Source organism: Spirosoma fluminis (assembly GCF_054778895.1).
The window spans coordinates 634386-692056 of the sequence record NZ_BAAGZD010000003.1 but is presented as its reverse complement, the minus strand read 5'-3'; the positions used below and the strand labels follow the sequence as shown (position 1 = coordinate 692056).

Below are 57671 nucleotides of genomic sequence, written 5' to 3'. Positions count from 1 at the left end.
GCGTTACCTTCGCTGCCTGCCGCCCCTGTGAAGCCGCCCAAAATATTGACTCCCCCTTTCAGTGAAAAGCTGGCGGCTCGGGCGTCAGTCAGCCCGCTGGTGCTGGGTTTGTAGGTGCCCCCCGCCATCCAGACCTGATCGCCTGATGCCGATGCGTTGATCATAGCCTGTAAGTCGCCCGAGGCATTGCTCCAGGAAGTGCCGTTACCCGTTGCGCCCGCTTTGACGTACCGGATGGTAGAAGCAGTCTGGGTTGGTGTGGGATCGTTTACCGTCAGCACATAGGCCTCGCTCACCGCCGAACAGCCGGTGGCATCGGAGACCTTGGCCGTGAAGGTGAAGCTGCCAGTCTGGGTGGGCGTACCCAAGAGCTCACCCGTCGTAGTCAGACTCAGGCTCGTGGGTAGACTACCACTAGCCTGACTATAGCTGTAGGGACTACTGCCGCCCGAAGCCACAAAGGACTGGCTAAAAGCTACGCTTATGCTGGCTGTGCTCATACCTGGAGCAGATAGAGTAATAGCGGTGGGGTTGGCTTGATACTCATAAGCACCCATATCGATGATCCCTCCGTTGTAGCGACGAGGGTTACCGGCCAGATCGGTGGCGGAGCTATTAACTGCATTATTGCCAGCGTCGATGGCAGGTGAGCAGCCGTTGAGCCGGGCATCAGTAGCGCTCACAAAGGGCGAAACATCAGTAGTCAGGTTGTTGCTACCTGAATAGTCTCCTACAGTATTCTCGAAGAGACTGTATGTAGCCACGACAGGGGAGGAGCTTTCTCTAGCGAACGTATTGCCCCCTCCATTACCAAACACCACACAGTTGGTTAACATGGGGATGCTGATGGCCGTGCCAACAATTGCTTTGCTGTACATGGCCCCGCCCGAAGAAGCCGAATTGTTCTGAAACGAGCAGTTGGTTAGCGTCGGGCTGCTTGTGCCATCACCATACGCATCGTTGTACATCGCCCCACCTCTTGTGGCAGAGTTGCCCTGGAAGGAACAGTTGGTCAGTATGGGATTACTAGTGCCAGAATATATGCCATTGTTAACCATAGCACCGCCCACATTTGTAGCCCTGTTGTTCTGAAACGAGCAGTTCGTCAGTGTGGGACTGCTGTGGCCACCAGACTGCCCAGTGTTAACCATAGCCCCACCTGCGGTAGCCGAATTGCTTAGAAACGAGCAGTTGGTCAGTACAGGGCTACTGTCGGCCCCGGTGTTAGAGCCATTGGAATCTCCTTTGTTGAAGATTGCCCCGCCCGAGGAAGCCGAATTGTTCTCAAACGAGCAGTTGGTTATTACGGGATTGCTACGACCACCAAATGAGCCGTCGTTGAAAAGGGCGGCTCCGCTCTCTGTAGCGCTGTTACTCAGGAAAAAGCAGTTTTGAATCAAGGGACTACAGTTATTACCCGTACCAAAGCCGTTATTATACATCCCCCCGCCGGAGTTTTGGCCTGTTCCACTACCATCAGCCTTGCCACCCGTAATCACAAACCCATCCAGTATGGCAGTGGTTGTCAGGATAGTGAGGTTGTAAATGACGTGGTAGCTGTTATCGCTGTTGCTGTTCGCTGTGCCAATATCGCCACTCAGGGTGGTGCTGTTGGGATTCCCCGTAATGGGGTTCACCGCCGGACGGGCACTTCGTTCGGTTTCGTTGCCTACAAAGCCGCCGTAGATAGCCACCCCTTCCTTCATCGAGAAGCTGATGGTGCGGTCGGCAGTTGAGGTGGGTTTGTAAGTACCGGCCGCTACCCAAACCTGATCGCCTGCGGCACTGGCATCGATGGCACCCTGTAGGTTGGTGGTGCTGGTGGCCCAGGTGGTAGCCGTAGCCGGGTTGGCGTTGGCGCCGTCGGTGCGCACGTAGCGAATGGTTTGGGCCTGAGCCAGTAGACTAACGCTTAAGAGCAGCACGAGCAGATTGAGGGCTCGCACCAGGTAACGGGTAAAGGAAGGTAAAGAATGCGTCATAGCGATGATTGGTTGAATATGTTGTTTACGTAGACTAGAAATTGATTCATGATTGGGGGTGGGGTCTACCTGACTCGTTGACAGTGAGACCTTCGCCAGGAGGTGAACGAAACATCGGTTACTCACTCCCCTCCCCGACACAGAGATTCCGCAACCGATCGCGGGACCGCTTCAGGCGCATTTTGATGGCGCTTTCCGAGAGCTGATAGTGCTGGCTGAGGGCTACAATGGACAAGCCCTGCTCATACTTGAGTCGAAGCAAGGCTGCTTCCGGCGGGGACATCAGGGCCAGGTGCCGCTCCATGAGCCGGAGTAGATCCTCGTCAGCCTCATCAGCAAAAGAGTTACTGTCGGAGAGGGTCCGGACCTGGTCCGGTGCCAGGGGCTCGGTGGGCAACCGCTTGCGGAGCCGATGCTGATCCAGACAGTGATTGTGGGCAATGACGTAGAGCCAGGTGGAAAAGCTGGACTGGTACTCAAAGGAGTCCAGCTTATGGAACACTTTCAAGAAGATGTCCTGGGCGTAATCCTGGGCAACCTGGGTGTCGTTTGTAAAGGACAGACAGGTCCGATACACCTTATCCCGGTAGCGCTGGTAGAGCATTTCAAAGCTGTGGGATGAGGTCGCCGTCTGGCAAGCGTGGACGAGTTGCTCGTCGGCCTGGATATGTTTTTTCATCGTCGTTAAGTTAGAATGTAATCGGCCACTTACGGGAGTGACAATCCCCTGAATAAGTACCCATCGCCTGGGGACGAGGCTTATCCAGGGGATGATTGGTCACTTCACGGCTATTCTCCTTATGTTTCAGAACTACTTGTTTGTTGAGGCCGGGTTTCACTTGCCTACCGAATTCTCCTGACCGCCTTTACGGGGTAGTCGATGGTGGGCATGAGCGGGTAAAGGACAAACAGGTAAAGCATACACAAAGGAGTTGGTACGGGTAAAAAAGCGGGAGATCCGAGGGTATTCAAGGCCAGATCACCATCCCAAATCGGGCGATAAAAACGGGGCTTTTTCAGTACCGAATGCCTGTGCAAGTTTAGCCGGAAGCCAGCACACCGATGTGCATATTTCGACCAAATAGGTGCACATTTGGTGCATTATGGCCAAAAAGGCACTAAAATGATCTAGTTGGTCTATTTTTTAACGGACAACTCTGATGGAATGTCCAGGTCGGCTACTCGAGCAACCAGCCAGCGTACGCCAGGAGAGCAGCCAACTAATGTCTGTCTGGTATACGTATTAGAATAAGATACTACTTACATTTGGTACCCCGTTCTCAGAATCAGCTATTAAACAACTATACGTTGAGCAAATCGGTCAGCTTGCTTGTAGCTCTCTTGTTTAGCTTCTGCTCGCTGGCCGGGGCGCAGCACTTTGGGGCTTCCGTTCAGCGATATGGTCCTGAGGATGGCCTGGCGCACCGTGAAGTGAACGCTATCTTTCAGGATCGCCGGGACTTTATGTGGTTTGGTACCAAGTTTGGCCTCAACCGCTTTGACGGGGCTACGTTCACGACTTACACCAGGGAAAAAAACGGGCTTGACTTTGATGACATTCAATCCATCGCTCAGGATGCCGATGGGCTGCTGTGGCTTATGGGCCCCGAGGGTAAATCAGCCATTACACTCTTTAACCCGCTAACCGGCGTAGCCACCTCCTTCGAGAAACGCTTCAACCAGCCCCGACGCAACCATCCTCCGGTATTGCCGCAGATGCTGCTACTGAATGGCTCTGATGGAACAATCTTTTTCGTGGATCAGCCCGCCAAGCTAAACATGTATCATCCCCGGTCGGGTCTGAAGACGGTGTCGCTACCGCAATACACGACACTGATGCTGGCGGCCGTTACCCCCCGGAACACCCTTTGGGCCATTGCGAACCAGAAACAAGTAGTGGAACTAGCGCCGGATGGGCGCGTGCTACGTACCTACGACCACCCCGGACCAATCCATACCTGTTTAGGCCAGCGCCACGCCGGTACAGAATTCTTTTACTGGGTTGAACTGGACAAGCTGAACGCGGGTCAACTGTATAAAATTGACGAGTTGGGTCATCGCCAGGAGCAATCTCCTGATCTGATCAAACCGGATAAGCTGCAACGACGGGCCGCTTATTTTTTTGACCGGAGCGGATTGGTTTGGAATGGCTATCAGTTGCGTGATCCGGCCGGTCGGATCGCCCTCGATATAAGCGGTCAACTGGCCAGCGGCCAGATTGATAATCGGAGCTTTTTTCGGGATAAAAACGGGAGCTTCTGGCTAGGGACCAGCTTTGGGCTGTACCAGGTCCGAATTAGCGAGAACTATTTTCAGCGCTTGTTCTATCAAGCCGGCAACGGAAAACAGCCCGCTGTCCGCGGCATTACCGCCGTGGGCGATACGCTCTACACGAATCTGGAAAACGGTATAGGTTTTGTCGCCAGCCGTCGTTCGGGGGCATCGTCCCGCCTGCTGCTGGATAGGCAGCGGTCGTTGATTAGTTTAAGTGGTAACCTGGATGGTAAGCTCTACCTGTGTGAGGAAAATACGCTGATCGCCTATGATTACCGAACAACGAAACGTACCGTGATGCCCATACCCGGTCCGGGAGCTATCTGGACCATTCATTCCTTTTCGGCTAATCCCCAACGATTACTGGCCGGTGGCGAACCCGGGTTGTGGTTGGTTGATCCGATTACAAACCACGTTACCTCTTTCCGGAGCTACAATCAGTTTCCTGAGTTAGCCCAGGCCCATGTACTCTACATTGGTGCCGACCGACAAGGCACCATCTGGCTCTGTGCCACGACGGGGTTCTACACGGTTGACCCTCAGAAGGGCGTTACGGCCCGCTACTGGCGGGGCGGCAAGGGTACTTTCAGGCTACCTGCCGATAGTTACCAACATTTTTACCAGGACTCCCATGGGGTATTCTGGCTGGCCGCGGCCAATGCCGGTCTGGTGCGCTGGGATCAAAACCAGGGCCACTATCGCCAATTCAGGCGGGCCGATGGGTTGAATAATGATAATATTTATGCTGTATATGCTGATTGGCGGGGCCACCTCTGGCTCAGTAGTGATAACGGCATCATGCAGTTTGACCCGGTTCGGCTCACCACTCGGACCTACACGGTGCAGGATGGCATTACCCACAACGAGTTTAACCGCATCGCCCACTACCAGGATGCGCAGGGACGGCTGTATTTCGGGGGGCTAAACGGGATAACGGCCTTTGACCCGCACGATTTTGAAGCGGAGCCGCCCTTGCCCTCTCTACCCCTGCGCGTGGTTTCTTTTCGCCAGTATGACGCCGATCACGACGTACTGGTCGACAAAACGGAGGAGCTGATTAAAACGAACCAAATCACGCTGCAGCCCAATGACCGGAGCAGTACCCTCAACTTTGCGCTGCTCAACTACACTGATGCCCAGAAAAACAAGTATGCATACCAGTTCAAAGGGCTGGGTGACATCTGGCACGATCAGACTGAACCGTACCTGCGGCTGGGTAACCTGCCCTACGGCGACTATCAGTTATTGATTCGGGGGCAGGCCGCCGACGGGCGAATGTCGTCGACTACGTTATCGATTGGGGTACACGTACTGCGTCCTTTTTATCTGCGCGGCTGGTTTCTCTTTTCACTGGCGTTTCTGGTGATGGGAGCAGTGTGGGGTTGGGGCCGGTGGCGGACCTGGCAGCACCAGAAGGCACAAGTCCGACTGCAAACCCAGATCAACGAGGCCACCCGAACTATTGCCCGCCAGGCCCAGGATCTACGGCAGCTCGACGAAACCAAATCCCGCTTTTTTGCCAACATATCTCATGAGTTCCGCACACCCTTGACAGTGATTCTGGGCATGGCCGACAATCTCCGCCAGCGGGCAGATCCCCAGCTGCGGCAGTCGGCCAATCTGATTGAGCGTAACGGTCGCAATCTGCTGCGGCTTGTCAATCAGATTCTGGACCTCTCCAAACTGGAAGCCGGGGCAATGTATCTGCGACCCGTCCGGGCCGATCTGGTCAGTTTCACACGTTACGTGGCCGAGTCGTTCTACACAATGACTGCTGTCAAAGGCATTCACCTGCATTTTCAGACTGACCAGGAGCGAATTGATGCCGATTTCGATAAGGATAAGCTGGGCGATATTCTTACTAATCTGCTCAGTAACGCCCTCAAATTTACCCCTGCCGGTGGATGTATTTCGTTTCAACTGACCACCCATGAGAAATGGCAGCCGGTGGCGAATGGGTATTATGAAGCGGTTAGCCCGACGCAATACCACGATGATCCCTGGTTTTCTATTCGTGTCAGTAATACAGGTCCTGGTATCGCTACTCATGACCTGCCTCATATTTTCGACCGATTCTACCAGCGTTCCCCGTCGGCGGACCCTGCGCAGCCAGTTCCCGAAACGGGCGGAACGGGCATTGGGCTCTCGCTGGTGCGGGAATTAGTGGCGCTGATGAACGGTGGGCTAGCCGTGCGGAGTAAGCCGGGCGAGGGGGCCGAATTTATTGTCCGGTTGCGCCAGACCCAGCAGGCTCCGGTAACAACGACGCCTGTTAGCGAGCCGGTTACCCCGTATTCCGAGACGCTGGAAGAGGTCGAACCTAAAATTGATGCTGGGGAAGATAAGCCGGTACTGCTGCTGGTAGAAGATAATGACGATGTAGCCCGTTATATTGTTTCGTGTCTCCAGGCGGATTACCAAATCCTCCGGGCTGAAAACGGACAGGTGGGAATCGATCTGGCTTTCGAGAAAATACCGGATCTGATTGTCAGCGACGTGATGATGCCGCTTAAAGACGGATTTGAACTCTGCGACACCCTGAAGAACGACGAACGCACCAGCCACATTCCAATTGTTTTGCTCACGGCCCGGGCCGCTGCGGACGACCGGATCATGGGTCTACGGCGGGGGGGCGATGCGTACCTGGTTAAGCCCTTTCAGCAGGATGAGTTACTCATTGTGCTGCGTAATCTGGTACAGACCAGACGGTTGCTACAGCGTTATTACAGTCAGCGGGCGTTGGGCAACGGGCAGGCTAGTCCGGCTCCGCTTGCAGGAGCCGATGGGATGGAAGATCAGTTTGTGGCTAAACTTCGCAGTACACTGGAACTTCATCTGGATAACGTAGCGCTTGATAATGACATGATCTGCCAGTTGATGGGCATGAGCCGGAACTCGTTGTACCGCAAAACCATGGCGCTGACCGGGATGTCGGTAATTCCTTATTTAAGGGCGCTTCGCCTGCAAAAAGCGGAAGAGCTGCTGAAACATTCCGCGTTGAGCATTGCCGAAGTTGCCTATGCGGTTGGTTTTGACAATCCCCGGTACTTCAGTCGGGTTTTTTCGGAAGAAAAAGGAGTTTCCCCCAGTAGTTTTAGAGACCTGGTGTGACCAATCTTTCTTCTCCCCGCTTGAACGGTTCTGTTTTTTTTTGAGACACAGTTACTCTTTTCATGTACTGCACGTCAACATGCGTCCTCCCGTCAAATACCCTTCCACCCCCCTCGGAGGGGGAGAGCTAAAACTGAACAGTTCAAAAACACTAGGGGAGACTGGGATGGGTATTCAACTGCAGTAGTCCACAAAAAAAGCAACACGTATCTCAAAACGTATATGGAACACAGAACGGCGAAAAGGTTGCTATGAGCAATCCTTTCGCCGTTCTGCTTCTACTGTAATTGCAAAAAGCTTAGTGGTAATAGGTTACTCCGACGGCTATTCGGTTCGTAGACTTTTAACGGGATTCAGGAGGGCCGCCCGGATACTCTGAAAACTAACCGTTACAAGGGCAATGCCAATCGCCAGTACACCCGTTAGGGCAAATACCCACCACTCGATCGCAATTTTGTATTCAAAATCCTTCAGCCATTGGGTCATTACGTACCAGGCGATCGGAGAGGCAATGACAAGCGCGATGCCAACCAGCCTGACAAACTCCAGCGAGAATATGCCGAAGATATGGGTTGTCGAGGCACCCAGGGCTTTCCGGATACCGATCTCTTTGGTTCTCGATTCGACCATGAACGCCACAACGCCGTACAAGCCTAAGCAGCCGATGAAAATGGCGATGCCAGCCAACAGGCGAAAGAGAGCGAACAGGCGCTCTTCACTCTTGTAAAAATCATCCAGCGTCTTGTCAAGGAAGTCGTATTTGAAAACAAAGTCAGGGAACGCGGCTTCCCAGGATTTCCTGACCGTATTGATTAACTGGCCAACCGATTCGGGGCTGCTTTCGCGCGCCGACAGTTTAATACCCAGCGTACTGTAGGCGTCCCGGTGGGAGGTGATGATGCTGGGCGCGGTTTTCCGGTGCAGGGAGTACGTATTGAAGTCTTTGACGACACCGACGATTGGTTTCTTTACGGAATTCGGTCCACCCAGCGCGATCATCTTGCCAATAATCTGCTGCGGTTGCCTGAAGCCGAGCCGCTGCATGAGCGATTCGTTGACCACAAACTCCCGCATGGTATCGGCGGGTAAGTACATACGACCCGCTATCAGCTTCAGACCGTACGTGTGAATGTACGACGTATCGGCTGGGCGCATGACCACGCTGTAGTTCTCTTCCTTATCTGCATTTTCAAAGCGGAAGCTGGTTGACCAGTTGCCGTTGGCCGACGGTGCCGATATACCGTAGCTGAGGGACTGAATGGCCGGTGAGCTGACAAGTTTCGCCCGCAGATTTTCGAGTTGTCCGGGTTTACGCTCAGGAATCGGTATGGTCAGCACAGCGTCTTTGGTATAGCCTATATCGGCGGAGCGGAAGTGCTTCATCTGGCTGTAGGCGATGATCGTGCCGATGATCAGCATTTGCGAAATGGCAAACTGGACCACAATCAGGCTCCGGCGCAGGGTCAGGTGCCTGCTGCCGGCAACACGAAGCTTGCCTTTCAGCGCCAGCACCGGCTGATAGCCTGATAACACGAGAGAGGGGTAAAAACCGGCTAAGACGGTGGTCACAAAAGCCAGCAGCAATAAAAAGCCGATAACAATCGGGTCGATTAGGGATAAAGCGTCGGCCTGAATGTTTAAGAGCTCGGCTATATAGGGAAGGGCAATAGAGGCAACGCCCAATGCCAGCACAATAGCGATGGCGGTAAGTAAGCCCGTCTCCCCCAGAAACTGACGGACTAACTGCATACGTGAACTACCCAGCACCTTTCGAACGCCAACCTCCTTTGCCCGACGTATCGCCTGCGCTGTGGCCAGATTGATGAAGTTGACACAGGCCGTAATTAAAATAAAGAGGCCGATCAGGGCCATTGCCCAGATGGTTTCCCGGCTGATCGAGCGATTCGCGTAGTTGCCGGTTCGGGTATGAAAATGAATGTCGGTGAGGGGTTGCAACTCATAGTGCAGATTCTTTATGTCCTCCGGGCGAAGATGCTTTTTGGCGAAAGTGGCCAGTTTCTGCTCCATCTGGGCGGCTACGGCCGCCTGACCAACGGACGATTTGGGTAAGGTCATGTACAACTGCGCTCCGCTGTAGGTCGACTGCCAGTCGTCCCAGCCCGTATACGCGCCATATTGCTTCAGCGAGGCAAACGAAAGCAGCACTTCAAACGGCATGATCGTCGTAGCGGGCGGATTGTGCACAACCCCCGTTACCGTAAAATCCAGTTTGTTTTCGACCCGTATCGTTTTGCCGACGGGATCAGCATTGCCGAAGTACTTCTGCGCCATGCGTTCGGAGAGCACCACGGTATTCGGGTTTTTAAGCGATGACGTAGCGTTACCCCCCTTCCAATTGTAATCGAACAGTCTGAAATACTCCGGCTCGACGAAGGCCACCAGGCCACGGCCTTCTTTGAACTTGTTAGCCGCTGAGCCTCCGGCCCGAATCACTACGTCGGCGATTTCGTGCGTGAGCGTAAGGTCATGTTTTAAATCCGGGAAATCCGTACGCAGGCCAGCCAGCGCGGGTAATGGTGTTCCCACGTCGTATCCACCCGTCGTACCGTTCTCATAGTGAGCCGTCAGTCGATAGGTGCGGTCGGCGTTGGCGTGATGGCGGTCGTAGCTAAGCTCGTACCGAATGGCCAGAAAGATCAGCAGACAACAGGCTAATCCGAAGGTCAGGCCAACGACATTGATAACGGTATAATTCCAGTTTCGCCTGAGGGCGCGTAGTGCAGTGGTGAGATAACTTTTGATCATTGCTTTGCTGGTGTTTAAAAGGCAACTAGTCGGTACGTAAGCTTTTGATAGGGTTCATCAGGGCGGCCTTAATGCTCTGGAACGACACGGTAATGAAGGCAATCAGAATGGCGAGTCCCCCCGCTGCCAGGAACACCCAGAGCGGAATATCAATCTTATAAGCGAAACCTTGTAGCCATGTATTCATCGCGTACCAGGCAATTGGCGACGCAATCAGAATGGCGATCAGCACGAGCTTCAGGAAATCTTTGGCGAGTAGCCCAACAATATTGCTCACCGATGCGCCCAGGACTTTACGCATCCCGATTTCCTTCGTGCGCTGCTGAGCCGCGAAAGCGGCCAGACCAAATAACCCCAGACAGGAAATCAGGATGGAGATGATCGTGAACGTAGTGACGATGCGCGAGGTTCGGGCTTCGGCCTGGTAATTCTTCTGAAAATCCTCGTTCAAAAAGGTGTATTCAAACGGCTCGTCGGGACGTAGTGCTTTCCATTTCTGCTCGAGGAAGCCCAGGACATTAGCCATGTTGGCCGTATTGACATGGACGATGATGTAGTTGAAGTTCGGGCGGTTGTTCAGCATGAAGGCATACGGCTCAATCGTCTGATGCAGGCCCTCGAAGTGAAAATCCTTAACCACGCCAACAATCTCAAACGGATACGTTTGGCCACCCCAGTCGAAATTGAGCCGCTGGCTGACGGCCTTATTTTCGGCAATCTGCAGCTTACGTAACGTGGCTTCGTTAACGATCAGCCGGTTATTGGTATCGCCCGGAAATTGGCGGGAGAACGAACGCCCCTGCTTAACCGTAAAGCCCATCGTCTTGAGAAGGTCGTAGTCCACCCGGTTAATGCGAACGTCCTGCCCCTGGTCAACCGTCTGCTCAGGTGTATGAAAGACCATGTCGCTGAAGTTGGCGATGCCCGGATAAAACTGCGTACCCGCAGCGCCGACGACCTGGTTATTGCGTAGAACCTCAGTCCGAAGGGTGTTGTAAGCGGCCCGTGCCTCACTGCTCCGTAAGGGTATCGCGACCTGCTGGTCCTGCGCAAATCCCAGCGGTTGCTCCCGCATGAACCGCATCTGTTCCTGAATGATAAACGTTGCCAGCACCAGCCCAACGGATACGACAAACTGAAACACGACCAGCCCGCGACGTAGCCCCACGGCCGACATAGAGTTGATGAGCTTTCCTTTTAATACCTGCGCCGGGTTGAACAACGACAGGTAGAACGCGGGGTAACTGCCGGCAACGAGCCCGGTCAGTACAGCCAGCAAAAGGAACGACCCCGCGATTTGCGGTTCAAACAACTCAAAAACGGACAGCGCTTTGTTGGTGAGCTGGTTGAATATGGACAGGAATACGGCCACCAGGATCACTGCAATGACCAGCGCCAGAACGGTTAATACCATCGACTCGCCTAAGAATTGCCGAACCAGCGCACCCTGTTCCGCACCCATCACCTTCCGGACGCCCACTTCGGCGGCTCGTCTGGCTGATCGGGCCGTCGACAGGTTCATGAAGTTGATGCAGGCAATCAGCAGGGTGAAAATGGCGATAGACCCCAGAATGTAGAGATACGTAACGCTGTTAGTAGGCGTAACAACGGACTGGAAGTTGTTATAAAGGTGCAGGTCGGGTACCTGCACCAGAAACATATCCTTATCAAAGCCCACCGCTTTCAGGTCATTTCGGGCGTATTTCTCAATAAAAGCCGGAAACTTTTTCTCCAGTTGCTCAGGATTGGTACCCGGTTTTAAACGAAGATACGTAATGAACATGTTGTTGTTGGCGAAGTCCAGCGGCCCTGCCCGCAAAAAACCACCAATGCCGCCAGCGTGGACAGGCAGTAACAACCGAGCGTCGATATGCGATTGGGCACTGGCGTCGCGGTAGACGCCAGTCACTTTGAAATCTTCACCGGCACCGGCTTCTCCACCAATGCGAATGAGTTTGTTCAGAGCACTCTGGCTACCGAACAGCTTCTGGGCAACCCCTTCCGATAAGACCACCGAATGCAGATCGGTAAGCACCTGGTTGGGACTGCCTTCGATAAACTCATAAGAAAACAAATCAAAAAAAGTGGAATCAACCTGGTAGGCCTTCGTTTCGTAGAAAGACGTCACGGGTTTACCCGGTTCGCGAACCTGCAACAGCACTTTCTCATTAAGGGGAAACAGGCGGGTCATTTGGGCCACTTCAGCATATTCTGCTTTGAGTGCCGGTCCATACGGAGCCGAGGCTGAAGGCCATTCTCTCCCCGCATTCTGGCCAATCTTTGCTTTGGCACCTACCAGGTACAGATTGTCGGCGTGTTCGTGGTGCTTATCGAACGATAATTCACTACGAATGTACAACAGCAGCAACATGCAGCAGGTCATGCCGATGGACAAGCCTAAGATGTTGATGGCCGAAAACGACTTGCTGCGAAGCAAGTTCCGAACGGCAATTTTCAGGTAGTTGCGGAGCATATCATTTAAGGGAGCAAGGGGAGGAGCAGGAGGAAAGGGTGGAGTGGGATAAAGAAAGTAAAGGAAAGATGCAATGCCTGTATTCTCATTATCCCTTTACTCCCTCTCGTTCCCTTCCTCCCTTTATTCCGTCCTAAGTGATTTTGTCGGATTCGCCAGAGCTGCTTTGATGCTTTGGAAACTGACGGTCAGCAGAGCAACGGAAGTGGCTAACGCACCCGCCAGCACAAATACCCACCACTCGATGTCGATCTTGTAGGCAAAGTCTTGCAGCCACTGATGCATGGCGTACCACGCAATCGGTATGGCAACGACAATGGCGACCAAAACCAGTTTCAGGAAATCTTTGGCTAAAAGACGCACGATACCGACGACCGTTGCACCAAGTACTTTGCGAACCCCAATTTCTTTGGTACGTTGTTCGGCGGTGAACGCAGCCAGGCCAAACAGGCCCAGACAGGCGATGAAGATAGCCATGCCCGAAAACCCCAGAAAGAGCTTGCCTTTGCGTTCGTCGGCGCGGTACTGTTGGGCAAACGTTTGGTCTAAAAAGGAATAATCAAACGGCTGATTTGGATTGACCGCTTCGTAAACCTCTTTTACGTACGCCAAAGCCGCCGGTACGTTCTGGGGCGATACGCGGATCAGGAGGTTGTCGCCCCGATCCTGATGCAGCACCAGGATAAGTGGCTCAATTTTGTTGTGCAGAGAACGCAGGTGGAAATCCTGAATAACCCCGGCAATCTGAATTTTCTTCGTATCGAATTCGATTAAGCCGACGGTTTGGTTTTTCCAGCCCAGGCGCTTTAGCATCGCTTCGTTCACAAGTACTGCGCCCACCGAATCACTGGCCATGTCGGTCGAAAAATTACGGCCTTCTTTTAACCTGATCTGCAATACGTCCAGAAAGTCGTGATCAATGGAAAAGTATTCGGCGCTGATGGGCTGCTCAGTACCTCCTTTGTAAAAACTGAACGTGGTTTTGTCGTTCAATTCACCACCAATCGAACCGTTGGTTAAGCTGACTCCTTTAATGATGGTGTTTTGCAATAATCTGCTTTTAAGGGCGGTGGCCGACTGTTGAGCCGACGGTGCTTTAAGCGGAATCGTAATGACCTGCTCCTGATTGAATCCCAGCTCCGTATGCCGCATGTACTGCAATTGCCGGTACACAATAATCGTCCCTACCATCATAATGATCGAGATCGTGAACTGCAATACTACCAACGACTTCCTTAGCAACGCACCTTTACGACTGACCGTAAAGGCCCCTTTCAATACAGCAACGGGTTTAAAGCGGGACAGAATGAACGCCGGATAAAGGCCGCTGACTAACCCAATCAACGTTGCGAAACCAATGAGCACCAGAATCGTTTGTGCATGCCACAAGTCGATTGTTAACGATTTTTCGGCAACTGTATTAAAGAATGGAATGAACGCATACAGCAAAAGCAAGCTGACGAACAAGGCCAGAAAGGCCAGCAGGAGAGATTCGGTCAAAAACTGCCCGATTAACTGAAACTGCAGCGAGCCGACAGCTTTGCGAACGCCGATTTCCCGGGCTCGTCCGGCCGATCGGGCCGTTGCCAGATTGATGTAGTTGACAATGGCAATCAGGAGAATGAATAAACCGATGGCGGAAAATGTATAAACGTACGCCATATTACTACCATTCTCTTCGCCCATGAGGTGCGTAGAACGCAGGTGCATATCGGTCAGTGGCTGAAAGAAAATGTCAAATTTGACTTTCTGTTCACCTTCGTCGCCGATTGCCTTCGCTATGTATTTTCGGTAAAAAGCTGGCATTTTTTGCACCAGTTTCTGCCGATCGTTAGCCTGGTTCAACAGGACATAGACCATCGAGTTGAAGTTATCCCATTTGCTCAGGTTGATACCGCTCACCAGTGTATTGGCATACGGAAGAATAGCCTCGAAGGCCAGATGGTGATTAGCCGGTGGGTCTTTGATTACGCCGGTAACAGTAAAGGGAATGTTCTCTTTGACGGTCACCACTTTTCCGAGTATGCCGTCTGTTTTACCAAACAGGCGTAGCGCGAGCTTTTGCGTCAGAATCAGACTATTCGGATCTGCCAGGGCTGTTTGCGGATTCCCCTGCACGAATGCATAGTCGAAGAAATTGAACAGCGTTGAGTCGGCGTAAATAATATCTTTTGTGTATAACGCTTTGGCACCTACTCTGAGCAGGGCTTCATTGCTTGTTTTAACCCGTAGTACGTTCCCAACTTCCGGATATTCCTGTTGCATGGCCGGTCCCATTGGGGCCGAGGCAATACCGAGTTTATATTCATTATCGGCCCACTGGATGCGGAGATTAAGGCGGAAGATCCGATCTGCGTTCGCATGGTAGCGGTCGTAGGTAAGCTCATCGTTTACGTAGAGACCCAGCAGAATAGCACACGCCATACCACTGGCTAACCCCAGCAACGTAAGTAGACTATACGTCTTGCTACGGACCAGGTTCCGAACGGCAATTTTTAGGTAACTGCGGAGCATGGGTTTAGGGGGGAAGAGCGGAAGTAAAGGGAGGAGGGGGAAGAAGGGAAGTAAAAGGAGGGCAAGAATAGAGATAAAAGTTCTTTATTCTCCTTCTCCCTTTATTCCGTCCTAAGTGATTTTATCGGATTCGCCAGGGCCGCTTTTACGGATTGGAACGAGACGGTTAGCAGAGCAATGAAGACGGTTAAGCCGCCCGCCAGCAGAAATACCCACCAGTGAATATCAGTTCGGTAAGCGAATCCGTTCAGCCAGTTGTGCATGGCGTACCAGGCTACGGGCGAGGCAATGACAAGGGCAATAACTACCAGTCGCATAAAATCTTTCGAGAACAGCGCCATCAGGCTGATTTCTGACGCGCCTAATACTTTCCGAATGCCGATCTCCTTGGTCCGTTGCTCGGCCATGAACATCGACAGGCCAAACAGACCCAGGCAGGAAATCAGAATGGCAACTCCGGCAAAGATGCTGAACAAGGTCTGCTGCGTACGTTCGCGGGCGTAAAGCCGGTCGAAGCGCGCGTCGAGGAACTGGTAGTCGAATGGGCGCTCGGGGAAGTTTCGTTTCCAGATCGCTTCAATGTGTTTTAGCCCCGCTTCCACGCGTTGGCCACCGCCCCCGATGTGCATGGATAACCAGTTGAGCCGTTCAGGGGCCATGACCATCGCAATCGCCGACATATTCTGATGCAGCGATTCGAAGTGATAATCTTTCGTTACGCCGATGATCTGACCGTCGCGACGGCCGTAGCGGAAGCGTTTACCAATGGCCTGCTGGGGAGTCCAGCCCAACAGTTTTACGGCCGTCTCATTCAGAATAATCATGGACGTATCGGTAGAGAACGAGCGCGAGAAATTGCGGCCGGCCGCCATGCTGATCTGATACGTCGGAATAAAATCTTCGTCAATCTGCAGCCCCCGCAGGTTGACGCTAACCGGAGCCATGCTGTCGCCTTTCATGGCCGATGCATCCCACGAGTCTAACAGACGTCCGGACGGAACCCGCGACGATCGGCCCACCTCCCGAATAATTCCGGTAGATTTTAACTCCTGCTTCAGGGTCTCGTAATTGGTGGTTGAATCACCTACGTCGGATAACAGAACAATCTGATCTTTCTGATAACCCAGGCGGTAGTTCTGAATGTAGCTCATCTGGTTGTATACAACCGCCGTGGCGATGATGAGCGCAATGGCAATGGCGAACTGAGTAACGACCAGCACCTGCCGCAGATTACCGTTCCGCATGGCCGAAGCAACCTGCCCTTTCAGGACACCGATGGGCCGGAAGGAGGTCAGGAAAAAGGCTGGATAGCTGCCCGCCACTAATCCGGTCAGTAACGTAATGACAACCAGAATGCCAAGGAAGACGGGGTCGAAAAGCTGCTGGAAGGAAAGTTGTTTCTGCGTAAACTCATTTAAATAGGGTAGGCCGATGAGGAGGAGGAGCATGGCAATCACCACGGCAAAAAGTACCAGTAAAATAGACTCACTCAAAAACTGACCAATGAGTTGAGTGCGCAAGGCCCCTACAACCTTGCGCATCCCAACCTCCTTGGCCCGGCCCGCCGAACGGGCCGTTGCCAGATTCATATAATTGATGCAGGCAATCAGCAGAATGAACAAGCCGATGGCCGAAAATAAATAGACGTACCGGATGTCGCCACTGGGTTCGATTTCTGAGTCGGTATGCGAGTGCAGGTGGATGTCGGTTACTTTCTGTAGGTTCAGCACCGACCATTTTGACGCCTTTGTACCGCCTTCGCTGGGCACATGCTTGTCCTGAAAAGCAGGGAAAGCCTTCTCCATACGTTGGGGATCGCTTCCTTTGGCCAGCAGCACGTACGTATTGAACGAATTGTTGCTCCAGTTGGTCCGTAACCCCTCGGCCCCATAAGCCCTTGGATCGTTCAACGTAGAAAAGGATACCAAAAACTGAGGGTGAAAATGAGCTTGTGCCGGCAACGATTCATAAACACCCGTAACGGTCATATCGAATTGATTATCATACCGAATCGTTTTGCCGACGGGATTCTCTTTGCCGAAGTATTTCTCCGCCATTGGCCGGGAAAACATAATCGAAAACGGGTTTTCCAGGGCTTTATCCGGGTTGCCGCTCACCAACTCAAAGCTCAATGTTTTGAACAGGCTGGCTTCCGAAAAATATACATCCTGCTCATCGAACCGGTTTTCACCGTAGCGAATCAGTCCATTTGTTTCCAGGGTTCGGATTACCTGTTCGGCTTCGGGGAAGTCCTGTTTGATCAACGGTCCAAATGGAGGAGCGGCCTGCGCCAGACGTAACGATGGCGCTCCGTCCGACGAAAGGAAAGTGCGCGTTACGCGGTAAACGCGGTCGGCATTGGCATTATACCGGTCGTAGCTAAGCTCATCTCTGACGTACAGCGCAATCAATAAAAAGCAGGCTAGCCCAACAGCCACCCCAACGATGTTGATGATGCTGAATGCTTTGTGTTTCCGAAGATTACGTAGGGCGATGAGCAAGTAGTTGCGTAACATAGTCAACCGGATCAGAGTGGAATGTTGGCATAATATCCCAAACGCTATACCAGAAAGGTAAGTGATTGATAGTCAGTTACTGTTACGGGTGCCCATTAGAAAAATGTCCGCAAACGGACGACAGACGTACATTTGCGGACAGGCAATTTGGAGCAGGGGAAGTTTATTAAATCTCTGTTTTATACAGATGACAGTTATTATAAATACGCTATCAATAGCTAGCATAACGGTTTTGATTGGTGAACTGAACCTAAGGTTCAGTTTTGGTTATATTTCATATTCTTAAAAAATTGGTCGTGTTTTGGAGGCAGCCGTTGAACAATTATCGGATTACGAACGCGAGCGCAGTAAACCAATACCTACTCTTATGCACGGTGCCATTCAGGGTAATTTGATTAGTTAACTATCTGCTTGCCTTTGGGGGAAACCCTGTTGGATCGTCGTACCAGGCATTCAAGCTGTATTAATTTATGATCAGCTATGAGTTTTTTCATAACGATGATATGCTAGCTGACCCTAACGTGGCTATGAACTTTCAATATCAAGCAATTTTCCTGATTACTTTGATTTGTGAATGCGAACGTCGCCGAGCACGAGTCCCTTCTGTAAGTAGGCCCCGCCTGTATACTTGACATTCGATTCACCGAAAGCCGTTACGCCTAGTCGGTTTGACGCAGACAGTCGTAGTTGACTATCGCCGTACAGGCTGGTCGCTACGTTCTTGCCGACCAAATTTTCAGCGTCGATCTGGCTCTCACCGTATACCCGGTACAGCTGCTCATCGGCGTTGCCCGACTGAATAGTTACTTTGTTTTCGCCGTAAATGTGCGCTCTTAAATCGTTCACGTGCAGCGAAGCCAGCGTTACGGTAGACTGCCCATATACCCGAAGCTTGAATACATCACTACTGATGTCGCTTTGGCAGACGGCCTCTTCTTCACCGCGTACCTCCAGTTCGTTCAACTGGCGATACGTGATGTAGGCCGTCACTTTCACATCTTTACCGTAGATTGGACGTTTAGACGAATTGTCGCCGTCATAGACCCGCTCCTGTTTTACCACAATCTTGGCGTCGTCCAGATAAAGGCGGAGGGTGTTATCGCGCACAAAGCAATTCACTTTTTCGGGTGCGACGTTTTCGTACTCCAATCGAACATTCTCCTGGTTACCCGATACAAGTACAACTCGAATGAGCGGACTGACAACAACTTTGTCGAAAGACGGCAGCGTCCTGGTGGTCGATTGCGCGTAGGCCATTGAGACCGTAAGGCAGATAAAGCAAACGATGTTTAGTAGAGACTTCATGCGACAATAGACTTTGAGTGTGATTAATCGGAACCTTATTCTGCTCGCAGACTGTCGGCTGGATTAGCCAGCGCAGCCCGGTACGTCCTGATTCCGATGGTGAAGACACCCAACAGGAGCAATACCCCTACGCTGAGTCCTAAAGTTTCTGCGCCGATGGAAACGTGGTAGGCAAAGTTGATTAGAAATGCATACCCTGCCAGATAGCCCAGCGGTACTGCAACAGCAGCTGCTATTAACAAAAGCTTCACAAAATCGCGGGATAACAGCCAGATGATTTGTTGCACCTCGGCTCCCATCACTTTCCTAACACCTACTTCCTTCACGCGGGTCTGAGTATTGTAGGTAACCATGCCCAGAAGTCCCAAACAGGCAATGGAAAAGGCCAGCGCAATTAATAAGCTCATAAAATCGGTATCCGTCGTATGCGAATGCCGCTGCTGCAAGAAGTCGTCGTACCACTGTCCTTCAAATGGCGTATAAGGAGAAAGTCGCTTCCAGATACGTTTGACATCCGCCAGTACGGCTTCTTCGGCTCCGGCCGCTACACTGACCGTCAGATAGCGAAACTGGTTGGGCTGGTTGCTGAGCACCAATGGCTTGATAGCCCAGGCAAACGAAGTGAACCGAAAATCTTTCACAACCCCGGCAATCGATACCTCGGTGCTGTCATTGAACCATAACGATTGGCCAACGGCTTGCTGGGGTGTACCTAGCCGGAATGTTTTTACGGCTTCTTCGTTAATCACTACCAAACCGGCGGATGTATCGGCTGTGCTGACGGGTAGGTTCTGCCCAGCCAGGATAGTCAGATTCATCGTTGGAACGAATTGGTGATTAACCGACCAGGTGAACGCCATGGATGAATCCGGCCCCGATCGCTTTGGCTTTATGATCTGAGTGTTGCCATGCGAGCCGAACAATTCGGAGGTTGCCGATACGCGTTCGACGCCCGCTAATCGGTTTAGCTCATTGGTGAAGCGCTGGGTCGGGACATCGTTGAGCGGGAGAGTAAGGATGCGTTCGCGTCGGAAACCATAATCGCCCGTGGCCATGTAATCCATCTGACGAACCATGGTCTGCAGGGCAATCATGGCAACGAGTGAAATAGCAAACTGAGCCACAATCAGTGATTTTCGTAATGAGATGCCTCGCACAATACGTACTCCGGTTTGACTACGTAATACCTGAGCGGGGTCAAAGCTGGATAAAACTCTGGCTGGCACAAGACCTGCCAATGACCCGGCTGCGAGGCTGAACGAAATAAAGGCAACCCCGATTTTCCAGTCCCAGCGAACGCCACCAATGAGCCATTGCTGCACGAAGGGCATGGGTTTAATCAGTTCCAGCATGCCGTAAGCCAGTCCCAGCGCCAGTACGGATAAGACAATCGACTCCGCCATAAACTGACCTATCAACTGCCAGCGTACAGCTCCGGAAACTTTTCGAATGCCTACCTCGCGCGCACGACTTAGAGAGCGGGCCAGGGTGAGGTTAATGTAATTGAATACCGCCAGTAACAGCGTCACTAAACCCACGCCAATCTCTACGAGTAAACCAGAAACCTGAGGTTCATACGTACTCCGCATTAGCTCTTCGCGGGCTGGCGATAACTGGTCGAATGGCTGGGTTCGAAGGGTATAGCCTTTTACGTCCTTGAAGCGTAAATTATGAGTAACCCGGCTAAGTACAGTAGGAAGGACGGTATCAAGAGCGTCGGCGGCTGTGCCGGGTTTTACGACAACATACGTATACCCTGTCTGGAACTGGGTCCAGTCTTCAAAAGCCGAGCGGTGTTCGGGTTTGAACGTCGTTCCCAGCGAATAAAGCATGTCGAACACCAGGTGCGACTTTGCGGGCTGCTCAGCAAGTACGCCCGTAACAGTGAATGGGCCTAAATCACTATTTGTCAAGGTCTGGCCGATTGGATTCGCCGTACCAAAGAATTTAGTGGCTGTCTCCTGCGTAAGCACCACGGTGTTAGGTTCAGTAGCTGGTCGGCCTTTAGCCAGTTTGAAATTGAAGATTCGGAAAAAGCCCGGATCAACGGCGAACGACATCGTGCTGAGCCGTTTGTGATTGCCCGAAAATTCACCGTACGTTCTGACGACCCGAGTGGCTTCTTCAATAAAGCCATACTGCTGCTTAAGCAACGTACCTAACGGCATGGGCGACGTAGCAAACGGCGTTACGTCATTATCTAAGCCGACCGCATCCGTGATAATGCGGTACGTCCGATCGCGGTTTGGGTGAAAATGATCGTAATCAAAGGCGCCCTTAATATGCGCAATGGCCAGGAAACAAACCGTTAGGCCAGAAGCCAACCCAAAGACGTTGATAAACGAAAACAGCCTGTGTTTCCACAGATTCCGGATGGCGATTTTAACGTAGTTTTTGAACATAATAAGTTAGGGGAAGTAAGGAGAAGAGGGGGACGAGGGAGTAAGGATAGAGCAGAAAAGCTCCTTCGTCCTCTTCCCTTTACTCCCTTTCTTTCATTCCATTCGTAAACTTTTTACCGGATTCATCAGCGCGGCTTTTATGCTCTGAACGCTGACCGTAAACAACGCGACGGTGGCAGCAAGTAGACCGGCTACGGCAAACACCGGCCATTCGATATCAATCTTGTACGTATATTCCTGTAAGAATACCTTCATTGCGTAGTAGGCGATCGGTGTGGCAATGACGAACGCGATCATAACCAGTTTAAGGAAATCTTTCGACAGGAGCGACACAATGCTGACGATGGTTGCGCCAAGTACTTTCCGAACGCCAATCTCTTTCGTTCGTTGGGTGACCACGAAGGAAACCAACCCAAACAGGCCGAGACAGCCAATGAAGATGCCGACAATAGCGAAGAGGGTCAGAAAGTTAGATAGCTTACGCTCGTCTTCGTAAAAGATTCGTAGTTCGTCGTCCAGAAACCTCGGTTCATAATAATAGTTCGGAAACAGTGCTTTCCAGTGCTGGCCAATGTGTTGAAGCGCGGCTGTTTTCTGACTTGGATCGATGCGGATGCTGGCTTCCTGAAAATTCCATCCGGCATACAAAAACACGTGGGGGACGATGTCTGATCTAAGACTTTGCGAATGATAGTCTTTCACTACGCCCATGATGGTAAAGGGCTTATCAACATACAACGTAATACGCTCGCCTATTGCCTTTTCTGGGGTTTTGAAGCCCAGTTCGCGAGCGGCTCGTTCGTTGATGATGGCGACCGTATTGGTATCGGTCTGGGTCCACGACCGACCGGCCAGCAGGGGAATCTTGAAGAAGTGTAAATAATTAGTGTCAACGTACTGGAACCGGAAGGTACGTTCGCCTTTGGGTAGGTTATGGTGACGAACGTTCTCCCACCACCAGTTGCGGTTGCTCGATGGTGTCGTCAGGGCAAACGCTACGTCTTTAGTTTCCGGATGCTGCTGTAACTGCTGCCGAAAACGCTCGCGCAGAACGGCATTGCCTTTGTCGGGCATCTTCACCGTCACGACCGCTTCTTTGTTGAAGCCCAAGTCGGTTTCGTAGAAATATCGTATCTGTTTAACGCCGATCAGCGTACAGATCACCAGGACCTGGGCAATCACAAACTGCGTAACGACCAAGACCTGCCGCAGCGAAATGCCGCTTCGTTTGGCAATAAACAAACGGCTACGTAACGCGCGGATCGGTTGAAAGCCAGCTAACACCAATGCCGGATAACTACCCGCTAAGCCGGTGACGATACCCCCCAACACGACCAGAAAGAGAATGGTATCAGCCCGCCAGACTTCTGATTGTGTTACCTGAGTGGTCAACAACTGATCGGCGTACTGAATGAGTTGCGTAGCCAGCAGACTGCCTAGTCCAATAGACAGAAAGACCAGCAAAGCCGTTTCGCCAAAGAACTGCGTGATGAGTTGCGTCCGACTACTCCCCAAAATTTTACGGACAGCTATTTCCCGACCACGTTGGGAGGCTTGTACCGTTGCCAGATTAATAAAATTGATGCATGCAATGACAACCAGGAAGAGGCCAATACCCATCAGGGTGTACAGCATCCACTGCGGAATAACATAGTTGTACGGATCGGCGTCGCTCTGCGTGTCGCGGTGCACATCGACAAGTGGCAGCAGTTCAAAACCTTTGTACCAAGTGCTGTTGTTTTGATGAGCAAGTTTGGTTAATGCTGCTTCGATCGCCCGGACAGATGCGCCCGGTTTTAGCAGCACGTAGCCATGATGCATGGAATCACCACCATTCCAATACGTCTCATTCGTGTATTCCTGTTGAATTCGTTTCAGGGTTTCGCGGGAGGCCAGCACCTGTATCTGAAACTCCGAGTTGATCGGCATCTTTCGAATAATGCCTGACACGGTTAGGTCAACGTCGTTTCGGATGCGAATCTTCTTCCCGAGCGCATCCCCGTTTTTGAAGAAACGTCTGGCGGTTGGTTCGTCTAAAACAACCTGATAGGGTTGACTAAGCGATTGCTGAGGTGAGCCGCTAAGCCATTCCACATCAATCATGTCCAGAAATGAAGGCGGGGTAAAATAGATGTGCTTAACGTTAAACACCGTCTGCCCAACTTTTAACCCATCTGCATCGATGGCATACGTATTAACGGCTCGCTCAACGCCCGGAATCTGGTTGTTCAGTGCCTGAATAACGCCCTGCGGCACGTGCGACCCTTTTTCACTATTCTGATTTATGTTGATCAGCCGGTAAAGCCGGTCGGCGTTTTTGTGATACCGGTCGAAACTGTACTCGAACCGCACGATCCAGAACAGCACAATGGCGACACCCAGACCCAGCGTCAGGCCGGTCAGGTTAATCAGCGCATACCCCCGGTTGCGAATCAGACTACGCCAGGTGGTTTTAATGAAGTTAAGCAGCATAAGGTGTCAGATTTTCGGTTGGTTCCGTGCGCAGGCGACCACATTTTCTTTCCTGTTTAATTATTTCTGTTCGAGATAGGGTCTGGTAAACAGATGGTTATCCACAAGCGAGGAAGCTCTTACGCACCTTACCTTTAGTGCGGGACTAACTCTCTTACGCTATCTCATTGCCTGCAAGGACTTCGGTGGAGATTGCCACAGTACGTTGACGATCATCCAGCGGCCATTGTCTTTGATAAGGTGGATATAGTCGATCCCCCATACGGCCGTTACTTTAGCCGATGCGGTTTTGTCGGCCACCTCAAATACGTCGACTGTTCTCGGAGAATTGGCATCGGCGCGGTTACCCGCTTTGTTCCAGGTCTTGGCCAACCGGATTAGGGCTGGAAAAGGCATTTCCAACTGCTTCGAGTAGGCGTTAGTGTTGTTGTCGAATAAAAACCCCCGCTTTTGCAAAGCAGGATGAATACTCTGATACGCTAGTGTTGTATCGACTTTGTAGAACGTATCGATATAGTTGAAGCAAGCCTGCCGTACATCCGCTACGTCGTCGGTCTGACTTGTTTGTGAAAAAGCAGTAAGACCAGATAAGATTAGGAGCGTTGATAGAATTGCTGATTTCATGATACGATGCTGTCTGGGTGATTGTATATGTATTGAATTAATTGCTTGTCTTAAAGGCCACTTCGTGTTCCACAAGTGGATAGCCCTCGGGCGTCTGGAAGCCTCTATCAGTCAGCCAAAAGGAATAATCCCAATTTGGCTTTAGCGCTACCTTTAACCGAATCGATCGGTTGTTGTCGCTAAAACCTATGACATCTCGCAATGGAAAGTGTTCTTTTCCTTTGGTACCCAGGTTTATGGATATCTTCTTTGGGTTCATCGGCTTATCAAATCGAACCACTAACTCGGTTAAGGTCGGATCAATGACCTGAGTTTGACCAGTCAGTGGTTCAACCGCTACTACGTGGGCTCGCTTCTGATCGTAAGCTTGCTGGAGTGCAGGCAAGTCAGTCGCTGTCTTGCCGAAAAACTCAACAACACGGGGCATAAAGCTCGATAAGGTGGGGTACTGGCTCCGGTTGTTTTCATAGTCGTTCAGCAAATCAACCAATCCTTGGGTCCAGATAAACCCCCGCGCTTCTTCATCGCGTAGCTGCCGACTAGCCGTTGAGCCCTTTTGGTTGTGACTGGCCATGTATCGTACGACGGATGCGCGGACCAGCGATTCATAAAACATCGTTTTCCAGTTGGTGTATGCCTGCCGACGCATTTGCTCGGCAACGTTCGGAAATATAGCTTTCCCCGCGGCTTCTAATTCATCTTCGTACTTATCGATCAGTGCGTTAACGAACGAATGGTTAAACTCGTGAATAATGGTCGGTAAGACGGCCCCTTCGCTGTAAACCGGATTCTGCGTACTGTCAACGACCCAGGTGCCCATAATGGCGTAGATCTCTTCCTGTTCGTTCGGAAGAATCGCTTTTGGCCCATAATTACCTCCGCCATTTCCGATACCGATCACTACGTTGAACTTGCCGGCTGGGAGCGTGCCGTAGTATTGCTTGTACCAGTTCTTGTCTACTTTATCTAATACCTGGCGGAACCGGTTGATAGCCGTTTGGTACATAGCTTCATGTTGATCGAAAAATTGCTGGCAGTGCGCGTCCTGATAGAATTTCTGTAACAGGGTAGCGAATTTTTCAGCATTGGTCGCGCCCCAGCGTTTGTCGAGATGCGCGTTTGTGAATGCTACGATCGGTGTTAACGATGGCGGTTGCTCCAGGTGAATGGCCATCGACATGACCGCATCATAACTGACTCCGTTATCCTGCGCTACTTGCTTAGCCATCACTACCGCCGGATGTGTTTTGTAGGCATCAAAATGCTGGTGAATGTCCCGTACATAAGCCGCGAAGTCGTCTTCATTGTATTCATTATTTCCCGCTAATCGAAACACGATACTTAGTAATTCAATACGTCGATCGACCTGTGGTTTCAACGATACCGACTGAGCCAGCAGCGTAGAGGACAGTGCGAAGAGTAGGGCGATAAGGCTAATAAATCGTAACATGTGTTATAGAGGAATGAACGCAAGATGTGGGATGGACGACCTGTATTCTGCTTTTTAATACCAGGCCGTACGTTCGTAGCTAATCGGTTTTTAAGGATTTAACCGGATTCATCAGGGCCGCTTTGATGCTCTGGAAACTGACGGTTAACAAGGCGATGCCAATCGCCAGCGAACCTGCCAGGGCGAACATCCACCAGCCGATGGTGATTCGATACTCGTAATTCTGTAACCATTGGTGCATAACGTAGCCAGCCACGGGCGAGGCAATCAGGATGGCGATAACCACCAGCTTAAGGAAATCTTTGGACAAGAGCGCTACGATGCTGGCGACTGAGGCACCCAATACCTTGCGCACGCCAATTTCTTTCGTACGTTGCTCAGCGGTGAAAGCCGCCAGGCCAAATAAGCCCAGGCAGGCAATGAATATGGCCAGACCTGCGAAGACCGTCGTTAACGTACTGACGACGGTTTCGCTTCGGTAGAGCGTCTCGTATTCCGAATCGACGAAGAAGTACGAGAAGGGGAGCTTGGGATTCATGTCCCGGTACAGGGCTTCGAGGCTGGCTAGGGCCTGCTTGGTCTGACCTGGTTGCGGACGAATCAGAATGTTATCGTAGTTCCAATGTTCAGTCAGGCGAATGATAAGCGGGCGAATCGGAACGTGGAGCGAATTGAAGTGGAAGTCTTTAACCAATCCCACAATCTTACCCGGCCTTCTGCCGAACGAGAGCGGCTGACCGATCGGATCTTTATAGCCGAGCCGCTTGGCCGCCGACTCGTTGATCAGGTAATTGGTCGAATCGGTGCCGAAGCTGGGAGAGAAATCCCGGCCCCGAACCAGCTTCAGTTTCATGGTGCTGACAAAATCGTAGCCCACGCCTGTGTTGTTGAACTGAATTGCCACCGACGGATTTTTTCCAACCCAATCTACCCCGTCGGTTGTGTTGCCATTATACAGGGGGCTAGTTTGCATATGCGTAATCGACCGAATACCGGGCATACGTAACAACTCCTGCTTAAAGGTTTGATAGTTTTGCACCAGCGCGCCTTCGCTTTTTACCTGAATTAAGTTCTCACGATCGAAGCCCAGGTTTTTGGTTTGTATGTACTGAATTTGCCGATAAACCACCACCGTTCCCACAATCATCAGCATCGACAACACAAACTGAAAGACGACCAGCCCTTTCCGGAACAATTGTGCCCCTGCGCCAAACCGGACTGTGCCTTTCAGGATGCGTACCGGTTGAAGTGACGACAGAAACAGAGATGGGTAACTGCCCGCCAGTCCACCGGTTACTATGAGCAGTGCCAACAGCAGTAACCAGAAAAATGGCTGATTGAGCGGTAAGGTAAGTTGCTTGCTGGTCAGCTGATTGAAAACCGGTAACAGCAAACTCGCCAACATCACGGCTACTACCAGCGCCAGCGTGGTCAGCAGAAAAGCTTCCCCCATAAATTGCCCAATCAGCGACGATCGTTCGGCTCCGACTACTTTCCGAACGCCCACTTCCCGCGCGCGCTTCGCCGACCGGGCCGTGGCTAAATTCATGAAGTTGATGCTGGCGATCAACAATAAAAACGCGGCCACGATGCTGAATAGACGAACGTACTCAATGCGTCCGCCATTGCGCTGGCCGTTGTTAAAATTGGAGTAGAGATAAGCCTCGGTTTCGGGTTGTAGAAACAGCTCAATAGTGAAGTTAGCGCCAATGTCTTTGTTACGTCCTTTGAGAAAGGTTTTCAGTTTAGCGTTGACCTTGGCAGGATCGGCATCTGGCCGGAGTTGGAGCCGGGTTCCGGGACCGGCGTTACTCCAATCGGTAAGCCAGGGCTCCCGCTTCAGGTAATCGGTCCAGTTGAGCAGAAAGTCGTATTTGTCGGGGGCATTTGTGGGTAGGTTCTCGAATACCGCTGCTACCTGATAATCAGTTCCATTGTCGAGCCGGATGGCTTTTCCCAGAGCTGCCTGCGGGTTATTAAAATAGGTTTCGGCTACTTTTCGGGATACTGCAATCGTGCGGGGAGTACTGATGGCGGTAGTGGGTGTTCCGGCAAGCAGCGGTAAGCCATACATGCTGAACCAGTCCGCTCCGACGTAATGGCCAGATTGCCGGGCTACCTTATCCCCAACGCTGAGCACGTGCTGCTCGACCGACGAAAATCCGGCGGCATATACGACCTCGGGAAGGTGCCGTTTCAATTCATCGGCTATTATACCGGGCGTGTCTTCGTCCGTGACAATCCGGCCATCGGCAATCTCGTGCTCCATTACCCGGTACAGATAAGGCGCGTTGGCATATTGCGTTCCGATGCTCAGTTCATCCTGAATCCAGAGTGAAATCAACAGACTGGACGCCATACCTAACGCCAAACCAAGAATATTTATGGCTGAGAATGTCTGGTTCCGAATGAGATTACGCAGCGCGATTTTTACGTAATTGCGAAACATGAGCGTCTGGGTTGAAAGGGTTCTGGAACAACAATTATAAACTCCCCAAATGCCATACCATAAATAATGTTTCTGATTTAGAGCTAGTTAACTTAGGGTATCCTTTAGCTATGTCCGTAAACGGACGCCAAACGGACAGTTGCGGACAGGAGAGAAAAGGCTACTGAGCTAAGACTCCGGCAACCATAAAGCCCTGTATAAGACCTGAATCAGCCGTTTGTCATATTGGCATTGCTTAAACCTGGGATAGCGCCCTATCTTGTGCTGCGGTCTGAGAACAAGGGCTGCTCTCTTCCCTGATGAAAAAGATCTTCTTTTCGTTTGCAACCGCCCTGCAAAACATCCGCACCCGCTTCTTCCACACTATGCTGTCAATTCTCGGCATTGTAATTGGCGTTGCTGCTTTGGTCGCAATCCTGTCGCTGATCGACGGCATGGAACAGTATGCACGGGAGCAAATTACGAAAACCACTACGCTGAAATCCATAGTCGTGCAGCCGAGTCTGTACAAATCGGTGAACGAAGTGCAGGTCCGTAAAAATGACTTCGCTTATTTTCAGCATGATACGTTCCGGAACATGCGGTCGTCGCTCACCAAACCAGCCACCGCTTATCTTTACTCGAGACAAAACGATGAGATTTCCGAAAAGGCAACCAACCGTAAAATAGGTACGATCATTACGGGGGCAAGTTTGCCGCTCCACCCGGATCTTGAACTGATTCACGGCCGGACTTTCAACGAATCGGAACTTAACGAACAACGGCCGGTGGCTTTTATCAACCAGCGATTAGCCAAACAACTGGTTGGTAACAAGCCAGAGAAAAACGCAATTGGACAGCAGATCGTGTACAGAGATAAGGTGCTGACAGTGATCGGAATTTCGGCGGATAAAGATGCCAAAGCGGGGCAGTTACTGCTTCCTTTAACCGTACTGTCGGATAGCGCTTTGAAAGCGGTTCCACCATTCTGCGTAGTCGAAGCCCGGAGCGTTGAGGATGTCCCCGCCCTGAAAACAGAAGTTGAGAACTGGCTGAAGGCAAACATGAAAAATGGGCTCACGGATTTCTCAATTGTCACCAATGAGCAGCGGGTTGATCAGGCAGCTAAAGGGTTCATGCTGTTCCGGCTCATTATGGGGTTGATCGTCGGTATTTCGGTATTGGTGGGCGGCATTGGTGTGATGAACGTACTGCTGATTTCAGTAACCGAACGTACCGTGGAGATTGGCGTTCGCAAGGCACTTGGTGCCAAAAAACGGGATATCTTATGGCAATTTCTGTCCGAGTCGGTTACGATTTCAACCTTCGGCAGCTTACTGGGACTGGCACTAGGCCTGCTTAGTACGCTGGCATTTATTCCCATTGTAAAAGCGATTACGGACGTACCGTTTCAGGTTGCCTATACCTGGAACACGTTCTTCGTAATCATGGTCATTGCCATGCTGATTGGGGTGATATTCGGCACCTACCCTGCCATGCGTGCCGCCCGACTCGACCCCGTCGAAGCGATCCGACGCGAGTAGGCAGTTCTGGGAAATGGCATAACGTTGAGTGCAGTTACAAAAAGTACACCCATTGTCACGACTTACTTGCGGCTGTTCAATGCCAATTTGATTACGTATAACCAATTGTAAGCGATATGCTTGGCTTGGGATAAAGTCACTACGAGTCATCCGCCAGGGACTTCTGTTAAAATAAACAAGTTTCGTCGTTGACGGGTCTAATCTGTATCGCACACACTCGACTCCCATTGAAATAGATGAGATATAGATTTGGCAAGATCACAGTCTACGACACCACTTAATTTTAATGGGTAAGTATAGAGAACATCTAGCAATCCTCGTTCAAAACGGACGGACGTTTTAGGGGACACTTGTAACAACCAACCTGTCTGCTAATTTTATCGATGGTTAGGAAAGAGAGGACTTAGCGCGTCATGCTGTAATTAGATGGGTATTCGCTTCAGTGTGTTTATTATGTTGAGCATCAACTGGTGTTGTGCTTTTGCTCAGCCCTCGAGTTCACCGGCCTCATTCGTTGGAGATCAGCACTCATGGGCGGTTTTGCCCAACTATGTAGATGCCCCTGATTTGACCTTCACTTGGCGCCTGACTCAGCAAGTAGGTTCCCCTCAAGGTACCTTTCTTGCTCTTTTATTTCAATCGCAGACTTGGCGAAGCATTCCCTGGAAACACCGGTTGTATGTCTTCTTTCCCCATTCTAAGTCAACCCAAACTGGATTTCTCACTTTACAAATGGATTTTGATGTCAGTCAGGCGCAAACCGCTCTCAGCCAGCTTGCTCAAGCCACCGGCGTGCCCTGTGCTATTTTGTGCGACATCCCTAACCAACCTCTGTTTGATGGTAAAGAAGAGGAAGAACTACTCAACTTTACGTTTGAACAATTTCTGGCCACCAAAGACACCACCTGGCCTCTGCTGTTGCCTATGGTGAAAGCAACGGTTCGGGCCATGGATGTGCTGCAAGCGGCCAGCCAACGTCATCATCTGCCATTGCTTAACCGGTTTGTGGTCGCAGGCCATTCAAAAAGAGGGCATACCGCCTGGTTAACGGCTGCTGTTGACCGACGCGTAGCCGGGCTGATTGCTCAAGGGTTCAATACCTTACATTCAGCGCTTCAAATCCCCCACTATTATGCTACTTATGGCGCTTTGGATCAGTCGGCTTTAGCGGCTAAACGAGTCATTGAACAAATCAACAGCCCTACAGGTCGACAACTGCTGGATATTGTGGACGCATATACCTATCGTCAGCATCTAACCATGCCTAAGCTGGTTATCGTCGGGACGAACGATGATTATACGCCTGTCGACGCATTGAACCTCTATTGGCCCGATTTACCTGGCAGCAAGTCCGTACTCTCCTTACCAAATACGGGGCATGTAGGAGCCAATTATGATTCCCGGCTTTATCCAACGGCCTATGCGTTTATTCAGCGGGTTGCTCAGGGAAAATCCATGCCGACAGTCGAAAGCACTTTCCAGTCAACCGCACAGGGGTCCCGGTTGGTAATAGTCACGAAAGACTCTGCGGTATCGGCGCGCGTTTGGACCGCTACATCACCTACGCTTGATTTTCGGGAGGCCCAGTGGAAAAAGAAATCAATACCATTGACGAAGTCTGCCGCTTCCCCCAAAGACCATCCTGTTCACCGGTCTTATCAGATAAACTTAAAAAGACCTTCGTCGGGTAATCAGGCCGTCATTGCTGAAGTAGAGTTTGCTTACGCCAAGCAGCGATTCTGGCTGTCAACAATACCTTACATCATGCCGAGTCGATAATTGCCGAAAAAGTCTCTTGGCACCTACTCGTGTTCTTACCCCGATGCAGAGAGCGTTTTTGTAAAACGCTTTAAATAACCTTCTTTTCTTAAAACGATAGAACATTCATGCATCTGCTTCTAGAAACGGGCATTTTAAGCAACAGCTACACATTTTATCAATTCTCTTTACTGCTTAAAGTCCGTAATGGTCTTTCTATCATACCGATATGCCCCACCTGAACCGAACCAAATACTGCCATCGCTAGCCTCTAAAATCCCAAAAAGCATGGTTTTCGTATCGTCAGAATTTAACTCTACCTCGGTTACCGTGGGATTTTTGCCGGACAAAGCAGTTCCATTATAACGGAAGAGTGACCAACCCCAGTTCGTTAGCGAACTCGTCCAGATGTTGCCTTTTTTATCTTCGTAAACATACGAAACACCACGCTCGGTGAAATTTATAAAGCTACTGCCATCATAGCGCCAAAGCCCATACTGGCCCCCCAGCCAGATATTGCCTTTTTTATCTTCGATGATCGTACGAACATTTATAAACGGGGTGCCCTCATGAGTGAGAGCGGTAAATGTTTTTCCATCATAAAGGAAGGCATTACCTCTGGTGGCAAACCAGAATTTTCCGGTTTTATCTTCAATAATCGAATTAACTTCATTATCATTCTTAAGGAAGAGCCTTTCGTCCGGTGTTAAATTTAACCCTTCATTCATCTTAAAATTTCGAAAGGATTTCCCATCGTAACGGCTAGCTCCATCTCCAGTGCCGAACCAAATAGTCCCAGCTTTATCTTCGTAAATATCAAAAACCCCATTACTGGCAAGCCCCTGCTGGGTAGTAAAATGTTGAAAGGATTTCCCGTCGTAATAATAAACCCCTTCATCAACGGTACTAAACCAAAAATTTCCTTTTCGATCTTCTAACACCGAAAAAAAATGAGCTAAACTCACTTGACTGGTCACATTGGTAAACAATTTTCCGTCATACCGATACACCCCACCAAAGGTTGCCATCCAAATATTACCCTTTCGATCTTGCTTAATGGTACGGGTGATATGGATAGGTCCATAGACTGTACTTAGCTGTTTAAATTCGGACTTGATTGTGTCTTCAGGCTGATCAATTTTGGTTTGTGCTTTGCTGGAAACGTAAAAAGCAAACAGCAAGACCAATGCGTATACGGGTACGTATTTCATCGCTATTTCTTTCGTGGCCTAATGGTTTCTACAAACCTAGTTTTTTTGAGCTGAGCTTTTGTTAACGGCTTGTTAACGAGATGACAAATCTCCCAAAGGTGTACTCTCTGCTCTTTGATATGGTCCTAAAAATCCGGATACGAAACTGGTTTAACTTCGTATCCGGATTTTTAGGACCATATCAATATTTGCTCTAGGGCTACTCCCTGTGTTCGTCTTTAAGTCCTTTTAACAAGGCATAAATGGCCATTGCGTGCCCATGACCAAGGGAAAACTCCTCCGCTAGCCATTGGGTAATCTCACCTGCTTTCACATCCGCTCTCAGAACACCTTCCGTGATTAAGCCCTTTTCCTTAGCCAGTTGACGGAAATCTTCAGGCCCTTTGCCCGTTTTTGCTTTGATCGTTTTCAGATAACCTTGAAAAGACATAGTTGACTACAATTGGGTTTAGAGTAATGAAGTAGTTGTCAATTAATGAGAGCAAAGGTATTGGGTTCCTAGCATCCTCAAAGAGGTGAGATGCGTCCTTTTCAGGGTCATTCACGACAATTTAGGGAAGTATAGGTTCAAGGTAAGCAATGAAACTTTGTTTAAGATAGTCTGTGCCAGGCCACTTCTTCGAGCAGGTTGGCAAGTTAGTTCCGGTCGTTGCTTACGATCGCCCCGGCGTTGGCGATTCGGAACCAGATCAACAAATGCCAACCGTCAAGAACGTAGCGGACAAGCTGAGAAAGTTCTTACGTTGGACGTTAAACCACCTTATGTGTTAGTAGGGCATTCGTTCGGATTCGGTGCCCAAAGGCCGTTTTTTACCCGGCAGATGCAGGTCATTTTGTTCATCGAGATAACCTAGGATTAGTGATTGCTAACATAGAGTTGGTTCTGAAAGAGACTTCAGCGGGCTAAAACCAACAGGAAAAATAGTGTTCATGCTATGCAAAGCTATAAACAAAGTAATCGACAGCTGTTAGTTGGCAGGCAGACGCTTACTGCCTGATCTCACCGCTGTAACGCAAGAAGTACCGGTTTTTGGCCACACAACGTATTATGTCAACTAACTATTCCCTTGAGAACGACGTATCGGACAAGCGTCTCACGAAAACATTGTATCAACAAGACGATGAGAATCACACTCGTCTATCCCCATCATCGAACCGTCGATTCTAACCTCCGCAGTCTATGCGATTAGTTAAAATTAAAATTGTAGGTCAGGCTGGGAATCGGTGCTCCGAAGATGCTTAGCTGGTAGGGCTTGGTGGTCCGCCCCTCGGTTTGGTAAAAGAGCGAGTAGACGTTCTTACGACCATACAGATTGTAAACCGTAAAGTTCCAGTGCCCCTGCCAGCGTCGGTTTTTACGACTGGGATTGTAGATGTTCCAGGAAAAATCCAGTCGGTGATAAGCGGGCAACCGGTTTTGATTCCGTTCGTCGTAATAGGGATACGTCCGGCGTTGATAGATAATGAAGCCTTCCGGACTGGTGTAGGGGCGGCCCGAACTATAGGCGAAATTGAATGAAAAACTGTGGTGTTTAGTCTGGTTAAGGGTTAAGCTCACGTTTAGGCTGTGGGGCCGGTCGTAATTGGCCCGGTACCAGTTGCCTCCGTTGATCTGCTCCTGAAAGTTGACGCCAGTATTTACCTGATTTAAGGTACGGGAATAGGTGTAATTGATCCATCCCGTCAATTCGCCCTTTTTCTTGGAGATCATCACTTCCATCCCATACGCTTTACTTCGGCCCGCTAACAACTGGGTTTCGGGGTAAGGCTGCAACAGAAAATCAGCCCCCGGCTTGTAGTCCAGGATATGCTGCGTACTGCGCCAGTAAACTTCCATCGAGAGCTCAAAAATGGTATTCGATGAGTTTCTAAAATAACCCGCTGACCATAACTGGCTCACCTGGGGCTGGATGTGCGTATCGGCGGTTTTCCAGCGGGCCGTTGGCAATGGTGTAGTTGTATTGGTAATCACCTGCAAATACTGTCGCATCAGGTTATACCCCAACTTAATTGATGAATTGGACGTCAGCGCGTAGCGCAGCCCCAATCGAGGCTCAAAACCACCGTACGATTTACTGACCTGGCCCGCTCCGTATACGGTAGAGTCAATTACCCGGCTTTCATCAGCCACATCGCCGGAAGGGTACTGGCGAACCACCGACGGGCCCAAATTCAAAAAATGGGAGTAGCGCAGTCCAGCCGATACAGCCAGTTGATCGGATAAACGGATCTCATCTTCGGCATGAATACCCAATTCCAGCGCGTTTTCAATCGGTGTCCGCTGGTAGTTAACCGCCGGACTGTTGCCTGGAATCAACTCGCCGGGGTTTAATCGATAATGCGTAGCGCTGACTCCAATTTCAAGCTTCTGGTTTTCTAACTGGTAATTGAGGTTCGATTTGAGCTGACGCTGGAGCAGTGCTTGTTTCAATACTACCTGGTTGTTGGTCGTGTCTTCGGTAGACAGGATGCGGGGAATATACCGAGCGATGAGGGCCGTCGTCTGCACATTTACCCGGCTGTTAACGGCGTGAAACCAGCGCACCATGCCATTGGCCGTTTGCTGGGCGTATTGTGTATTCACCGCATTTACGTTGGCCAGACTACCCACCAGATCTGTCTGAAACAGATCTTGGCTATAATAGCCCATAGCGGTTACGGTGTTGCGGTCATTCACTCGCCAGAACAACTTAGCAGTTGCATCGCCGAACTTGGCCCGAATGTTGTCAAAGCGGGGCGAAACCGCTCGTAACAGAAAATCATTGAATGCCCCCCGGCCCGAGAATAGCAAGGCTACCTTTCCCGCTACCAGGGGTGTCTCAATGGTGAATCGGTTGGCAACTAAACTAACCCCTCCGCTCATACGCAACTGGGTAAGGTTGGGGTTACGCAGGCTGATATCGAGTACCGACGCGGCCCGCCCCCCGTAGCGGGCGGGCACATTGCCCTTATACAGGTCCAGTCCGCTAACGGCATCTGCCGGAAAGACCGAAAACAGCCCAAACATGTGGGTAGGGTTGAAAATGGGCGTATCATCCAACAGGATCAGGTTTTGATCCGTTGTGCCGCCCCGGATGTTGAGGCCATTGGCCGCTTCGCCTACACTAGTCACTCCGGGCAGCATCTGCAGGCCGCGCAGAATGTCAACCTCCCCCAAGGCCGCGGGTATTTTTTTTAGCGTTGAAATGTTAATCTGACTCACTCCCAGCAGGGGCTGACGAACGGTTCGATCATAGCCCTTGCTGGTCACGACCACCTCTTCCAACTGACTCGATACAGACGGAAGTCGGACGTTTACTGTGGTGTTTTCGCGTAGGTAAAGGGTAGTTCGGTAGGGCTGGTAGCCCACACTGCGAATGACAACGACATGCTTTCCAGAAGGCAAGCTAACCAAAAACTGTCCCTGATCATTGGTGTAGGTGCCTTTGCCAATTTTTTCATAGTCAATCAGTATAGTGGCACCAGGTAACTCCCGACCCGTAGCCGAATCGCGGACGATGCCACTAAGCGACAGGAGTCCATTACGGCCGGTCGACTCTTGCGGTGTTTTACTAATCGTTATCGCTTCGGTAGGCTTGTTTGGGGCGAGTAGCCCCTTTGCTATCCCTTCAGGCGGGGCTACAGTCTGCTGAGATTGAGCCACCATCCGCTTTTGTCCATAGCCTTGCCTGTGTAACCAGTCTCTCCATTGGTTCAGCCAGGCATCAGGTACAGGATAGGGTGGAGAGATACCCGCGAATTGGCTATTCGGGACGTAACTATGCAACTCTGCTGACCGGCCCGCCCGGAGCCACTGCTGGTATAACTGGGCGGTCTGGATAGCCACCTGGCTAGCCTTGTCACCTGCCGTCCCCGATAGAGTGGCAATAAACAGGGCGGGAGCATCGGTCGGAACCGACTCGGCGGCTAAGGTACTCACCTCCGCCTGAAGAAGGCTCACAAAGTTGGGGTGGGCTATTTCTGTACGGTTATACACCAGCTGCAGAGCCAGCGTTCCGCCCGTTGAGACGCCGAGCACGCCAATCTGATCCGGTCTGATACTGAACTCGACTGCGTGTTGGCGCAGGTAGCCGAGGGCTTGTTTGCCGTCAGCAAGGGCCGTTGATAGCGCATTCAGCGAATCTTGTGAGCTCAACGCTGCGGTTGACAAGGAGTCTTGAGTAGTTCTATATGGCAAGACAAAAACCGTGATCCCCAGTGCCGTTAGTCGGGCGGCCAAGTCCCTGCTTTCCTGGTCCACTGACCGAGTAGTCAATCCAATCTTCGGAAACAGAAGCACGGCCGTGCCCGTTGCCAGCGCTGAGTCTGGCCAAAAAACCGCTAGCCGTGGTATAGTCGCCAGCGTCAACACGGTATGGCTTCCCGGCTTACCCGATATAACGTCTTCTGTTCCGATCCGGTCAATAGAGCCAGGTGATTTGCTCCCGGGTGGTTGCATTACGGATTGCGCCCAGCCGACATGGTTGGCAAGCAGAGTTAACCCAAGAACGAATACGATAGATTTCATCACGAATTTTAAGTGGATTTCGCCTTTTAGCTTTCGATGGATGAGCAGCAACCGGCTCAGCAAGCGCCTACGGATACAAGTCAAACAGTAGGCGTACGGACATGGGACCAGGGAAGACAAAGGGTACGGGATTTTGAAAGGCCATGGAATTACTTAGAAAAGACTCTGTATGGCTGGTGGACAGTACGCCGATTTATCGCTATGCCCTATCGAATTCGTGTTGGACTACGCATTGCTAGAGAGAATAGATTAAATTAAATAGGCCACATTGTATACCCGGTAAGCCGCCCTGGTTGTAGTCTTCTTTTGGCCAGGTTTCTTGGAGCAATCATGCTTCGGTGATTATGATCAATCTCGCCAGCCAGCGGGCCTATTGGGAGTGCGGCTATCACTGGCAACACAAACCGCAAGGGGAGGTCGGTTACCTGAGGCAGGCTCATTGATAGGATCATGGCCGTTGAGGGCCTGAAATAACCCGGGGGCTGTACCCGTCGCATCACTTCGGGTTAACCAGTACCGAACGGAAGAAACACCGGACACGGTGAAGAAGCCAACTACAGGCTCATTTCGCTGCGCCACATTCTGCACGTTACCGACTAGCAGCGCGGGCTGGCCTGCCGCCACCCCTCCGGTTTTCTGGGTTTGGTCGTTCAATCGTTGCAGGTAATCGTAGGCTTGTTTGGTTAATGAGCTTTGCCTGATCTCAACCAGACTGTGCTCTTTGGAATACAGCGGTACCCGGCCAACAAGTAACCCTTTGACCGGATTTCCATTGCTGAACTGGTCGCTGAATAACACCAGGTTGTTGCTGTATATAATCTCCCAGCAGGCCGTTCGGCAGTTATAGTCATAGTCGGGGAAGGAGGCATTTAACGTATTATTGACACAGTCTTCGAGTAGGTTGCCCTGAGTATCCCGGACCTGGTAGAGTCCCTGGTCGCAAGAGCGGCACCACGGCTGGCGTTCCCAATCAATCCATTCCCAGCGGTAATAATTGGGTTGGTCGGCCGGGTCCGCAAAATCTACATAGAAATCATGGGCGGCCGAGTAGCTGTTATTCAAGCGCTCGGTTGCGCGTAGGCTGGTAGGGTTAAACAGGGCACGAACTTGCCCGATCGGTGCCACGGGCAGGAGCAGCTCCGGAGTGGATTCGTATTGAGTGCCATCTGATAAAGTAAACCTGAGTTGATAAATGTGACCCGATCGCCCCTTGAAGTCAGCGGGTAGCTGATAGCGGCCATCGGTGGTTTCTGTCGCTTTCACTACGTCCAAGGAATCAACTACGATTTGTACGTTCGCCTTGGTGACGGGTACATAGCCGAATCGACCAGTAAGCAAGTCGGATTGAGAGCGATTAAGCCGAATCACCTGGGTCTCGGCTTGATCGGTGATGGTGCCATCAACAATTAAGACATTCAGCGAACTATTGAAGGTTGATTCAACCGGATCTACACAGGTAAGTAAGCTGAGACCAAGGATCAGGCAAAGCAATAACTTCACTGGAGTTGAGTACATGTTGAGCTAAAAACAATCAATGTTGTAAAGCCGCAATGTAATCATAACCTACTTCTGTTTGTCTCTTTCTGGGCAGGGCGCGCCAGAATCTCAGGCTCGGTTTGGCTCTTAGAGGTTTATCCGTTGGTATAAGAGCGGTCGGCTAGCCAGTCAAACAGCACCGAGAATACAAATCAGCAGGTTACTAGTAAGCAGCCAGCCTCCCCGCATAAAAAAGCTTTTCTATGATAAACGAGAGAAGTGCGAGGAGTGCCGACTAGGCTTACTTGTTCATTAGCTGATGTTGCTCAATTAAGGCAAGGGTTTTGCCAGGTCTAAGTCGGTACGCGCTGCAACCGATTGTGGCGTATTGCGGACCGGGTAGCCGGGTCGTAAACCATGACCATCTACCGGATTATGGGAAGCCGAAACAAGGCGCATCCAGGGAAACTGGTACTCCAGTTTGGAGTGAGGCAGCGTCAGTTTATTAGTTATTCCTTCTCCGCAGCCCAGTTCCGTTCCACCCGTTTCGCAGCTAATGAAGACTGCTTGTCGACATTGGCCGCGAAACGCAGCTACAGCGTTTGCCCCAGTAGAGAACGTCCTCCATCGATCAACACATAAACATTACCTCGAAAACGGTAAGCCTGAGCAACTGGCTGATAGCCGGTTAGCTTGCCCATCTCCAGTGAAAATTCAAACTCATACTCCGAGGTTGCTCAGGGCGATTTTGACGTAGTTATAGAGCATGGTGGCGAACACTTAACCCATGGTCAATAGCTTCTTTTGCTTCACCCAGTCGTCGCGCTTCACGAACGTAACGGGTACAAAGTCGTCGGTTGGCGAACCAATGTAATAGAGCTGCCAGTCCTGATCGTAGTCGGCCAGGTGCTGCCGGATGCAATCGACCCGGTCGAAGGTTGGAATCGTACAGTCGCCCCAGTAGAACAGTTCGACCCGATAGTGCAGCGCCTGTTTCTGCCCGTTGATGGTTACTTCAATCTCAATGTCCTGCTTACCCGGCAGGTTAGGGATGGGAATAGCGATGTGTGCCATGGTTGTTAAGGAATATGGTTTTGAAAAGGGAGAAGCGGGAGCAAGGAGAAGAGAGGGACGAATGAGAGTAAAAGCAGGAACAACATAACATTTTTCATTCCGGTTACCGCTCCTCCCTTTATTCTCTTCTTGCACTTATTCGGTTTTAAGACTTTTGACCGGATTCATCAACGCGGCTTTTATGCTTTGGAAGCTGACGGTTAGGAGAGCTATGCCTACGGCCAGCAGACCCGCCAGGGCAAACATCCACCATTCGATATCAACTTTATAAGCAAAATCCTGGAGCCAGCGATTCATGGCGTACCAGGCAATGGGCGACGCAATGACAATCGAGACAAAGACCAGTTTCAGGAAGTCTTTTGAGAGCAGCGCCACAATGCTGCCCACCGATGCGCCCAGCACTTTCCGAACGCCAATCTCCTTGGTACGTTGTTCCGTCATGTAGGTGGCCAAACCAAACAGACCCAGGCAGGCAATAAAAATGGCAAGGGCCGAAGCTAAGGTGAATACCTGCCCGTATTGCTGCTCAGTTTCGTATTGCTTATTATAATTCTCGTCGACGAAATAAAACTCGAACGGATTGCCGGGGTAAGCGGCTTTATAAAGTCGCTCCAGGTCGGTCAATTTGCCCTGAATACTGCCCTGCGCTGGGTCGGTTGTGAGCTGGAGGGTCAAGCTAGCAGGGCCATGACGACGAGGCATAAAAATGATCGGGTCGATGGCTTTGTGTAAGCCCTGGTGGTTATAATCTTTCACGACACCAACGATTTCATAAGGCTGGCCCCATGTAATCACCTGACCGGCGGCCTGGGCGGGCGATGCGAAGCCCAGCTGCCGGGCTGCCGTCTCATTGATCATCAATTTGGCACTTTTCTCCCACTCCAATTCGGCTTCCTGAGTAGTGAAATTACGCCCAGCTACCAGCTTTAAGCCGTACGTTTTCAGGTATCGGTCGTCCACGATACCCATGGAGTAATTTTTCTTTTCGTCTCCAGGGCGGGGATGTTGTCTGGTAATGCCACTAGCTCCGAAGTTATAGTAGTTACCCGGCACGATCCCCTGGCAAAAGTTCTTAACGTAAGGTAGTTGAGCCAGTTGGTCTTCCAGTACGGTCGCCCGCGAAGCAAGCAGCCGATCATCACCGATCTGCGGGCTTTGAATCACAACCCGCTGGTCGAGCTGAACACCCAGGTCTTTGTTTTGCATGTACTGCAACTGCCGGTACAGCACCAGCGTCGATACAACCAGGGCTACCGATGCACTAAACTGAGCCACAACGAGTGTTTTACGCAGAAGACCACCCCGGTTCGTGCGGAATGTACCTTTCAGGGTCTGACTCGGTTGAAACGATGTCATGGCAAACGCTACGTATCCACCTGATGTTAAGGAGCCGACAATCAGTAGCATTAGCCCAATTAGCCACCCGCCAGTGCTAAGCAGCGTACTTAGGCCTAGTTCTTTTTTGACAAATTCGTTAAACACGTCCTGTAGAGAAGCAATTAGCAACAGGGCAACTACAAAACCGATGAGATTAAGCAGAAGTGACTCGCCCAGAAACTGCCCGATTAGCTGTGCCTTACCAGCCCCGACCACCTTCCGGACTCCTACCTCTTTCGCCCGCTTCAAGGCACCGGCTGTTGACAGGTTGATGTAATTGAACCAGGCAATGAGTAAGATGAGCCCGGCAATGCCACTTAACAGGTACACGAAGCCTAAGCTGCCACTCGTGCGGTATGGATCGTTAAGTGAGGATGCCAGATGCATATTGGCCGCTGGCTGGAGTAAAAACTGGTTGTCTTCCTGGGGGTCACGTTTCTTCGCCAGATCGTTGAACTTAGCTTCGAGCACTCTGTAATCTGTCTCTTCGCGTAGTTGTAAGAAGGTCGTAAGGTAAGTGCCGTCGAAACCGTCGAGCCGGGCCCAGGTGTTGCCGTTTAGGTTCGCTGGGTTCGCCAGTGTTTGCAGCGAAAGCACCGCATCGAACTGCATGTCGGAATTGGCAGGCATATCAGCATACACGCCTGTAACGGTATAGAGTGTCTTCCCGAATTGGTTGTTCACCGTCAGTGACTGGCCAATAGCTCGACCATTGCCGAAATACTTACGGGCGTGGGACTGCGATATAGCGACTGTGTTCGGTTGAGTGAGAGCCGAAGCTGCGGTTCCCTGCACCAGCGGAAACGTGAAAAGCCTGAAAAAACTAGCGTCAGCGTAAGCCAGGCGGTTTTCCCGAAACGTTTGCTGCGATTGGCCATTTTTCTGATCTCCTACAGTAATAATGCCGTTGGCCGAGTTGTCAGCGATGCGGCAGAAGTCGCGTACGTCTGGAAACTCTTGTTTTATCAAAGGTGCCACGGCCGGAGCCATAGAGGTATAAAATCCATCTTCCGGGTCGTGACCCATGATCCGGTACAATGCTGGCAGATTTTTGTGAAAACTATTAACGCTTCGTTCAAAGGCGATATACTCCAGAATCAGACCAAAAGCGGCAATACCAAGTCCCAAACCCGCGATGTTAATCAGCGAGAACACCCGGTTCTTCCGCAGGTTGCGAAAGGTAATTTTGAGATACGACTGGAGCATAGCTGCCATCTAGTTTAGGTTCTTTACTTCACAAGCTTACTCATACGCCCATCATCATCGGCTTCAACAGTCAGGAACGGCTTCCCCTGTAGTCGTCGGCCACTCAAGATAACGTCGATTTAGCTTTTTGTCGCTACGTACACAGCCGTTCCAACGGAAAACTGCTTTTGGCGATTGGCGTACGGTGCCAGCCTGAAACCGTTGGTCTCGTTTTCGTTTTCGTCTGGAGCATAAGAGATTAGGGTAAAATGGCGGGGTTGCGGACTATTGTTTTCAAAACGGAGACGAACCAACTTCTGCGACAGTTCCGTTTGAGCAGATTGAGTTGTTGCAGCGAACTCGGCCCGGTCAGCGACGTTGATGACATTGGCAAACGCTTGTTTGGTGACCTTTACCTGTTCCGCATTGATCCGAATCGTGGCATTGGCCTGTGTCATTACGTTTGCCGACTGAACAATCAATCGATCAGCATCGATGGTACCATTGGCCGAACTTGTTACGTCAAACGTAGTAATCTTCCCGGTTAATGTTACGTTGCCATTGGCCTGATTGGCTAAAGCAAATGCCTTTTCGCTTAGATTGTTAATGGTTACGTTGCTGTTGGAGCCATGCTTAAGCCGCTTCAACGCGGGGATAGTGATCTTCGCTGAAACACTGGCTTTACCAACCCAGAAAGGTCGATTCTGAGCATCGCGAAAGGTGAGCGTTAACGTTCCATTCTCGTTTTCAACCCGTAACAGCGGCTGTAGATTGTCGTCGAGGGTAATAGTGACGGATGGCTCTACTGCACCTACGTCTACAGTAACCTGTGCCGGGAACTGATTAATCTCAATGGCGTCTAATGGGTTGACTATTGATAATTCGCGCACGATTCGACCACTACCACGCAGTTCGCGGGTTGATGCATACTGATCACGTTGAGCGTGTGCACTGATGACCGGCAGACAAGGCAGGAGAAAGAGGAACGCTTTCATCAATGGGGTGTTTAGGGTATGAACATGAGCTTTCGCTATTCGCTTCGTAAGCTTCGAACCGGATTCATCAGCGCGGCTTTCACGCTTTGGAAACTAACCGTCAGTAAGGCGATCAACAGCACGGCTACGAACGGCAGTACAAACAGCCACCAGTGTAAATCCGTCCGGAACGCATAACTCTCAATCCATTGCGTTATGGCGTACCAGGCCAGCGGTGTGGCTACAACAAATGCGACCAGAATCAGGACGGCGAATTCTTTATATAACATTCGTACAATTTCGGGCACCGACGCACCCAGCACCTTCCGGATACCAATCTCTTTTGTGCGCTGGGCCGTAGTGAATGAGGCTAAGCCAAACAAACCCAGACAGGCCACCAGAATAGCCAGCGTCGTGAATAAGCCGAATACTTGTCCAAACCGCTGGTCGGCGCGGTATTGGTCGGCGAAATGCTGATCCAGAAAGAAATATTCGAACGGGTTGCCGGGGAAGAACTGGTTCCAGGCTTCCTGAATCGTTGCAATGGTTTTGTTCGCTTCGCCGGGAGCCATTTTTACCGAGAAAAAGCCACGCACATCCGGAATCAACCGGAGAACGAGCGGTTCATAAGCCTCCCGCAGGGATTGCTGGTGGAAGTTGTCGACAACCCCGACCAGCTTGTACGTTTCGCCCCAGAAATCAATATCCTTACCGATGGCCTGCTCGGGGTTGGTAAAGCCCAACTGCTGGAGTCCCATTTTATTGAAAATAACGGCCTTAGGGTCCGTGCCGAACTCTTTCGCGAAGTTTCGGCCCGCCAGCAGTTTCAGGTTATAAGCGTTCAGGTAATCGTAATCAACGCCGATAACCCGGTACTGCGTCCCCTTCGACTCGTCCATTCCCTTCAGGCGAATACCACCCGCATTCCAGCCTACGGGTTCGCCCGGAATAGAGGTTGACGCGGTGATGCTGCGGATGCCTGACTGCCGCTGAAGCTCTTCCTTAAACGCCTTCATCTGCCGCATATAGGTCGAATCTTTGCCAACAATCGGGGGCTTGATCACCAGTGTCTGGTCGATGTTGAGGCCCAGCGTTTGCGCCCGCATGAACTGGATCTGCCGGAAAACGGCCAACGTACCTACCAGCAGGAAGAGCGAAGCGGCAAACTGAAAAACGACCAGCGATTTACGTAAGGCAATGCCCTGCCGTGTGTTGACCATCTGACCTTTGAGCACAACCACCGGCCGGAATCCTGACAGCACGAAGGCGGGATATAAACCCGACAGGAAAACACCCACAACGAACAGACCAAGCAGGGCTGCCCAGAACCGACCGCTGCTTAGTAAGGACAGCGTCATCTGCTGTCCCGACAGCTCATTGAAGAGGGGTAACGTAACAATCACCAGCACCAGCGCCAGGACGACGGCAATGCCGTTGAGCAGGGCTGACTCGAACAAAAACTGCTTGATTAACTGGGGCCGCTGCGAACCAACGGCTTTTCGGACGCCTACTTCCTTGGCCCGGTTAATGGCCCGCGCCGTAGCCAGGTTCACGTAGTTAACCCAGGCAATGACCACGATAAAAAAGGCAATCGCAAGCAGGAGGTAAACGGTTTTGCCATCCCCGTTGGGTTCGGTTTCACCGATGTAATGCGAATACAGGTGAATGTCGCGTAGGGGCTGGAGCAGATAGACAGCCGCCGAGTTGTAGCGCTTATGTTCCGCACCCGCCAGCTTATCAACGACGGCCGGAAACTTGGCTTCAAGCGCTTTTGGGTTTGTTCCGGGACGTAACAGCAGGTAGGTCAGACAGCCATCCCACTGCCAGGCTGTTTCGGGGTTGTTGTCGGGACCGAGGTCTTTGACAAACGTAGCGTACGAGGTTAATAAATCGGCTTTGAAATGCGAATTAGCCGGAAAGTCTTTACATACGCCGGTCACCTTTACGTTCCGTTCGCGGTTGAACTGGATCGTTTTACCCAGTACCTGCGTACTACCGAACAGCTTTCGGGCGATCGATTCCGAAAGGACAACGGTGTTAGGCTCCGTCAACGCAGTACGTATGTCTCCGGCTAGCAGCGGATACGAAAACATGGTAAAGAACGCCGGACTGGCGTAATACACCTTTTCGATCTTAACCTGCTCGTGCCCCGGTACGTCGGCTACGACCGAGCGCGTACTGGCAATTTTAACGTAGTCTTCGATTTCACCAAAGGCGTCCTTAAATGAGTTACCCACTGCATACGCGCCTGACGCCCATTCCGTACTGAGTTTGCCGTCGTTGTAGCGGTCCTGTTTGACGCGGTAAATCCGGTCGCCTTTTGTATTGAAGTCGTCGTAGCTCAGTTCATAGGCAACGTACTGTAGAATGAGCAGACAGGCCGCTACCCCAATGGCAAGTCCTAGAATATTGATGGCTGAAAAGGCTTTGTTGCGGCTCAGATTCCGCCAGGCGATTTTAAAATAGTTGCGTAACATAGAGTTATAGAGTGAGTGGGGAAGGGGAGGAGTGGTAGAAAAGAGGTAGTGGGAATGGAGCTACTGAATCCTTTATCCCGTTCGTCCTGTTCCTCCCTCTCTTCCCCTTACTCGGTTTTAAGACTTTTGACCGGATTCATCAACGCGGCTTTCATACTCTGAACACTCACCGTCAATATCGCAACCAACGTACCGAGCAGACCGACTACCACGAACATCCACCACTCAACCTCGATCTTATAGGAGAAGTCCTTCAGCCACTGGTTCATGGCATACCAGGCAATGGGCGAGGCAATGACAATGGCAATCAGAATCAGTTTTAGGAAATCGCGCGACAATAAGGAGACCAGGCTCGGCACCGATGCGCCCAGCACTTTTCGAACACCAATTTCTTTGGTTCGGCGTTCGATCATGAACGTAGCCAAGCCCCATAAGCCCAAACAGCAAATGACCAGAGCCAGCCCGGCAAATACACGTAGCAGCGTAAACTGACGTTCTTCGTCTTCGTATTGCTCCTGTAAGCTTTGCTCCAGAAACGTGGCGGCAAATAAATTATCGGGGTAAAACGTACGCCAAACCTGTTCGACAGAGGCCAGCGTTTTGGCGTAGTTCTGAGTCTGTAAATTGAGGCCCGCCGATCGATAGAAATACGGGAAGTTCATCATCACCATCGGCTGTATCGGGTTGCGTAAAGAACTCGTGTGGAAGTCTTTGACCACCCCAATAATCTCAGCCGTAATGTCGTTGAGTCCAATGTGTATTTTCCGGCCCAATGCCTGTTCGGGCTGGGCCAGCCCCATTGCCTTCACTGCATTTTGATTGACAACGAATACGTAACGCCGGTCTTTTTCCGCAATCGTACTGGCGATGGCTAACGTATCGTGGTGTTCCAGAAAGCGCCCGGCTAGTAGCTTCAGGCCGTATGTTTTCAAATAATCAGCGTCGACAAGCTTCAGTGAGATACCCACTTGTTTCTCTTGATTGGCTGGGTCGGGGTGCATATTGGTGCCGAAATTACTATCGGACGTCGGAGCGCCCAGCGCGAACGAAAGCTGCCGGACACCGGGAATCTGCCGAAGCTCCTGGCCAAGAGCCGCCAGATTGTTGGGTTCAGGTACCGGAATGGTTACCAGCGCGTTATGCTGAAAGCCCAGGTCTTTCTGGCGGAAATAGGTCATCTGCTGATAGATGACCAGAACCCCAACCGCCAATACGAGCGAAATCGTAAATTGAAACACCACCAGGCCCTGCCGTAGCCACGCCTGGCCGCCCCGCCCTGGTTCCGACTGCGTTTTTAAAACTTTTATAGGTTTGAACCGCGCCAGAAAGAAAGCTGGATACGTACCCGCCAAAACCGTTGTCAGCAAGGCGAGTGCGGCAATAAAAAGTAATGACTCGTTCCAGCGGAAATCGATCTGTTTTTGCATGAAATCATTAACGGCAGGCAAAACGGAGTAGGTCAATGCCATGGCGAGTGCGGCCGAAAATGCTGACAACCAGAACGCTTCGCTGAGAAACTGGCTGATTAACTGGACCTGTGTCGCGCCAACTACCTTACGGACGCCCACCTCGCGCGAGCGGGTCATGGCCCGGGCCGTCGACATGTTGATGAAGTTAACGCAGGCAATCAGCAACACAAACAGGCCGATGGCAGCGAATACGTAGAGATACGTCGGCGATATAGCTTGGGTAAGCCGGTTGCCTTCAAACTCCGGATTCGTATGAATGTCGTGCAGAGGCTGGAGAACCAGTTCGTGTTTTTCTCCCTGCTCCCGGGCAAAATACTTTTTGCTGGCGGTTGCTAACCGGCTGGCGTATTCGGTCGGCGCGTGGCCGACTGGCAGCAAGGCAAATACGGAGCCGCCCGAACGTAATCCCCAGTGATCAATTCCCAACTCAAAATAGGTTTTCATGGTGGGGAAAGACACGATCAGGCTGGATGCCAGGTTCGACTGCGACGGCATATCGTGCATGATGCCCGCTACTTGTACCGTGGTTTTACCATCCAGTTTAAACGTTTTGCCAATAGCAGGCGCGCTCCCAAAATAGTTGCGGACGGCACTTTCGCTCAAAATAGCCTGGTTAGGCTGTTTCAGGATTTCCCGACCATTGCCAGCCACCATGTCGATGTCAAACACGTCGAGCAGTTCAGGCTCGGCAAACAGGACATTATTCTCTCGGAGGATCTTCTCCCGCGATAACGTAATAGTTACATCCCGATCGGCGTGAACGCGGGTTGTTTTAGCCCAATCGGTAAAATCGTTACGTAACGCCAGTGCTAACGGATAGGGCGTAATGCCCGATCGCTCGGTTCCGTCGCTCGTCGTAGTAATCTCGCTGACCCGATAGATCCGGTCGCCGAGGTGGTGGTACCGGTCATAGTTCAACTCATTGCGAATAAACAGTACAATGAGCAGGCAGGTCGTTAACCCCAGCGTCAGTCCCAGTACGTGAATACCCGTTGTGGTCGGGTGTTTGAGTAAACTTCGCCAGGCAATCTTCAGGTAATTACGTATCATAACCGATCGACAGAAATTGGTTCAACGACAAGATGTGTTAGGTTCGCCCAAACGTCGTACCAGAATTATAAATTACTGTAAACCAGCAAGTAGCGATTGGTAGATGTGCAAATATGTCCGCAAACGGACGATCGTTCGGCCAGTTGCGGACAGGCGATTTGCCGAAAAATAAGTCAGCACTGCTTATCTTCCGGCGAAGACATTCTTAGTCAACGTAATGAAAACAGAACTAGAGAAAATGCTCGATGGCGAATTGTACATCGCCAACGATCCGACACTGGTAGACATGCGGTACAAAGCCCGCGCTTTGTTCGCCGAATTCAATCGAATGCCCTATGATGCCGAGGACGAACGGCAGGCGATCCTCAAACAGCTTTTGGGCGATTTCGGACAGGGGCTTAACATTCAAACCCCATTTTACTGCGATTACGGTTCATTTATTACATTCGGCGAAAATTGCTTTGTCAATTTCAACTGCACCTTCCTGGACTGTGCTCAAATTACTATCGGCGACAACCTGCAATGTGCGCCAAACGTACAGCTCTACACCGCTTATCATCCTGTTATCGCGGCCGAACGGGACAAGGGCCCCGAACTGGCATCACCGATCATGATTGGCAATAGTGTCTGGCTAGGCGGTGGCGTCATCGTTTGCCCCGGCGTAACGATCGGCGACAATACCACCATCGGCGCGGGCAGCGTCGTTACCAGAGACATTCCAGCCAATGTATTCGCAGCGGGTAATCCCTGCCGTGTTGTTCGGGAGTTGATGTAAAGGGGGAAGAGAGGAAGGAAGGGGAGAAGAGGGAGGAAGGGGAGTAATGGGAAGAAAGGGATAAAATCCATACCATATTCCCTCTCCTCCCTTTACTCCCCTTATTCCGTTCTCAAACTTTTCACCGGATCCATCAAGGCAGCCTTTAGGCTCTGGAATGATACTGTCAGCAGAGCAATGCCGACCGCCAGCAGACCCGCCAGGGCGAACATCCACCATTCGATATCAATTTTGTAGGCGAATTTTTGCAACCACTGATTCATTACGTACCAGGCTACCGGTGAGCTAAGCACCAGCGCGACGACGACAAGCTTAACGAAATCAAACGAAAACAAGCCGAAGATGTTGGCCGTTGAAGCGCCGAGCACTTTGCGGACACTCACTTCTTTGGTCCGGGTTTCGGCCATGAATGCTACCACGCCATAAAGGCCCAGGCAGCCGATAAATAAGGCAATACCCGCCAGCAGTTGAAACAACGAGTACATCTGCTGTTCACTTTTATAAAAGTTTGCCAGCGTTTCATCCAGAAATTCGTAGCTGAAGACAAACTCAGGAAAGGTCGCTGTCCAGGCAGTTTCGACCTGTTTCAGCAGTTGACTGATAGCCCCCGTGCCGCCCCGCTGCGCCGACAGCTTAAGGGCGATGGTCCGGTAGTTGCTCCGCTGGGTGGTTAGAACGCTCGGCTCGACCTGTTCCCGCAACGAAAACATATTGAAATCCTTAACTACACCCACAATGGGTTTCTTTACGTCCTCACCCGCCACTGTCATCAGTTTGCCAAGAACCTGCTCGGGTTGCTGAAAGCCCAGTCGTTTCATGAATGTCTCGTTGATGACCAGTTCACGGATGGAGTCAGCGGGTTGGTATATCCGCCCGGCCAGTAGCTTCAGGCCATACGTACGTACATAAGCAATATCGGCGGGGCGCATTAGAATGCCATAACCGGGGTCTTTGTCGTCATTGCCAAACCGGAAACCGGTTGTCCAGTTACTCGTCGATGAGGGGCTGGTCATCCCAAAACTGATCGACTGTATACCCGGCAGGCCAGTAAGTTTAGCCCGTAAATTGGCTAGCTGTCCGGGTTCATTTTCGGGTAAGGGTATTGTTACAACGGCTTCCTTATCGTAGCCCAGGTTAGCCGACCGGAAATAGCTCATCTGATTGTAGGCGATAATAGTGCCGATAATCAATAGCTGGGAGACAGCGAACTGGCCTACAATCAGACCCCGCCGTAGCGTCAGGTAACGACCGGTGCCGGTTGCATTGCCCTTACCTTTCAACGCCGAAATAGGTTGATAACCCGATAGCACCAGCGCCGGGTAAAAACCCGCCAGTAGGGTCGTTAATACGCCCAAGGTTAGTAAGAACCCGATTACAGCCGGGCTGAACAACACAGCGGCTCCCGGCTTGAGGTTGAGCAGTTCACCGACGTAAGGCAACGAGAGTTGAGCAACCAGCAGAGCCAGCACAACCGCCACACCCGTCAACACGCTGGTTTCACCCAAAAACTGACGTACCAGTTGCCCACGAGTGCTTCCCAATACTTTCCGGACGCCTACTTCTCGGGCCCGTCGAATGGCCTGTGCCGTGGCCAAATTGATAAAGTTGATGCAGGCCGTCCCCAGAATAAAGAAACCGATCAGCACCATCGCCCAGATCATTTCGATGCTGATACTCCGCTGGGCGTAATTTGTGATGTTGGTGGCAAAATGAATGTTGGTCAGGGGTTGTAAAATATAGGCCAACGTTCTGGCATCTTCGGGGGCATGGTATTTAGTTACGAAGCCGACAAGCTGACGCTCCATCCGGGCGGCCGGTGTTTCCGATCCGGCTGAAGCCAGTGGCAGCATCATGTAAATCTGAGCTCCGCCATAAGTTGATTTCCAGTCGTCGGGGGGCGACGTACTGCCATAGGCCAGCACGGACGCGTGCGACAGGAACACCTCGAATGGCATGCTGCTCGTGGGGAGTGGGTCCTGGATAACCCCCGTTACCGCAAAGTCCATCCGATTCTCTAACCGAATGATTTTTCCTATCGGGTTGGCCTTACCGAAATATTTATGGGCCATTCGCTCCGAGACAACCACCGTATTCGGGTTCGACAAGGCTGTCTGGGGGCTGCCTTTTTCCCAGGTATAATCGAAGAGGTTGAAATATTCCGGTTCGGCAAAGGCGATTACGCCATCCGTTTCCTGAAACCGCTTGGTTTCGGCATTTGCCTTGCCCTGCACGGCTACCACCGCCGATTTAATCCGGGTAACCAGGGTGAGCTGATGCTTAAGTTCCGGAAAATCGTTACGGAGCGCAGCCAGCGCCGGAAACGTGATACCCGTATTGGGTTTGCTGTTGGGAGCCGTCTTATTCGTACCGAGCATTCTATAGATGCGGTCGGCATTGGCGTTGTGTTTGTCGAAGCTAAGTTCATAACGGACGGCTACGAACAATAACAAACAGCAGGTCAGGCCCAGCGTCAGGCCGGATACGTTCAGCAGCGAATAACTCCAGTTCCGCTTCAGAGCGCGAAGGGCAGTGGTGAAATAGTTTTTGAGCATAAAAGAAGGGAGCAAGGAGATAATAGGTGGAAACGGAATAGAGAAAGGAGTAAGGGGACGAAAAGGAAAGGTAAAATTCATGTTCCCTCTCGTCCCTTTCCCTCACTTACTCCTTTATTCCATTCTCAAACTTTCGACGGGGTTCATCAGGGCGGCTTTCACGCTTTGAAAGCTGACGGTTAGTAACGCAATGCTTACGGCCAGGAGCCCTGCCAGACCAAACACCCACCACTCCAGGTCGACATGGTAAGCAAAGTTTTGCAGCCACTGATTTGTCAGATACCAGGCAATGGGTAACCCAATACCGACGGCAATCAACACCAGCTTAATAAAGTCTTTGGATAAGAGAGCCACTACGTTGCCAACCGATGCGCCAAGTACTTTCCGCACTCCAATTTCTTTGGTACGGGCTTCGGCGGCAAAGGCCACCAACCCAAACAAGCCTAAGCAGGCGATCAGTACGGCTAGCAGCGTGAAGGAAAGCAGTACCTGCCCCTGTTTCTGTTCAGCTTTGTATTGCTGCGAAAAATTCTCATCGAGGAAATGGAACGATAGACTGGCGGCTGGATCATAGGTATGGTAGACCTGAGTGATATAGGCCAGGGCTTCGGCGGTTTTTTCGGGCCGTATGCGTACGTATAGGTTGTCCTTGTCAGCCGGGGCTGGCATCTGCAACACCAGCGGTTCGATTTTGTGCTGGAGCGAATAGGTGTGAAAATCCCGGACTACCCCCACAACCCGTGCCTCGGCGGTTTGGTCTTTGCCGGTATAGTAGTTCACCCGCTTCCCGATCGGTTTCTGCCAGCCCATCTTTTTCACCAGCGCTTCGTTGACGAGCACCGCACCGAGTGCATCGCTGGGAAACGAGGTCGAGAAGTTACGTCCCTGAACGAGCTTGAGCTCCAGCGTATTCAGGTAATCCGAATCGACAGAGAATTTCTGAACGACCTGGGTCGACGTTGGCATGGTGCCGTTTTGCTCGAAGAACATTCCGTTCGTACCGATATTGTTGTTGCCGATCGGGTTCGATGCGGCCGCTACAGCCTCAATAAACGGACTTTTACGAAGTTGTTCCTTCAAGGATTCTACCTGCTGGCGAGGTTTATCACTATCCAGGTGAAAAGTCAACACCTGATCTTTGTTAAAGCCGAGATTCTTGTGCTGCACATAGTTCATTTGCCGGTAGATCATGGCTGAGCAGGCAATTAAGGCCACAGCGGCTACGAACTGGAAGACAACCAGCGACTGCCGGAGTTGAACCTTGCTGAACTGGCCTCCTTGCTGACCTTTCAGCGCCGTGACGGGCCGGAAACCCGATAGCAGCAAAGCCGGATAGAGGCCACTGCCAACGCCCAGCAACCCGGTAAACAAAACCACAATGACTAGCGTCGTGAGCTGACCGTACTGCGTAAGCGAGAGCGAACGATCCGCCAGTTCGTTAAACCAGGGCAGAAGGATATTCGCCAGAAAAGCCCCCAGCAGACTCGCCAGAAAAGCCATCAGGAGTGACTCGGTCATGAACTGGCCGATAAGCTGAACGCGCCGGGAGCCAATGGCTTTGCGCACTCCGACTTCGCGCGTCCGGGTTATCGACCGCGCCGTATACAGGTTTACGTAATTGATGCCCGCAATGAACAGCAGCAGACCCGCGATGATGGCGAATACCGAGACTGTGCCGGCATCACCATTCGGGCTGATTTCATAGTCCAGGTGCGAGTGGAGATGGATCGACGTAATGGGCTGAAGCTCCATGCGGTACGTAACCTCGCCGACTTCTTTTTTCAGATACTTATCGTAGAAACCCGGCAGTTTCGCTTCCAGCGCCTTATAATCGCTGCCCTTTTTCAGCAGTATGTAGGTAAAGAGTTCGAAGTTCTGCCAGCCGCTTGTGTAGTTGGCCGGTAGCGAACGTAACGCGCTAAACTGCAAATGCGAACGGTTCGGTACGTCGTCAATGACCCCGGTAACGGTATTCACAAAATGATTGCTGAACTCGATGGGCTGCCCTACGGCCTTGGCTGCATCGCCAAACAGTTTCTCGGCCAGACTTTTGGTGAGTACAATACTTTGGGGCTGCGCCAGGGACGTAGCGGGATTGCCGTACAATAACGGGAAGGTAAAAACATCGAACACGGTCTTGTCCGCGAAAAAGATGTCGTTCGCTTCAATCTTTTTGTCTTTATACGTAATCAGCCCACCTCCTTCGGGTTGGATACGTACCGTTTCTTCAATTTCGGGATACTCGTTTTGGAGGGCGCTGGCATACGGAGCGGAGGTGGGTGCCAGCTTCAGATCACCACCCGGCCAGGTAGCGTAATGCACAACCCGGACAATCCGGTCGGCATTGGCGTGGAAACGGTCATAGCTGCGTTCGTGTGCGATGTATAGACTCATCAGCCCGACGGCCGCCATGCCTACGCCCATGCCAACAATGTTCAACGTGCTGAACAGCCGGTTCTTCCAGAGGTTCCGCAAAGCGATTTTTAGGTAGTTGCGTAGCATGAGCCGTCGACGTTTAGGTAATAAATTTGTATGTATTAATGATACGCGTCAAAGGCTGTACCAGAAAGTCAAATGGCTGAATGTCAGTAATATAAAAAGGGTTTTTAAATAAATATGTCCGCAAATGGACGGATTGTCGTTCACTTGCGGACGTTTGAGGGAACCAGAGAAAGAGGGTAGATAGGAAGCGAAGACTTATTCCATTCGCCCCTTACTGCCCTTCTTTTATTCCGTTTTCAAACTCTTCACCGGATCCATCAACGCGGCTTTAATGCTTTGAAAGCTCACCGTCAGCAAGGCAATGCCTACCGCTACAATCCCTGCCAGGCCAAACACCCACCATTCGATATCGATCCGGTACGCAAAATCCTTAAGCCACTGACTCATGGCATACCAGGCAATCGGTGAGGCAACCAGAATGGCAATGACAACCAACTTCAGAAAGTCTTTGCTTAACAACCCAACGATGCTGAAAACCGACGCGCCCAACACCTTCCTTACGCCAATCTCCTTGGTCCGTTGCTCGGCCATGAACGCAGCCAGACCAAACAGCCCTAAGCAGGCAATCAGGATGGCCAGGCCCGCGAAGGTCAGGGCGATGCTACCCACCCGCTGTTCGGCGCGGTACATGGTGTCGAAAGCTTCCTCCATAAAGGCATAGTTGAAGGGTTGGCCAGGGGCCAGTTGCTTCCACCTTGCCTCAATCTGACGAACGACGGCCGGTAAATCAGTGCTGCTCAGACGGAATGAAGCCGCTCCGCTGTTCGGAGTCAAGATCATACACAAGGCACCGATGTTGCGCCGGAGCGACTCGTAATTGAAGTTCTTAACGACACCAATGACCGTATAAGTTTTAAAGGTCTTGAGGGTTGGGTCGTCGAAGGTGACAATTCGTTTGCCGAGGATGTCCTTGCCTCCGAACTGTTTAGCGGCTGTTTCGTTCAGGAGTACACCTGCGGAATCGGAACCAAAACCGCGGGAAAAGTCACGCCCCTGAGCGATCTGCATACCCAGCGTTTTAACGTAGTCGTGGTCAACGCCCCAGATTTGCATCTGTACGGCATTACGCTGGTCTACTTTGCCCTCGGGAAAAAACGAGTTATCGCTTCGGCTCGACGGTGTCGGCAGGTAGCCCGATACAGAACCACTGATTACACCGGGTAGGCGAAGTACTTCCTGCTTGAAGGTTTCGGCTTGGGTGCCCAGGGCGTATACATCATTGATGGTCAGAACCTGCTCGCGTTTAAAACCTAAGTTGGCCGTTTGTATGTACTTAATTTGCCGGTAGACGATGATGGTACCAACGATCAGAATGACTGACATCATAAACTGGAAAACAACCAAACCGCTCCGTAGACTAAAGCTCCGTACATTCAGATTTCCAGATGCTGTACCACCTTTCAACACGCTGATCGGGCGGAACGACGACAGGAAGAAGGCCGGATAACTACCCGCCAGTAAGCCTACAACAATAGGTAGCAGAACCAGTACGGGCAACAAGTAAGGCGATAGTAAGCTTTGTATGGTTAACTCTCTGGCGGCAATGGTATTGAATAATGGAATTGCCACAGCGACTATAACCAGCGCTAGCGCCATCGCCAATACCGTCATCAGCACGGATTCGGACATGAACTGCCCGATCAACTGCTGACGTTCGGACCCCAGGACCTTCCGAACGCCTACTTCTTTGGCGCGGTTAGCCGAGCGGGCTGTGGCCAGGTTCATAAAATTGATGCAGGCAATCAGCAGAATGAAGAGGGCTACCGCCGAGAAGATATAAACGTATTGAATGTCACTGGCGGGCAAATACTCGATCTGCTGCTTTGAATGAAGATGAATATCTGTAATGGGTAGTAGCCAGAACCGGTATGCATTTCCGGCTTTCCGGAACTGCTCCATAGTGGAACCAACCGCCCGAAGGGCTTGCGGGCCGACGTACTTTTCGATAACGGCATCGAGATTTTTCTCAAACTGCTTATAATCCACGCCCTCTTTCAGCACAATGTACGTATAGTGATTGTTGCTTAGCCATTGCCCCCACGGATAGTTATCATTCAACATGGTCAGGAAGAAATCGCTGTGGAAATGCGCATTCGTGGGCATATCACGCATTACGCCCGTCACCTTGTACGCCTGCTGGTTGTCGAAAATCAGCGTCTTACCGATCGGGTCCTGAGTACCAAAATGGCGTTTAGCTGCCGATTCGCTGATAACGACGGTGTTTGGCGAGGCCAACGCTCGCCTGGAATCGCCCGAAACGAGGGGCAAGGTAAATACATCGAATAAGGTAGAGTCGGCGAACGTAATGTGATTTTCGCGCAGGTTGGTGGCGGCCCCGGCCTGCTTGACAAGCCACACCCCCCGATCATGAAGCCGCACAAATTGCTCAACCTGGGGGTAATCCTGTTTGAGCGTGTGGCCAATGGGATCGGGCGAAACGGCCATTCGCATGTCGTTGCCCCCAAACTTGACGTCGGTGTTGATACGGTAGATGCGGTCGGCCTTGGCGTGAAAACGGTCGTAGCTCAACTCATCCACAACGTAAAGCGTAATGAGCAGACAACAGGCTAAGCCTACCGCCAGACCGAAAATATTGATGAAGGTAAACCCTCGTTGCTTGCGGAGATTTCGCCAGGCGATTTTGATGTAATTACGTAACATGTTTATAAATGGGTTTGGGCGAGAACAATTCGGTAGGCGGGGGCTGCCCACTTACCGGATCACTCGCTGCGTAAACTTTTCACCGGGTTTGTTAAGGCAGCCTTGATACTCTGGTAGCTAACGGTCAAGAGGGCAATGAGTACCGCCAGTCCCCCCGCCACGATAAATACCCACCACGGCATGTCGATCTGATACGCAAAATTCGTGAGCCACTCACGCATAGCCCACCAGGCTACGGGCGAGGCAATGACGATACCGATCAGCACCAGTTTCAGGAAATCTCTGGAGAGCAAACTGACAATGCTCGTAACGCTGGCGCCCAGCACTTTGCGCACGCCAATTTCTTTAGTACGTTGCTCAATGCTGAGGACAGCGATCGCGAACAGACCCATGCACGATAATAGAATAGCGATACCGGCCGCCGTCGTGAAAATGGTTGACAGGCGTTGTTCGCGTTTATACCAACGGTCGGTGTTCTCGTCCAGGAATGACCCCTGAAACTCCTGCTTAGGGGCAATGTCTTTCCAGACGGCTTTTACCTCGCTCATGGCGCTGGTCAGGTTTTGCGGAGCTACCCGAATCAGGACGTAATTGACCGAGCCATCGGTCATTTGCAGGGTAATCGGTTCGGCTTTCTGGTGCAATGAATACAGGTTGAAATCACTGATGACACCAACGATCTGGAATGGCTTCTGATCGGGTTTTATGAACTTGCCAATTGGATTCGACTCACCCAGTTGTTTGGCCATACTCTCTGAAATC

Annotated in this window: 29 protein-coding genes (2 of these 29 cut by a window edge); 4 read left to right on the top strand and 25 right to left on the bottom strand. The window is 51.2% G+C overall.

Going from position 1 to position 57671, the window contains the following annotated elements; translation table 11 throughout:
• A protein-coding gene (locus ACYVBJ_RS04775) for a choice-of-anchor Q domain-containing protein (RefSeq protein ID WP_460981147.1) crosses the window boundary here: on the bottom strand, window positions 1–1982 show its start. 2338 nt of this gene lie to the left of the window's left edge; the window shows 1982 of its 4320 coding nt (coding positions 1–1982); it begins with the start codon at window positions 1980–1982; the stop codon falls past the left edge of the window.
• 118 nt (window positions 1983–2100) lie between these two features.
• The gene (locus tag ACYVBJ_RS04770) at window positions 2101–2661 is read right to left on the bottom strand and encodes an RNA polymerase sigma factor (RefSeq protein WP_460981146.1); all 561 of its coding nucleotides are present in this window, start codon (window positions 2659–2661) and stop codon (window positions 2101–2103) included.
• A gap of 647 nt (window positions 2662–3308) precedes the next feature.
• Here ACYVBJ_RS04770 and ACYVBJ_RS04765 point away from each other — a divergent pair.
• Window positions 3309–7367, top strand: a complete 4059-nt coding sequence (locus ACYVBJ_RS04765; protein ID WP_460981145.1) for a hybrid sensor histidine kinase/response regulator transcription factor — start codon at window positions 3309–3311, stop codon at window positions 7365–7367.
• A gap of 324 nt (window positions 7368–7691) precedes the next feature.
• Here ACYVBJ_RS04765 and ACYVBJ_RS04760 read toward each other — a convergent pair whose 3' ends face one another.
• The 10 genes from ACYVBJ_RS04760 to ACYVBJ_RS04715 all read right to left on the bottom strand — a co-directional run bounded on the left by ACYVBJ_RS04760 (window position 7692) and on the right by ACYVBJ_RS04715 (window position 28338).
• Window positions 7692–10133 carry an ABC transporter permease gene (locus ACYVBJ_RS04760; protein ID WP_460981144.1) on the bottom strand — a complete coding sequence of 814 codons (2442 nt, stop codon included), beginning with the start codon at window positions 10131–10133 and terminating at the stop codon, window positions 7692–7694.
• 25 nt (window positions 10134–10158) lie between these two features.
• Window positions 10159–12606, bottom strand: coding sequence for an ABC transporter permease (locus tag ACYVBJ_RS04755; protein WP_460981143.1), 2448 nt, complete (start codon window positions 12604–12606; stop codon window positions 10159–10161).
• A gap of 123 nt (window positions 12607–12729) precedes the next feature.
• Window positions 12730–15120, bottom strand: a complete 2391-nt coding sequence (locus ACYVBJ_RS04750) for an ABC transporter permease (protein ID WP_460981142.1) — start codon at window positions 15118–15120, stop codon at window positions 12730–12732.
• 101 nt (window positions 15121–15221) lie between these two features.
• Window positions 15222–17636, bottom strand: coding sequence for an ABC transporter permease (locus tag ACYVBJ_RS04745; protein WP_460981141.1), 2415 nt, complete (start codon window positions 17634–17636; stop codon window positions 15222–15224).
• A 558-nt stretch (window positions 17637–18194) separates the two neighbouring features.
• Window positions 18195–18941 (bottom strand): head GIN domain-containing protein, encoded by a 747-nt coding sequence (locus tag ACYVBJ_RS04740; protein WP_460981140.1) that lies wholly within the window; start codon window positions 18939–18941, stop codon window positions 18195–18197.
• Window positions 18942–18976: 35 nt separating this feature from the next.
• Complete coding sequence (locus tag ACYVBJ_RS04735) at window positions 18977–21343, bottom strand: ABC transporter permease (RefSeq protein WP_460981139.1); 2367 nt, start codon at window positions 21341–21343, stop codon at window positions 18977–18979.
• 93 nt (window positions 21344–21436) lie between these two features.
• Window positions 21437–23815, bottom strand: a complete 2379-nt coding sequence (locus ACYVBJ_RS04730; protein ID WP_460981138.1) for an ABC transporter permease — start codon at window positions 23813–23815, stop codon at window positions 21437–21439.
• A 159-nt stretch (window positions 23816–23974) separates the two neighbouring features.
• A complete protein-coding gene (locus ACYVBJ_RS04725) occupies window positions 23975–24439 on the bottom strand; it encodes a nuclear transport factor 2 family protein (protein WP_460981137.1) in 465 nt (154 codons plus the stop codon).
• 37 nt (window positions 24440–24476) lie between these two features.
• Complete coding sequence (locus ACYVBJ_RS04720; protein ID WP_460981136.1) at window positions 24477–25889, bottom strand: DUF4932 domain-containing protein; 1413 nt, start codon at window positions 25887–25889, stop codon at window positions 24477–24479.
• A gap of 79 nt (window positions 25890–25968) precedes the next feature.
• On the bottom strand, window positions 25969–28338 hold the full coding sequence (locus tag ACYVBJ_RS04715) for an ABC transporter permease (protein WP_460981135.1): 2370 nt from the start codon (window positions 28336–28338) through the stop codon (window positions 25969–25971).
• 299 nt (window positions 28339–28637) lie between these two features.
• Between ACYVBJ_RS04715 and ACYVBJ_RS04710 the strand changes: the two genes are divergently transcribed.
• Window positions 28638–29861: an ABC transporter permease gene (locus ACYVBJ_RS04710; RefSeq protein WP_460981134.1), complete on the top strand. Its 1224-nt coding sequence runs from the start codon at window positions 28638–28640 to the stop codon at window positions 29859–29861.
• A 426-nt stretch (window positions 29862–30287) separates the two neighbouring features.
• On the top strand, window positions 30288–31640 hold the full coding sequence (locus ACYVBJ_RS04705) for a PhoPQ-activated protein PqaA family protein (protein ID WP_460981133.1): 1353 nt from the start codon (window positions 30288–30290) through the stop codon (window positions 31638–31640).
• A gap of 167 nt (window positions 31641–31807) precedes the next feature.
• On the opposite strand, the gene ACYVBJ_RS04700 is transcribed toward ACYVBJ_RS04705, so the two are convergent.
• The 9 genes from ACYVBJ_RS04700 to ACYVBJ_RS04660 all read right to left on the bottom strand — a co-directional run bounded on the left by ACYVBJ_RS04700 (window position 31808) and on the right by ACYVBJ_RS04660 (window position 48419).
• A complete protein-coding gene (locus tag ACYVBJ_RS04700) occupies window positions 31808–32830 on the bottom strand; it encodes a ligand-binding sensor domain-containing protein (protein WP_460981132.1) in 1023 nt (340 codons plus the stop codon).
• Window positions 32831–33029: 199 nt separating this feature from the next.
• The gene (locus ACYVBJ_RS04695; protein WP_460981131.1) at window positions 33030–33260 is read right to left on the bottom strand and encodes a DUF4287 domain-containing protein; all 231 of its coding nucleotides are present in this window, start codon (window positions 33258–33260) and stop codon (window positions 33030–33032) included.
• A 756-nt stretch (window positions 33261–34016) separates the two neighbouring features.
• Window positions 34017–37337 (bottom strand): TonB-dependent receptor domain-containing protein, encoded by a 3321-nt coding sequence (locus tag ACYVBJ_RS04690; RefSeq protein ID WP_460981130.1) that lies wholly within the window; start codon window positions 37335–37337, stop codon window positions 34017–34019.
• A gap of 348 nt (window positions 37338–37685) precedes the next feature.
• On the bottom strand, window positions 37686–38837 hold the full coding sequence (locus ACYVBJ_RS04685; RefSeq protein WP_460981129.1) for a DUF4249 domain-containing protein: 1152 nt from the start codon (window positions 38835–38837) through the stop codon (window positions 37686–37688).
• 756 nt (window positions 38838–39593) lie between these two features.
• Window positions 39594–39887, bottom strand: coding sequence for a hypothetical protein (locus ACYVBJ_RS04680; protein ID WP_460981128.1), 294 nt, complete (start codon window positions 39885–39887; stop codon window positions 39594–39596).
• A gap of 135 nt (window positions 39888–40022) precedes the next feature.
• The gene (locus tag ACYVBJ_RS04675) at window positions 40023–42470 is read right to left on the bottom strand and encodes an ABC transporter permease (protein WP_460981127.1); all 2448 of its coding nucleotides are present in this window, start codon (window positions 42468–42470) and stop codon (window positions 40023–40025) included.
• A 119-nt stretch (window positions 42471–42589) separates the two neighbouring features.
• Entirely contained in the window at window positions 42590–43444 is an 855-nt protein-coding gene (locus ACYVBJ_RS04670; protein WP_460981126.1) for a GIN domain-containing protein, read from the bottom strand.
• Between the two features lie 35 nt (window positions 43445–43479).
• The gene (locus ACYVBJ_RS04665; protein WP_460981125.1) at window positions 43480–45900 is read right to left on the bottom strand and encodes an ABC transporter permease; all 2421 of its coding nucleotides are present in this window, start codon (window positions 45898–45900) and stop codon (window positions 43480–43482) included.
• Between the two features lie 107 nt (window positions 45901–46007).
• Complete coding sequence (locus ACYVBJ_RS04660; RefSeq protein ID WP_460981124.1) at window positions 46008–48419, bottom strand: ABC transporter permease; 2412 nt, start codon at window positions 48417–48419, stop codon at window positions 46008–46010.
• A gap of 217 nt (window positions 48420–48636) precedes the next feature.
• Between ACYVBJ_RS04660 and ACYVBJ_RS04655 the strand changes: the two genes are divergently transcribed.
• The gene (locus tag ACYVBJ_RS04655) at window positions 48637–49194 is read left to right on the top strand and encodes a sugar O-acetyltransferase (protein WP_460981123.1); all 558 of its coding nucleotides are present in this window, start codon (window positions 48637–48639) and stop codon (window positions 49192–49194) included.
• 101 nt (window positions 49195–49295) lie between these two features.
• Here ACYVBJ_RS04655 and ACYVBJ_RS04650 read toward each other — a convergent pair whose 3' ends face one another.
• The 4 genes from ACYVBJ_RS04650 to ACYVBJ_RS04635 all read right to left on the bottom strand — a co-directional run.
• Entirely contained in the window at window positions 49296–51746 is a 2451-nt protein-coding gene (locus tag ACYVBJ_RS04650) for an ABC transporter permease (protein ID WP_460981122.1), read from the bottom strand.
• A 114-nt stretch (window positions 51747–51860) separates the two neighbouring features.
• Entirely contained in the window at window positions 51861–54248 is a 2388-nt protein-coding gene (locus ACYVBJ_RS04645) for an ABC transporter permease (protein WP_460981121.1), read from the bottom strand.
• Between the two features lie 225 nt (window positions 54249–54473).
• Window positions 54474–56909, bottom strand: a complete 2436-nt coding sequence (locus ACYVBJ_RS04640) for an ABC transporter permease (RefSeq protein ID WP_460981120.1) — start codon at window positions 56907–56909, stop codon at window positions 54474–54476.
• A gap of 59 nt (window positions 56910–56968) precedes the next feature.
• Window positions 56969–57671: the 3' end of an ABC transporter permease gene (locus ACYVBJ_RS04635; RefSeq protein ID WP_460981119.1), read on the bottom strand. Its footprint extends 1712 nt past the window's final position; only the last 703 of its 2415 coding nucleotides appear in the window; its start codon lies off the right edge, out of view; it ends in the stop codon at window positions 56969–56971.

What these genes read in the sequence shown, in the direction of transcription:
- ACYVBJ_RS04665 (WP_460981125.1), bottom strand. Translation starts at nt 45,900, where the DNA reads ATGTTACGCAACTATTTTAAAATCGCCTGGCGGAATCTGAGCCGCAAC.
- ACYVBJ_RS04670 (WP_460981126.1), bottom strand. Translation starts at nt 43,444, where the DNA reads ATGAAAGCGTTCCTCTTTCTCCTGCCTTGTCTGCCGGTCATCAGTGCA.
- ACYVBJ_RS04735 (WP_460981139.1), bottom strand. Translation starts at nt 21,343, where the DNA reads ATGTTCAAAAACTACGTTAAAATCGCCATCCGGAATCTGTGGAAACAC.
- ACYVBJ_RS04675 (WP_460981127.1), bottom strand. Translation starts at nt 42,470, where the DNA reads ATGCTCCAGTCGTATCTCAAAATTACCTTTCGCAACCTGCGGAAGAAC.
- ACYVBJ_RS04690 (WP_460981130.1), bottom strand. Translation starts at nt 37,337, where the DNA reads ATGAAATCTATCGTATTCGTTCTTGGGTTAACTCTGCTTGCCAACCAT.
- ACYVBJ_RS04770 (WP_460981146.1), bottom strand. Translation starts at nt 2,661, where the DNA reads ATGAAAAAACATATCCAGGCCGACGAGCAACTCGTCCACGCTTGCCAG.
- ACYVBJ_RS04715 (WP_460981135.1), bottom strand. Translation starts at nt 28,338, where the DNA reads ATGTTTCGCAATTACGTAAAAATCGCGCTGCGTAATCTCATTCGGAAC.
- ACYVBJ_RS04725 (WP_460981137.1), bottom strand. Translation starts at nt 24,439, where the DNA reads ATGAAATCAGCAATTCTATCAACGCTCCTAATCTTATCTGGTCTTACT.
- ACYVBJ_RS04710 (WP_460981134.1), top strand. Translation starts at nt 28,638, where the DNA reads ATGAAAAAGATCTTCTTTTCGTTTGCAACCGCCCTGCAAAACATCCGC.
- ACYVBJ_RS04660 (WP_460981124.1), bottom strand. Translation starts at nt 48,419, where the DNA reads ATGATACGTAATTACCTGAAGATTGCCTGGCGAAGTTTACTCAAACAC.
- ACYVBJ_RS04750 (WP_460981142.1), bottom strand. Translation starts at nt 15,120, where the DNA reads ATGCTCCGCAGTTACCTAAAAATTGCCGTTCGGAACCTGGTCCGTAGC.
- ACYVBJ_RS04650 (WP_460981122.1), bottom strand. Translation starts at nt 51,746, where the DNA reads ATGCTCAAAAACTATTTCACCACTGCCCTTCGCGCTCTGAAGCGGAAC.
- ACYVBJ_RS04760 (WP_460981144.1), bottom strand. Translation starts at nt 10,133, where the DNA reads ATGATCAAAAGTTATCTCACCACTGCACTACGCGCCCTCAGGCGAAAC.
- ACYVBJ_RS04645 (WP_460981121.1), bottom strand. Translation starts at nt 54,248, where the DNA reads ATGCTACGCAACTACCTAAAAATCGCTTTGCGGAACCTCTGGAAGAAC.
- ACYVBJ_RS04755 (WP_460981143.1), bottom strand. Translation starts at nt 12,606, where the DNA reads ATGCTCCGCAACTACCTGAAAATTGCCGTTCGGAACTTGCTTCGCAGC.
- ACYVBJ_RS04720 (WP_460981136.1), bottom strand. Translation starts at nt 25,889, where the DNA reads ATGTTACGATTTATTAGCCTTATCGCCCTACTCTTCGCACTGTCCTCT.
- ACYVBJ_RS04680 (WP_460981128.1), bottom strand. Translation starts at nt 39,887, where the DNA reads ATGGCACACATCGCTATTCCCATCCCTAACCTGCCGGGTAAGCAGGAC.
- ACYVBJ_RS04655 (WP_460981123.1), top strand. Translation starts at nt 48,637, where the DNA reads ATGAAAACAGAACTAGAGAAAATGCTCGATGGCGAATTGTACATCGCC.
- ACYVBJ_RS04700 (WP_460981132.1), bottom strand. Translation starts at nt 32,830, where the DNA reads ATGAAATACGTACCCGTATACGCATTGGTCTTGCTGTTTGCTTTTTAC.
- ACYVBJ_RS04640 (WP_460981120.1), bottom strand. Translation starts at nt 56,909, where the DNA reads ATGTTACGTAATTACATCAAAATCGCCTGGCGAAATCTCCGCAAGCAA.
- ACYVBJ_RS04705 (WP_460981133.1), top strand. Translation starts at nt 30,288, where the DNA reads ATGGGTATTCGCTTCAGTGTGTTTATTATGTTGAGCATCAACTGGTGT.
- ACYVBJ_RS04740 (WP_460981140.1), bottom strand. Translation starts at nt 18,941, where the DNA reads ATGAAGTCTCTACTAAACATCGTTTGCTTTATCTGCCTTACGGTCTCA.
- ACYVBJ_RS04730 (WP_460981138.1), bottom strand. Translation starts at nt 23,815, where the DNA reads ATGCTGCTTAACTTCATTAAAACCACCTGGCGTAGTCTGATTCGCAAC.
- ACYVBJ_RS04695 (WP_460981131.1), bottom strand. Translation starts at nt 33,260, where the DNA reads ATGTCTTTTCAAGGTTATCTGAAAACGATCAAAGCAAAAACGGGCAAA.
- ACYVBJ_RS04745 (WP_460981141.1), bottom strand. Translation starts at nt 17,636, where the DNA reads ATGTTACGCAACTACTTGCTCATCGCCCTACGTAATCTTCGGAAACAC.